Source organism: Chitinophagales bacterium, from assembly GCA_019638515.1.
Taxonomy (GTDB): Bacteria; Bacteroidota; Bacteroidia; order Chitinophagales; family LD1; genus UBA7692.
Genome location: JAHBTS010000002.1, coordinates 1 through 57,671, shown reverse-complemented (window position 1 = coordinate 57,671; position 57,671 = coordinate 1). Strand labels below are relative to the sequence as shown.

The window sequence follows — 57,671 nt, the reverse complement described above, 5'->3', positions numbered from 1 at the left end:
AAATGCAGTAGATAAAAACGGACAAGTAATTGCCACCACCAAACTTACATTAAAAGACGATGGCAGTTTTGTTTCTACCGGAGGCGGCTACCTTCATTACGAGATAAAAATTGTAAAAGACCGCATACTGGTAATAGACTACCTACGGCAATTGTAATTCTATATTCATAAAGAATTATTTTCTTCGCTTATAGATTCCAAATAAATTGAAAACTATGAGCAATCATTCTATTCCTGTTGTAGATTTAAATAAATATGTAAATGGCAGCGATGCCGATAAAAAAAGTTTTATTGAAGAACTTGGCAAAGCATTTGAAGAAGTAGGCTTTGTAAGTGTGAAAAATCATGGCGTTCCGGCTGCGCTCATAGAGGAGTATTACGATTTGGTAAAGCAATTTTTTGAACTGCCCACAGCCACCAAAAAAGGTTATGAAAAACCGGAACTTGCAGGGCAGCGCGGCTATACTTCTTTTGGCAAAGAAACTGCCAAAGGATATGATGCGCCAGATTTAAAAGAGTTTTGGCAATTAGGGCAAACCGTTGAAGGCAACGATCCCGTAAGCGAAATTTACCCAAACAATATTACGGTAAACGAAATTCCGGCATTTACTCAAAAAGGAGTAGAACTATACAAAGCATTCGAAAAAAGCGGAAGCGCTTTATTGCAAGCCATAGCCGTGCATTTAAATCTTCCCGAAAAATATTTCGCATCGCATATTCACAATGGCAATTCTATTTTGCGTGCCATTCACTACCCTCCTATTACGCAAGAACCCAAAAGCGCCATTCGTGCAGAGCAGCACGAAGATATTAACCTCATTACACTTTTAGTAGGAGCCTCTGCCGAAGGTTTACAATTGCTAAACAAGCAAAACGAATGGCTCGACATTACAGCTCCCGAGGGCTGCATAGTAGTAAACGTGGGCGATATGCTCCAGCGCCTCACCAATAACCGCTTAAAATCTACCACACACAGAGTGGTAAATCCACCAAAAGAAAAATGGCATACATCGCGCTATTCCATTCCTTTCTTTTTGCATCCGCGCAGCGAGATGCGCTTAGATGCTTTAGCTTCCTGCATAAGCAGTACAAATCCATTGGCATACGAGCCAATTTCTGCAGGCGAATACTTAGATGAACGGCTAAGAGAAATTGGTTTGAAAAAATAACCTACTTTATAGAAGCCTCCAATGCTTCCAACACTTTTACTACTGCGGGGCAGTAATCAATATTTTGAACCGTAGTGCGCGGATATGCAAAGAAATCGCCAGAATCGGTGTATGGATATTTTCTACAATCGCCCGGGCGAACTTCATAAATAGTACAATAATTATGTGCGCCTAAAAATGGGCAAGGATGCTGCCGCACCACATAATCGCCATCTTCATCTAAGTGCAAATATGTAGCTATAAACACCGATTCTTTTAAGCCTAGAAATTTTGCAATTCGCTTTACATCAGGCGTTTTAAAACGTGGCGAAATATGCTTACAGCAACCCGCACATTGCAAACAGTCTATTTCCTTAAAAGCAGCATCGTGCAGCGGTGGCAGCATTTTTTCTACACCTTTTTTACGTGCAGCTCTCTTAAACGAATCTGCCAATTGTTTCTTCTTTTCTTTTCCCCGCTTTAAAATTTGCTCGTACACGCTGCAATGCTTTTAAATAAAACCCGAATAAAACAACAAACCTAAACATACACGCCTAATAATTTTTTATTGTTGCAGTACAAATAACTGTAAGTGAAAAAAATTCTAATTGCCAACCGTGGCGAAATTGCACTCAGGGTAATGCGCACGGCAAAAGAAATGGGTATTAAAACCGTAGCTGTTTATTCCGCAGCCGATAGGCTTTCGCCTCATGTGCGCATGGCAGACGAAGCTGTATTTATTGGTGCAGCACCGTCTAAGGAATCTTATCTGGTTGGCGAAAAAATTATTGAAGCAGCCAAAGCAACCGGAGCAGAAGGCATTCACCCCGGCTATGGCTTTTTAAGTGAAAATGCGGCATTTGCCCAAGCAGTAGAAGCAGCAGGTTTAATTTTTATAGGCCCTTCGCCCGAAGCCATAGAAATTATGGGAAGCAAATTAGCCGCAAAAGAGGCTGCAAAAAAGTTTGATATTCCAATGGTGCCCGGCAGCGAAGGTGCTATTAGCGATATTCAAGCCGCTAAAGTACTGTGCGAAAAAATCGGTTATCCGGTTTTAATAAAAGCAAGTGCCGGTGGTGGTGGAAAAGGAATGCGCGTAGTAAGTAGCGCCACCGAGTTTGAAGAACAAATGCAACGTGCCCAAAGCGAAGCATTAAGCGCCTTTGGCGATGGTAGCGTGTTTATTGAAAAATATGTTGGCGCACCCAAACATATAGAAGTTCAGGTATTGGCCGATGCGTACGGCAATACTGTGCACCTTTTTGAAAGAGAATGCTCTGTTCAACGCAGACACCAAAAAGTAGTGGAAGAAGCGCCCAGTTCTTGCCTCACGCCCGAAAAGAGAATGGCTATTGGCGAAGCAGCCGTAAAGGTTGCTCGCTCTTGCAACTACCGCGGAGCCGGCACCGTTGAATTTCTGGTAGATGAACAACTCAATTTCTATTTTTTAGAAATGAATACGCGCTTGCAAGTGGAGCATCCTGTTACCGAAATGATAACAGGAATAGATTTAGTACGGCAACAAATAAATGTAGCACGTGGCGAAAAATTGGCATTTACACAAAGCGATATAAAACTAAACGGCCATGCCGTGGAACTGCGCGTATATGCCGAAGATCCACAAAATAATTTTCTACCGGATATTGGCACACTTGCAGAATACAAAAAGCCCGAAGGCGCGGGCATACGCGTAGATGACGGCTATGAAAAAGGTATGACCATTCCAATTTATTATGATCCCATGCTTGCAAAATTGATTGCTTACTCAGATACTAGAGAAAACGCTATTTGTAAGTTAGTGCGCGCTATTGATGAGTATAAAATTACAGGTGTAAAAAACACTTTGGCTTTTGGGAAATTTGTAGTACAGCACCCTAATTTTTTATCGGGCAATTTTGATACTAATTTTGTTGCCAAACACTTTAAACCCGAACTGCTTATAGAGCAACCTGAAGATGAATTGTTTATTGCAGCTATTGCTGCCCAAAAGTTTGCAGCATCGCTGCTAGTTAAGAAAGCCCCACAAGCCACCTCCGCCACAAGCGGCTCTAAATGGAAAGAGAGAGCTAAATAACTCTCTCTTTCTCTTAATTTATTCTTAGTACAATCCTTAGAAATCTTTTACAGAGGTATTCTTTTTGTATGCCTCTGCATCTTGCCAGCTACTTTCAATTATCAATTCAAAACGCAAAAATTCATATTGCTTTAAAGTAAAAGTAACATCGCGCACCAACCATTGGTACATGGTTACGCCATCCAATGTTCTTTCGTTTACCGGCTCACCAAATTTATATTTCAAAATAAATTTCATTTGCTCAAAATCTTCTTTAGGGCCTTCGCTATACACTTTCACAAAACGATTTTCATCATTAAAAATATAGATGAGTTTGTTTAAGCGCACATTGCCAATATTCATAGCATCGCCTTTTAAAACAAAGGCATTTTTCAAATTCATGGTACGCTCTTTAATGAATTCTAATTTTTGTCCATCACGGAAGATGGAATCTAATTTTGCACCCCAGTAAATATTCCTAAAATCGGTAACAGAGGCACCATCGGCAGATTGGGAAAAGCCTTGCAGGCTAAAAAAACCAACAAGTAAAATGAAAATGACTTTTTTCATGAGTGTATTAAATTGTTTGTTTAATGTGAAAACCAAAAATGAAAGGTTTAATTCCCCTTTGCAAGTTTCTTATTGCCAACTTGTGGATAAGTATGTAGCCATTTTTAGATTTGCAAGGTAATTACAATTCATGCTAAAAAATTTATTGGAACATTGGGCTTTTATATTTCCTATTACCACACTTCGGTATGTTGTTTTTTCCGGTATAGCTTTTGTGTTTTTCTACTTATGGAAAAAACAGCCCTTTTCACATAAAAAGATTCAGCAAAAATTTGTTGCTAATACAGAGATAAAAAGAGAAATAGGATATTCGCTGCTCACCCTGTTTATTTTTTCGCTGGTAGGAACATTTCTATTTTACTTAACCGAAAAAGGCCACACCAAAATATACCGCAATTTCAGCGATTACTCGGTTTGGTATTTTTTGTTTTCCTGTGTATGTATGATTATAGTACACGACACCTATTTTTATTGGGCACACCGTTTTATGCATTGGAAAAAGATTTATCGCTTTGTACATCGCATTCACCATATTAGCACCAACCCCACACCTTGGGCCGCTTTTGCTTTTCATCCATTGGAAGCAGTAGTAGAAGTTGCTATATTGCCCATTATGGCTATCTCCATTCCGCTTCATCCCGCTGCAATTATTGTTTGGTTGCTTTTTATGACCTTAGAGAATGTGATGGGGCATTGCGGATTTGAAATTTTCTCATCTGGTTTCACCCAAAATAGAATAACAGGAATTTCAAACACTTCGGTACACCATAATATGCACCACCGTTTTGTAAACTGCAATTATGGCTTGTATTTCAACTTTTGGGATAAAATTATGAAAACCAACCATCCTAAATATCACGAAACGTTTGAGCAAGTAGCCTCACAACGCAAAATAGCGTAGCTTTACCTCGTTTCATTTTCTATTATTTCCAAGAAATCACTAAACTTTTTTTCCCAAAAAGAAAATTCATATACAAAATTTACAACTTTATATTTATTATCGTGTTTCATTAAAAAAAACGGAATAACACAGCACCAAACGAAAGTATGAAACAACTCTTCTCTGTAACAGCAGCATTATTATTATCGTCCGCAGCTGCTTTTTCCCAAACAAAAGCATGGGAAAACAACGGACAGTTAGATGCCTTTGAAGAATTCACCACCAAGTACACCCTGCCAATGCAGTTGCCCGATGGCGTGCGATTGTACACAGATATGTACCTTCCGCGTTTACGCGACTCTTTAGTGCAACCTTTCAATATTGAAACCACTATTCCTTTTGTGGGTTTGGTGAAGGCAAAAGGCACACCTACTTTTATTGAAAAGGGTGAACAAATTATTTTCTACGATTCTATAAACGGGCAACCCAATCCCAACCCATACCAATTACCAACCATCTTCACTAGAACACCTTACGATAAAGGTGAACAAGACGAAACCGATGTGGTAGGTTCTATTTTAGCAATTTTAGGCTACAACTATTGCTTACAAGATATGCGCGGGCGCTACCAGAGCGAGGGTGTTTATTTTCCAATGTATTCCGATAGCTGGAATAAAAATGCGTATCACCCGAATTGGGCGCACGTATTGGATTACACACCATTCACCGACCCGAAAAACAGTAACAAACACGAAGACGGATACGAGAGTATCAAAATTATTGCCAGAATGGACTCTGCATACTTTGCTAGCTTAGGTTTCCACGATTTGGCAAAAAAATTGTACGATGGTTATCCACACACCAATACAAAAGTAAACAACGGAAGCATCGGTATGTTTGGGGCTTCGGCACTAGGTAACACCCAATTGCAACTAGCATTGGCACACAGAATTACCGATTCCATTCCTGAGTTAAAATGCTTAATGCCAATTGTGGCAACTACAGAACACTATGTTTCTACCGGATACAACAACGGTGTTTTTAGAGATAGAATCGTTACCGGATGGTTAAAAGGTCAGATATTTACTGGAACGGATGACGATGCAATTCCTACCGATTTAGATCGCCAGAATAATATCCACTCTTCTGCCGATTACGATTTGCCTAAACAATTTGAAGTAAACGGAATTAACCTTCAATATAACCAAAACAAGTTTGATGCAGCCAATCTTTGCATTGACCACTTTACATCTAAAAGATATTTGCGTTATCCAACCAGCGATTTAGATTTTGCAGGTTTTTATCCTGCCAGCGTAGGCAGAGCAGATATGGATGCCAGTGTAGCATGGGTAAACGAAGATGGCGAATCTGTGCAAAAATTAGGCAACGGTGTAGAAGTGCCGCTTCCTAATTTAAAGTACAGCAGATATGGTAACCTTAGAACTTCTGTAATGCACATTACAGGTTGGTGGGATATTTTTACCGAAGGGCAAATAAACACGCACAACTATGCCGTAAAAGCATTAAAAGAAGCAGGCCAAGACCACTATGCAAAAATGCAAAAAACCATTATTGGACCTTGGGCACACCAAACCGTAGGCAGCCGTGTTTCGGGCGATAGAAGAATTGACCCTATAACAGGGCGCGATTCTCGCTATCCGGAAAACGTATCGGAAATTACAAAAGTAGATTTGAGCGATGTAGAACTTACAAATGTGCCTTTAGACCAAATTATTCAATCCGATATTATTACTTGGTTCCGTTACAACCTTAACTATAATGGAAACGATACTTTAGGTGAACCCAAATTTATTATCAGAGCAGGAAAGCGTTGGCAAAAATTAGATTCCCTTTATATTTTCAATAAGTGGGATACCATAAGAGAAGTAAGAATGCCTGCCAACGATGTGATTATTCCTTTCGGGCAAATGATTAATTTCTTAGCAGGCACAGACAGCTTAAATGGCATTACCGTTGAAATTAAAACAGAAAATGGTATTATTTCTGTTCCAATGCCGCCAATTAAGCCTACCGGAGCTTTGCTTCCTGCCTTGGCAAACAATAAAGTAAAAGGAATTGCAAAAACTAATTTCTTAGACAGCATTGCTGCTTATAGATTATACCTTGCCGGACCCGATTACCAAGCCGATGCCGAAAAAGGATTTAACAATACAGGCGTAGGAAACTACTGGTTAAACCTAGAGGAATTCCCTCCAAAAACCGGAGTTGAATGGAAAAAAATGTATTTGCACCAAAATGGCAGTATAGACAATAGCGCACCAACAACCAATGAAGGTTTTAGAACTTACATCCACGATCCAGACGATCCGATTTTAACTTGTGGCGGAAACAACATGATTGTTCGCGCTCCAGATGGCACCAGAAACTCCCAAAGCCAAATAGATGCGTCTTCACCCGAAAATGCTGAATATACCATGAACAGAGAAGGCGTAATTTCTTTCTCAACAGAGCCACTAACCGATACATTCTCTATCTTGGGATTTCCAGTATGTACATTGTATGCTAAAACAAATCCGGGAGGTGTGTTAAATGGTCCTACCGATACAGATTGGTTTGTTCGCTTATTCGATGAGTTTCCTGATGGTCGTGTAATGTTTGTACAAGAAGGTTGCGTAAATGCCCGTGCAAGAGATTGGGCACGCTCATTAGTAGATAAAATGACTATTGACCCTTCTCACCCATCCTACTTCAACGGTATAGAAGATTCTGCCGATAGATATATTCCTTACACCAATATCAACATTGGTGATGTAATTGAATACGTATTCAAATTCCAACCAATTGGTTATACTTTTGGTAAAGGACACAAACTAAGAGTACTTATCAGCAGTTCCAACTACACCCGCTACCAAGTAAATCCAAACTTACCAATGAACGATGGCGAATTTTTCCGCAGAAAACCGGGCGATGGTCAAATATATCGTTACAATGGAGTAGATATGACTGCAAGAGTTGCCGTACAAAGAATTGCATTCTCGCCAAGCAACGCCACCAGTTTAGTATTTCCGGTTTGGAATTCTAAAAATTATGTTGGTGTAAAAGAAGTTGAAAATAAAGTGGCTGCATTCGATGTAAATGTATTCCCAAATCCTGCTTCAGATTTTGTTCAGCTATTTGTAAATAAATTCGGCTCTTACCAAGTTCAAATTACAGATGTAGCAGGAAAAGCCATACAAAATATTGATTTTGACGATAACACCATTATAGATTTAAGCAAGTTTACTGCCGGTATCTATTTTGCAAAAGTTATTGACAGCAAAAATCCGGCTAATGCAGTAGTTAAGAAATTTACTGTACGATAATTATTATCATAAACTAAACCCAAAGCCACCGTGTTTTTATACGGTGGCTTTTTTATTGCCAAAGCACATAAGAATTTTAAGTGCAACAACAGTAAATACATTAGAATTTTGAAACAAATTTTAATATTGTACACCAAGCACATTGCCCATGAATAATTATACCAAGCAAGAAATTTACAATACTGCATCTATTGAAAAAGCAACCAAGTTATATACAGAACTACTCTCTACTGTTGGAGAAGATGTTACACGCGAAGGTTTGGAAAGAACACCAATGCGCGCAGCTAAGGCAATCCACTATCTTACACAAGGCTACCAAATGGATGCGCACGCACTGCTTGCCGGAGCTTTGTTTAATGAAGGCCACAGCGAAATTGTAATCATAAAAGATATTGAACTCTATTCGCTTTGCGAACACCACCTGCTACCTTTTTATGGCAAAGCTCATATTGGTTATATTCCCAATGGAAAAATTGCAGGGCTTAGCAAATTTGCACGCGTAGTAGATGTTTTTGCCCGCAGATTACAAGTACAAGAAAGGCTCACCATTCAAATTAGAGATTGTGTAAACGAAGTGCTAAACCCACAAGGAGTTGCCGTTGTAATTGAAGCCAAGCACCTTTGTATGATGATGCGCGGAGTTCAAAAGCAAAACTCCGTAACTACCACTTCTGCCTACACCGGAGTATTCGAGAACCATGTTACCCGAAATGAGTTTTTTAAATTACTGCAAACAAAACTCAGCTAATAATTCAGTTTATGCATCTAGCTCCCTGAAATTTTGTCGCTCCAAAACAACGAAGATGCGACATTATTTCCGACAATATTGTCTGGCATTGCTATTGATAGTTGAAGAATAAATTATTCATCAAAAAATTCAATAACAATGAAAACATTTAATGTAAAACCTTGGAGCAACACCACTCCACACTTTTCAAACTTAATTGAAAACATTTTTAGCAACGATTTGCCTACCATGTTCAACAATGAATGGTATAGAACATCACCTTTGGTAAACATTAAGGAAACCTCCAAAGATTACACTATAGAAATGGCAATTCCGGGTTTTAGCAAAGAAAGTTTCACTTTAAAAGTAGAAGAAAACACACTTACAATTAGTGCAACCACACAAGAAGAAAAGCAAACGGAAGGCGAAAAATACACCCGTAAAGAATTTCAATACCAAGCCTTTACTAGGAATTTTGCATTGCCTAAAAAAATTGATGCCACTCAAATTACAGCTGCTTACGAAAATGGAATTTTAATAGTAACACTTCCTAAGCCTGAAGACGAAAAGCCAAAAGGTGCCGTTGAAATTTCAATTGCATAAACCAACTTGTGCATATACTATAATTAAGCCCCACCCCATTCATCTTCAAACAGGTATAAAATAAAAAAGGCTCTCAACATTGAGAGCCTTCTGCGGACCGGACGGGACTCGAACCCGCGACCTCTGCCGTGACAGGGCAGCATTCTAACCAACTGAACTACCGATCCTTTCCGCGAACGGGAGCGCAAATATAATAGCTTAAAAATTCAATGCAAGAGTTTCGTGAAAAATTGTTTGCGAACACTTATTTTCGCTTGCCCTTATTTTTTCAGCAATAAAAAAGCAAGCATATATACATGACCTTTTTAGATTTTGAAGCGCCCATTGCCGCATTAGTAGAAGAGCGCGAAAAGCTTAAACAAGTAGAGCAGCGCAGCGGCATAAGTATGAGCGACAAGATAAGCGAACTGGAAACCAAGATAAAAGAGAAACAAAAAGAAATTTATACCAACCTATCTGTATGGCAACGTATTCAAGTTAGCCGCCATCCGGAGCGTCCATACTCACTTTTTTATTTAGAATACATGTGCGATAACTTTGTGGAACTCTTTGGCGACCGCCATTTTAAAGACGACAAAGCAATTATTGGCGGCTTAGGTAGCTTAAACGGAGAAACAGTAATGTTTATTGGACATCAAAAAGGTATAAACACCAAAATGCGCCAATACAGAAACTTCGGAATGGCAAACCCCGAAGGCTATAGAAAGGCACTGCGATTAATGAAACTTGCTGAAAAATTCAACAAGCCAATTGTGGCACTTATTGATACTCCCGGAGCATATCCCGGAGCCGAAGCAGAACAGCGCGGACAAGGCGAAGCTATTGCACGAAACCTATTTGAAATGGTAGGCTTAAAAGTTCCTGTACTTTGCATCGTAATTGGCGAAGGTGCATCGGGTGGCGCATTGGGCATTGGCATTGGCGACCGCTTGCTTATGTTAGAAAATACATGGTATTCTGTGATATCTCCGGAATCGTGCTCTTCCATTTTATGGCGCAGTTGGGAACATAAAGAAAAAGCAGCCGAAGCATTAAAACCAATACCTCAAGACCTGTTGAAGTATAAAATTATTGACGGCATCATAAAAGAACCAATTGGTGGTGCACACAGTCAACCACAAGAAATGGCAAAAACACTCAAAAAAACCATACAAAAATATTTAGATGAGTTAAAAGGATATACAGCAGAAGAGCGCATAGAAGCACGTATAAAAAAAATCTCTGCCATGGGCGTTTACGATGTATTGCAAACAACTGAAGATATTGCAGGGTAATGAATTGGTGGTATCGGTTACGAAGGTTTTTCTTCCTTCAATCTTTTAAAGAAATTCCGCAACAAGAGCACCGCCTCTTAAACTGGAATAGTATAAATCAGGTATGTATTTTATTACCAAACACCACAGCACATACAGCAGCCGAAATACAAGAGGCAGTTAGTTCTTTAGAGAAAGAAAACATATCGGTTTCGTGCCTTATTTTTAATGAAAACGAAAAAAACAATAATCCACTTCCTTCCTTTACTTCAAAAGATGTCAATTGGCATTTTGTGCCTAAGAGTACCGCCATCGATAAGTTTACGGGGCAAAAGGCAGACATGCTTTTTGCATTCTATAAACACGAGAACCTAACCTTAGATTTTATTGTACAGCAAAGCAAAGCTACTTGCAGAATCGGTTATTTCGATGAGGCAAAAACCAATCAATTTGAATTTATGATAAAGCCTACTGCAGGCTCTAACCAAACACTTCTAAAATTGCTAACTCACAGCATTCAATATCTTCAAAAAATAGAAAATAAATAATGAAAAAATTTCAAGGTACAGGTGTGGCTTTGGTAACACCATTCAGCAAAAATGGCGCAATAGATTTTAAAGGTTTAGCCAATGTAATCGAATTAAATATTGCAAACGGAACAGAGTATTTAGTTTCGCTCGGCACTACCGGAGAATCTGTTGTATTATCAAAGGATGAAAAGAAAGAGGTACTAAAATTTACAGTTGCACAAGCAGCCGGCAGAGTGCCTGTGGTTGCAGGTTTTGGAGGCAACAATACCGCTGAAATAGTAAAAGATTTAGAAGCACAAGACTTTACCGGAATTGATGCCGTACTAAGTGTAAGTCCATACTACAATAAGCCTACACAAAACGGTATTATAGAGCACTATAAAGTAGTTGCAAAGGCATCGCCCAAACCAATCATCTTATACAACGTTCCCGGCAGAACAGGCTCGAATATGTTGGCATCTACCATCATTAAAATTGCCAACGAAGTGCCTAATGTATTAGGTATTAAAGAAGCTGCTGGCGATTTTGCACAAGCCATGCAATTGGCAAAAAATTGCCCAAAAGATTTTTTACTCATCAGCGGAGACGATAACATAACATTAGGTTTAATAGCGTATGGCTTTGATGGGGTAATTTCTGTGGTAGGCCAAGCATTTCCCAAAATTTTTAGCGAAATGGTTCGCACCTGCTTGCGTGGCGATTTTGCAGCAGCAAGAACACTACATTACAAACTAAACGACATTACCGATATGCTTTTTGCCGAAGGAAATCCAGGAGGTATAAAATATGCTTTAGAAGTATTAGGCGTTTGCGAAAGCAACTTGCGATTGCCTTTAGTACCTATTAGCAATACGCTGCAAGAACGCTTAAAAAAGGCAATTGCCGATTTAAAATAGCTACTGCAACTGCATATCCGGATCTTCCTTTAGCAGCGAAATGTCTTTAGGTTTTTCCTTTTTAATGATTTCCTCTACTTCTTTGCGGGAGTAGATTTCGCTTGGTTGTAAATGCAATTGATGCGAAAATGCTTTAACTGTGGTGGAATACACTAAACTTTCCTGCTTACCAAACAAAGTGCCTTTGGCATAAGTAGTTTGCACAGCATAATCTATTACAAACTGATTTTCTACTGGCCTAAAAGCAATCTTTACAAGCACATTTAGTGTATCCATTTTAGCCACCAGCATAAAGCGTTTAGAGCGCTCGCTTTTAATATTGAATTCAACGTATTGAATTGCTTTTTCACCTTTGGTAATAAAAGTTCTTCCTTTTACGGAAACAAAATTGTTTTTCTTAGTTGGAATACTCTTAAATGCAATCACATCTAATTCTGCACCTTCATAAGTTGTTTTTCCTAAATAAGTAAACTCAAAATCCTTTAATTTTTCTTCACGGAAAGTATTTTCAACCATTGCAATTTGCAGAATATCGGTGGGCTTCATGCTTACAGCGAATTCACCCTTTTTATCGTACATTTCATGTTTATATACTTTTGAAAAAACATTCAATTTTTTGCCTTGGTATGTTTGAATGTAAGCATCTAAATCGAAGTAAAAATAATGGCTGCGATGCCCGCTGCGTTTACTAAAATCTTTAAACATCATGCGGGTTTTAGAATAGTCGCTCGGATAATTTTCTTTTGCATTTTTTACGGCATTCTGCAGCATGGTTTTGGCATCTAATGGCGTAATTACCACTTCGCTTAGATTATACTGTGTAGGTTTTACATGTGCCGTATTCCCATTGCTTTTAAATACCCCAATTGTAGTGCGTGTATGTTCGTAACCTAAGTGCGAAAACCAAATACTGTCTTCGTCTTTCAAGCCCTCAGTTTTCACCTTAAACAAGCCTTCGTCATTAGCAAACATTCCTTCTTTAGTTGAAGGAATAAACACATTGGCATACGAAAGCGGAAAGCCAGTTTCGGCATCCACTATTTTACCTTCTAAAAAATCAACCTGTGCAGCCGCTATGGAATGAATAAGCAATGCAATAGCAGATAGTACTATTTTCAATGGATAAGATTTAGCGAAAGATACAAATGGTTCTTTAAAAGCAAAAACAGGCAAGGGTACTTAGTAGCTCAGCAATGTATCAATAGTGCTGCTCAAGCGACTTTTTGCAAGAAAATTTTTCTCCAAAGAAATAGCAAACGGAACCGGACTATCTAAAGATGCACAACGCATTACAGGTGCATCTAAGAATTCAAACAAATTTTCGCTTATCCATGCAGCAATTTCTGCTCCTATACCTCCGGTAAGTGTATCTTCATGCAATATCAATACTTTTCCTGTGCGCTTTACGGTAGCGGCAATTGCTTCTTTATCGAATGGCAACAGCGTACGCAGATCTAGCAATTCTATGCTAGTTGCAGTACTTCTGCTTTTTATTTCCTCTAAGGCCCAATGCACACCTGCTCCATAAGTAATAATACTCACATCGGTGCCTTCTTGGAGCAGTGCTGCTTTACCTATTTCTATTGTGTAGTATTCTTGTGGCACTGCACCCTCTATAGCTCGGTAAAGTGCTTTGTGTTCAAAAAACATTACCGGATTGGGGTCTTCAATAGAAGCACAAAGCAATCCTTTGGCATCGAATGGAGAAGATGGATACACTACCTTTAATCCCGGTACGTGAAAGAACCATGCTTCATTACTTTGAGAATGAAACGGCCCTGCTCCAACGCCCGCACCTGTTGGCATACGCACCACTACATCGGCAGCTTGTCCCCAGCGCCAATAGCTCTTGGCAAGATTATTTACTATGGCATTAAAACCTGTAGAAACAAAGTCTGCAAATTGCATTTCTACCACGCTTTTCATACCTTTTACACTCATGCCAAGCGCAGCACTCAATATGCCACTCTCGCACAATGGAGTATTGCGCACACGCTCTGTTCCAAATGCTTCTACAAAACCTTCGGTAATTTTAAAAACACCTCCATACGCTGCTACGTCTTGCCCCATTATTACCAAATTAGGATGATGTTGCATAGCTTGCCTTAGTGCATCGGAAACTGCATCTACAAAACGCATATCTGTGGTTGAAGCTGCCATAAGTGGCGATAACAAAAGTGTGGATGCCGAAGGTGAAAACGGCCTATACACTTCACTTTCTTCTTTTGCTGTATTGGCAGATATTTCCGGTTGGCGATCGGCATTATCAAATGCCAATCTCACTTCTGCATCCATTTCATCCTTCAACATCAATGGAAAATCGGGCGAAATAATTCCTTCTTCAATAAGCCAGTTTTCATAATTCGATACCGGATCTTTCTTCTCCCAAATTTCAAATAGTTCTTTGGGTACATATTTTACACCACTTGCTTCTTCGTGTCCTCGCATTCTAAATGTAACGCATTCCAACAATACCGGATGTGGATTCTCCAACATTTCTTCGCGTAGTTGCTTAATGGTGTGGTAAACCTCTAAAATATTATTGCCATCTATGGTAATGCCTTTCATGCCGTAGCCAATGGCTCTATCGGCAAGATGTGTGCATTTAAACTGTTCGCTTACGGGAGTTGAAAGTCCGTAACCATTATTTTCAATAAGAATAATAATGGGTAAATTCCAAACCGCTGCAATGTTGCAGGCTTCGTGAAAATCGCCTTCGCTGGTGCCTCCATCGCCAGTAAAAGCAACTGTTATTTTTTTCTCTTTTTTAAGCTGTGTTGCCAAAGCAATGCCATCGCCCACACAAAGCTGGGGTCCTAAGTGCGAAATCATTCCTACAATGTGATGTGCATTGGTGCCAAAGTGAAAACTGCGCTCACGCCCTTGCGAGAATCCATTTTCCTTTCCTTGAAACTGCTCAAAAAGCTGCTGTAAATCACAACCGCGCGTGGTAAAAACTCCAAGATTGCGGTGCAGCGGACACACATATTCATTAGGCTCTAAGGCAGCAGTAACCCCTACAGAAATAGCCTCCTGCCCTATTCCCGAAAACCATTTACTTACTCTTCCTTGGCGCAGTAGTTTCAACATGCGCTCTTCTATTACCCTTGGTTTTAGTATGAGTTTATAGAGTTGAATCAGTTCTTCGTTGCTAAGATTTTTCTTATCGAATTGCATACTGCAAAATTGAGCTGTAATAGTACAAAATAAAAAAGGGTTGAATCATCAACCCTGTATGCTTATAGCACAAAATGTTATCATTTTTACATTATGGGAAAATACCCAAAGCGGCATACGCATTCTTGATTTTATTTATTGAAAGCGCAAATGCTGCGGTACGCAAATCGTGAATTTTTTTATTGCTGCGTTTAAATTCTCGAATGTCGCGGTAGGCAGAAATCATGGTGTCTTCTAATCCGGAGTTTACCAAATCTACCTCGCCTGCTCCTTTAATTACACCTTTAATCTGTGCGGGCGTTGCCTTCTTGCCGGAAAGGTCTTCTATTAGTTGAATAATATTCTGTTGGGTATCTTCTTCAAACCTTTTTTGCATTCTGCCAAAGCGCACATGCGACAGGTTTTTTAACCACTCGAAGTAACTCACCGTAACACCACCTGCATTGGCATAAATATCGGGAATAATCATTACGCCTTTTTTATTCAAAATCTCTTCGGCTTCGGGAGTGGTAGGGCCGTTGGCTGCTTCGCAAATTATCTTTGCTTTTATTCTTGCAGCATTCTCTCCGGTAATTTGCTTTTCGAGTGCTGCCGGAATTAAGATATCGCATTCCAACTCTAATGCATCGGTATTGTTTTTCAAATTTTTTGCACCCGGATAGTTGGTTATTTTACCTGTTGCCTTGCGGTGCTCCAATACTTTTTCCGGGTCTAATCCTTTTGGATCGTAGATGGCACCTTCATTCTCTGCAATAGCTACAATTTTCGCACCGTATCTTACAATAATCTTAGCGGTATTAAATCCTACGTTTCCAAGCCCTTGAATTACTACGGTTTTCCCTTCTAAACCTGTAGAAAGCCCGAGTGCCTTCATATCGTCTTTGTAACTGCAAACTTCGTTGAGCGCATACACTACGCCTCTGCCTGTAGCTTCGGTTCTACCTTTAATTCCATTTAAATGTATTGGTTTTCCGGTTACGCAAGCGTAGGCGTCCACTTCATTGTTATTAAGCGAAGCATAGGTATCTACAATCCAACCCATTTCGCGTTCTCCGGTACCGTAATCGGGAGCTGGTACATCTAATCCGGGTCCTATCATATTTTTCTTTACCAATTCATAAGTATATCTACGGGTAATTGCTTCCAATACTTCTTCGGGGGTTTGGCGGGGACTAATTTTTATGCCTCCTTTTGCTCCGCCAAATGGCACATCTACGATAGCACATTTATAGGTCATTAAAGCTGCCAATGCCATTACTTCATCCTGATCTACATGAACACTGTACCTTATTCCACCTTTGGTGGGCATGCGGTGGTGGCTATGCTGCACACGGTATGCTTCTATTACTTTCACCTCCTTACCCCATTTTACGGGGAAGTTTACGCGATAGATACTGTTGCAAACTTTTATTTGCTCCAATAAACCTTCGGGGCAATTTGTGAATGGCGCTGCCTTATCGAAATAGTGCGATACACTTTGCGAGAAACTAAGTTCTGCCAATTGTTTTTTTGTTAAAGCCATGTTTTTTGTTTTCGTTTTAAATCCGTTTGTTTAAGCAAATGGAAGAACATTTTTGAGATTTTCAAAAAAGAAGCGCTCTAAATATTTAGAACACACATTATTGCGCTTTACACTAAAATAGACAAGATTACAAGTTGGCTAAAAAGGCTTGAAATTGCCGGAATGCTTTGGCACGGTGGCTGTATGTATTCTTTTCGCTAAGGTTCATTTGTGCAAATGAATGGCTGCTGCCTTTGGGTTGAAAAACAGGGTCGTATCCAAAGCCTTCACTTCCGCTTTTTTGCAAAAGAATTTCGCCCTCGCAAGTGCCTTCAAATTGATGAACAACGCCACTTCTTTCAATAAAAGTGATAACAGTTACAAACCTTGCAGCTCTATTTTTTTGATTACCCAATGCGTGTAAAAGCTTTTGGATATTATCTTCGGCAGTAGCATTTTCGCCTGCATAGCGTGCTGTATTTACACCGGGCAATCCTTGCAAATACTCTACTTCTAATCCTGTATCTTCGGCTATTACGGCTTGTTGTATTCTTTCAAAAATATAGTTTGCCTTTTGCAAAGAATTGCCTGCAATGGTGGGCGAAGTTTCGGGTATTTCTTCGGCAAAGCCAATCTCCTTTAGCGATTTCAATTGTATGTAAGATGGGCACAGTGCTTGAATTTCATAGACTTTGTGAGCATTGCCGGTGGCAAAAACTATTTCCATTGTAATAATTAGTTGTAGCAAAATGAATGTAAAAACTCTTCGGCTTGCGGAATGCCCAGTTGTTGGCTTTTTTGGAGATCGCTGCAACCGTCTTTTCCATTATGATTTAAAATTTGTGCTATACCTCTATTGAACCATGCGGAGGCATCGTCCGGTGCAAGGTCTATTGCTTTGGTATAATCTTCTATTGCAGGTTTGTAATAGCCGTACAACACTTTAATATTTGCCAGTGCATTCCACGCTTTGGCATTGTTTGGATCGGTTTGTATTGCTTTTTGATAATCGCTTGCTGCCTCTGAGAAATCGCCTAAAAGTTTTCGTGCGAAACCTCTGTTTAAGAATGCTTCAGCATAAGTAGAATCTAGAGCTATAAAATGTGTGTAATCACTTTCAGCAGCATCAATATAGCCAAGTTGCCTTTGCAATACGGCACGGTTAAAATACGCATACGAACATGTGGCATTTAACTGAATGGCTTTATTTAAATCGCTGAGTGCTTCTTGCTTTTTTTGTAAGCGTGTGTAAACTAAACTTCGTATAATGTATGAAATATCAATATCGGGTTTTAACTGTATGATGTTTGAAAGTAGCGAAAGGGCGGCCTGGTGCTGTCCTTGTTCACTAAGAATAAGTGCTTTTAGATTTATACCAATTATGGAATTGGGATTGCGCTTCAACCAATCGTTAATATGGCTTTGAGCTTTAGTAAAGTCTTGCGCTTGCATTTCAAACCATACTCTTTTTAAGGCAAAATCTTCATTGTTGGGATTACTATCAATGAGCTGTTCTAAATCACTCAATGCACTTGCATAGTCTTGCTTCGACATATTTATATCTGCTTTGTGCTCCACAAATATTCTATTGAATGGTTCTAGTTTTAAGGCCTTTTCAATATCGCTTTGAGCACCTTCGTAGTCGGTAATAAGTGCTTTTAACTTAGCACGTGCATCGTAAAAAATGGCAGCGTTTGGATTGATATTGATGGCGACATTATAGTCTTGCATGGCTTCTCCGTTGCGTCCCATTACTGCATAAATCTTGGCTCGTTTCATGTATGCTTCGGCAGCGGTTGGGTCTGTTTCTATTGCCATTTTATATTCTGCAATTGCCCGCTCCACATTACCCATTTTCAACTGCATATCGCCATTGGCAACATAGCGCGAAGATGTTTCGCGCGGGTTTTGCGCACCAACATATACTACGCTCAACAGTATCAAACTGCCTAAACACATCAACCTTTTCATACCTTGGGTTTTATTGGTTTGAAGTTAATGAACATTTACATTTTATGAAACAGCATTGCAATCCACTCTCCCTTTTGTTTACATTGTAATTCTTGCAATTTTAAAGTTGTTGCCAGTTGGCGAATAGCCGGAATATCGCTTTCTAAAAAGCCGCTTAAAGCTATTTTACCATTGCCGTTAAGTAATTGCAACCAGTGATGCAGATTGCTTTCGATTACATGGCGATTGATATTGGCTAGTATAACATCAAATCCGCTATTGAATGTTGTGGAAGCATCGGCTCGGTGAACTTCTATAGCCGCAGCATTGCGCTCTGCGTTTTCAATTGCATTTTCATAGGCCCACTCTTCGTGATCTACGGCAACCGGCTTTGCTACTCCGAGTTTACTTGCCAAGATTGCAAGCACTCCGGTTCCCGAACCCATATCTAACAAAGTTTGGTTCTGCAAATCTATTTCAAGCAACAGTTCTATCATGAGCGAGGTGGTGGCATGATGCCCTGTGCCAAAGCTCATTTTAGGCTCAATAATTAACTCTATATCGGTATTCAATTTATCGTGAAATGGGGCGCGAATACCTACTTTACCGCCAATAATCACCGGAGAGAAATTACGCTCCCATTCATGGTTCCAGTTTTTAGGTTCAATTACAGTAACGGCAAACTGAATATGCGAAAGATTGTTTTCGTTCAATATTAAGCGCACTTCGCCATCGGCAACTGCTTCTTGCGGTACAAAGGCAAACACACCTAAATCGGTTTGTTCAAATCCTTCAAAATTAAGTTCCGATAGCAGCGCCATTATCAATTCTTGCTCTTCACTATTGGATGTAAAAAATTCGTATTGCAAATAATTCATTGGTTGTAAATAATAGTTTAAATTTTAGTTGAAGTTTTATCGAGTACGTTTCATTTTTTCGTCTAGCCACCAATCGAAGCGCACAATTTCGTAACCTGTAGGATCCCAGTAAAAAACACCTGTTCCATCGCGCAGTTCTGCCATTTTGTTTTTCTCTTTTTCTACCACTTTCCTATAGTTAAATCCCGATTGGAGTAGCGCATACAGTAGGTGCGACACCGTTTTTATACGTGCTATATTTTTGCTCTGGTTGCGAAAAAGCAATTGCCAAAGCGCTTTGATGCGATACATTACCATATCGGTTTGCCCTAATTCTATGTAGGCTAAAATTTCAATAAGTTTTACTCCTAAACCCCAACCTGTTTTATCTCGAATCATCCATCCTGTGTTGGCAGTATGTGTAAACACATTGTCAAAATCTCGCTGATAGAAAGCCAGCGCTGCTCTGTAAAAATAATACTGTGTGGTGAGTGCTTCTTCTTTATTAAAACGCGGGCTTTTTTTGTATAAGTTCAAATACTCTTCACAATGTTTGAAACTCCTACTAAACAAGGCTGCTCTAAAAGCATTGTCGGCATAAACTATAATCGTTTGTGGTGGAATTTCGTGCAGGTAAGTATAAGCCCATTTATCTGCCTCCTCAAATTCACCATTGTTAATGAGCGCAATAATCAATTGATTGCGCGATGCTCGTATTATTCCTTTTCGGTTGAGTGCTTTAGAGGTAGTAACTAATTCGTACTTTTCTCTTGCATAGGTTAGTGCGTCCTTGGGTTTTCTTTCAAATTCCGCCAAAAACATTTGCCCCTCCAATTGATTCATGAGTATGGTGTCGGACTGTGTTTCTTTGGTGTACTCTTTTAAAGTAGCTACAATCTGCTTTGCTCTATCTATAAACTCTGCCTCTTTATTTTTTAAATACATGGCAGGTGTAAGTTCCCACAGCATCATATCGCCTTTATAGAATTTCAAAAAACAATTAAGAGCATGGTCTATTTCTTTGCTTACGGCAGTGATATATTTTTCTCCCTTAGATGCATTGGATGCTAATACCTCCATTAGTGAGATTGCCCAAAAGTGAAATATTTCATACTCCTTGGCGTACTTATATATTTCTTCAGAAAGAGAATATGCAGCATTATTGACTTTCTTTTTAACCAAGACTCCTCGTTCTAAATACTTCCTTGTTACAATTCTTAATGCCGTATTGTAATCGGCATCTTTGCCTGCATCGGTTTCATCTTCTGCATCTATGGCAATCAATACCACACTCAGTTGGTTGTGCAGTTTTTTCTTTAAGTGCGAAAGTGCAGACACACTGCTTTTTGAATTGGCAAAGAGTGCTGCTGCCACCTCAGTATTAGTAGTATTGCTATGCTCCAGTAAGTAATCAAAAAGCATTTCTGCCTTATTGGGATCCTTCTTATTGCCGCTGCGATACAGCTTGGAATAAACCTCCAATTCACGTTTATCAAGCGATTGAATAATGGCTGCAAGCTCTTTCATAAGATAAGTGCTAAAATAAAATTCTTATTGGGCTGTAACCTTTTTTTAATGATGCCGTAAATAGTTAGCGAACCAAAACACTAACAACCTATGGAAATTTTACTTTCCCTTATCCTCGCCATCGGCATTGGCAAAGAAGACACTTCATTCGACATTAAACCGGGCAGCACAGAGTACAACGAGTTGGCCAAAATTGCATCGGACGATAAGTACCGAACATTTTCTGAAGCAGAATACAGAGCTGCAATGGAAGTAGAAGCGCAACTTTATTACGAAAACAACATGAAAAAGTAATAGTTAAAGAAATGAGTGAGTGGGAGCCGGACTTTGTGCCGGCTTTCTCTTTTTATCTAAGTAAGGTTATGCTGCCTTTCAGCAACTCACGCTTATTGTTGTTAAGTGCCACAAATTCTATCACATAAGTAAATACGCCATTAGGCAACTCTGTACCGTCTGCCATATTGTGTCCATTCCATTTAAAATCAGCATCAAAAGATTCAAACACATTGTTTCCCCAACGGTCAAATACTTTTACATTAAATTGTTTAATGGCTTTAGAAGAAACATAAAAATAATCGTTTACACCATCGCCATTGGGCGTAAATATATTAGGCACAATCACCTCTGCCGCTTCGTTTAAAACTTGAATTGTAATAGTATCGCTGAGGAGGCAACCATTGTTTCCATAACTAACCAATACGGTATAAGTTGTGGTACTATCCGGCTTGGTATAAGCGGTTACCTGATTTTCTGCCGATTGAGTAAAAGGACTCCACTTTACGCCAGTAATCGGCAATGTAGTTTTTAACTGCAAAGTGGCAATTTCGCCTTTAAGAATTGAAGTATCGTTACCCAAGTCTATTTGAGGATTATCAAAAGCGGCAATAGTTACTTGAGCCACAGCCGTACAATTTCCTGCATCGGTAACAGTGGCGCTATATGTACCCGGAGCCAAATTGGTAGCAATAGAAGCAGTTAATGCCGTATTGTGTTGCCATTGATATTGATATGGCGGCAATCCTCCGCTGGCTTTTAATTGCAGTTTTCCATTGCTGGCGTTGGGGCAAAGAGAATCAAAAGGAAAAAACACCAATGCCGGAGCAGCAATGTCACCAACAAATACCGAAGTAACTACCGAGCATCCCAACACATCGGTGATGGTAACATCATAATTATTGCCTCCCAATAAATTATTGGCAGTAGCCAGAGTGCCTCCATTACTCCACCAATATGAATATGGTACTGTTCCTCCACTAGCAACTACCGTAGCGCTACCTGTTGCTTTACTACAGTTGTCGTTTACAACCGAAGTAACTGCAGCAATTCCAGAATCGGGACCGGCAATAGTAATAGCAGTATCAAAAGGAGTGCAAACCCCATCGCTCACCGTAACTCTATAATTTCCCTTTGCCAGTTTTGATGCACTGCTGCCAGTAACTGTATTTGAATGGCTCCACTTAAAGGTATAATTACCGCTTCCTCCGGTAACCGTAAGCGCTGCAGTTCCCTGAGCTGCCAAGCAGCTATCGGGCGTTGTAGCAAGAGCCGTTAATGAAGCATAAGTAGTATTATCGGCAAGCACAATATTTTTAATAGTATCGCTGCAACCGGTAACGCCATCATAAATAGCAAACGTGTAGTTTCCAGCTTTCAAATTACTTAAAATAGAAGCATTGGCGCCAAATGGTTGCCCATCTTTCCACCATGTAAAAGTAGCTTTAAATGCAGAGCCAGCTCCCGTAATAGAACCATTTGCCAAACCACAAGATGGCTGTGCCACACCTGCAATTTGCGCCTTCACCGGGCTTGCCACTACTTTTACGGTAGTGCTGCCCGAACATGTACTACTATTATATGTAACCGTATAAGTTTGTTCTGCTTTGGGCTGTACATGAATTGAATCTTTAGTACGTGCTGCCGATAAATCACCTCCACTCCAAGTAAATGTACCGCCCGCTGGTAATGCACTTGCTTCTAAAACAGCAGTAGTTCCCGCACAAATAGTATCTTGCGGTAGGGTTGAAACAAGAATAGTAGCCGCATTGTTTACCACAAAACTTTTAACCGAAGAATCTGTTTTTGCATTATTAAAAACAGTTACCGAATAATTTCCTGCCGCTAAGTTACTTATTGAACTGCCATTGCCGCCAGTACTCCATTGATACAATACACTTTGCACTTTCCCTGTATCTAGCACTACCGAAGCTGCACCACCATTGGCAACACAATTGGTATTGACAACACTTAATTTAAAACTAATTTGTGCAGAAATGCCTCCTAAATAAAAGCAAGCAACAAGCAATGGTAAGAACTTCATACGTACACTAAAAAGATGTGCGAAGAAAACAGAAGGTTTTCATTCTGAAAGATTTTTTTTGGGTTCATAAAACTGCATAAATAACTTACAGCCTACTTCCGCGTATATTTCCTTTTTGTGTATCATTGCCGCCTATCTTTTACAAAATGCCTGAACAAAAAATTCTAGAAAAATACGCATCACTTTTAGTGAATTATTGCTTAGAAGTTAAACCCAACGATACCGTTTACATTGCCTCTTCGTACTTAGCAGAGCCACTCTTAAAGGAAGTACTCAAAGAAGTTTACAAAGCAGGTGGACATCCTGCACTTAGTATTGATATAAACCTTACCGATGTAAATGTGCTCCAATACGGAGAAAAGCATCAGTTGCAATGGATAAACCCTATGCGCAAAGTTGCATTTGAAACCTTCGATTGCTACCTAAATATCCGTGCGCCCTTTACAAAAGGCGATGATGAAAAAGAAGTAGTGGATGCCGAGAAATACAAGATTTTCCAAGAGGCACAAAAGGATTTAAACCGACTATATTTTGAACGCACAGGCAATGGAAGCATGAGGCGCTGCTTATGCCAATACCCAACCCAAGCCGGAGCAGATGATGCAGAAATGAGCTTAGAGGAATACGAACAGTTTGTTTTCCAATCTTGCTATTTATATGAGGAAAACCCCGTAAGCAAATGGTTAGAAATGCGCCAAACACAAGCAGCTTATGTTGAACGTTTAAACAAAGCCGACAAAGTACACTATAAAGGACCTAATATAGATATTACCTTCTCGGTTAAAGGAAGAAAATGGATAAACAGCGATGGCCGCGCCAATATGCCCAGTGGCGAAGTTTTTAGCGCACCGATTGAAGACAGTGTAAATGGTAAAGTATATTTCTCCTACCCTGCCATTTATATGGGAAAAGATGTAGAAGGCATTTCGCTTGAAGTAAAGAATGGCGAAATAGTTTCATGGAAAGCAGAAAAAGGACAAGATGTATTAGACAAAGTATTTGCCGTTCCCGGTGCAAAATTTTGGGGCGAAGTGGCTATTGGCACCAACTTTAACATACAACGCACCACCCGCAATATTTTATTTGATGAAAAAATTGGAGGAAGCATACACATGGCTGTCGGACAAAGTTACCAGCAATGCGGAGGAAAAAATGAAAGTACCGTTCACTGGGATATGATTACCGACATGAAAACCGGAGGCGAAATTTATGCCGATGGAGAACTGATTTACCAAAATGGAAGATTCTTAATATAACCTATATCAAAACGAAAAAAGCGAGCCATTCGACCCGCTTTTTTTCATTCTGTATTACCCCTAAAATCTTACTTCTGTTCGTCTCTCAATTGCTCGAGTGTTTTTAAGAACAAATCGCCATAACCTCCGGTAATGTTGGCGCCATCTTTAAAGAACAAATCGCCATAGCCTCCGGTGATGGTCAGTTTTGCTAATTCTTTTTGCTCAGCATCCGATAAGTTTTTAAAGAAAAGATCGCCATAACCTCCGGTAATGGTTATCTCATCAAATTTCTTTTGCTCTTCGGCAGTTAAATCTTTGTAGAAAAGATCGCCATAACCTCCGGTAATGTTAGCGCCATCGCCTCCACCCAATGCGAACGAGATAAGGATTGCAAATAATAGTTCCATAATTCAGATTTTTTTGTGCCCTGTAAACAATATCGTTTACATGATGCAAACATAGGTTGCCAAACACCCCTTGTGTTTTACACATTAAGCATATTGTTGAGTTTGTTATTTCACTAATTAAAAACAAATACAATTGATAATCAATAACTTATTGGTTTTAAAACCCGTGCATTCAAGATAATTAGATGTAACCTTTTTTAGTGCATTGCCGTAGAAGTAAGGTTATGCTGTTTGCAACCCACTTGCCTCTTCCATTACATGAAAAACATTCAGAACCCGCCACAGTAAAAGGTTTTAGAAAAAACACAACCGATATTCCAAAACTAAATGCTTACAATAGATGTGTCTAAGCCTTGCAAACCACCCGTATGCAACAAAACCAAGGTGCTGTTCTTCTTAAAAAAGTGTTGTTTTGCCAAATCAATAACAGCCATAAGCATTTTGGCGGTGTACACTTGCTCCAATAGTATTCCTGTTTGGCTATAAAAAGTTCTGATAAAGCAAACTAGCTCCGGTGAAACTTTTGCATACCCGCCACCATGATAACCTGTAATTACACGAAAATTTTTGTTTGAACCAATAAGAGTTTCAATAGCAGGCGTAAGTAAATCGTCTCCTTTCAATACCGAAATGCCAATGGCTGTTTGGTGCTTTTCTACACTATTGGCTAATCCGGCCAAAGTGCCGCCTGTGCCACAAGCAGTTACAACATAATCAAAGGGTTCTTTAATAAGCGTACAAATTTCTGATGTTCCTTTTACGGCTAGCAGATTGGTTCCACCCTCAGGCACAATTAGGTAATTGGGAAACAATTGTTGCCACTCTTTTATTTGTTCCGGTTCGTGTTTAGCGCGGTAAGTATGGCGACTCACAAAATGCAATTGCATGTTTTGCTCCAATGCAAATTGTAAAGTTGGAGTAAGTTTGTGCGCATTGGCTCCTGCAATAATTCCCACGCTTTGCATTCCAAGCAAATTAGCAGCTCCCGCGGCAGCATGAATATGATTTGAGTATTGCCCTCCGAATGTAAGAATACCTTTATACGAATGCCTTGCAGCAAAGAGGAGATTGTGCTTTAGCTTAAACCATTTATTGCCATTTACTACCGGATGAATTGTATCTAAACGAAGTAGCTTAACTTGCAAACAAGCAGCCTCAAATGCAGCATGCTCAATAGTTTGAAGCGGAGGAGACGCCAATGCAGTTTCAAGAAAAATCATTCTATGGCTGTAATTCCTTTTGTAAACTGAGTGTTTATCAATTCCTTAAAGAAGGAATAATCGTTTGCCCTTCCAACAAAATCGAAGCGCTGTGTGTTTATGAGTACTACTTTTAAATCGGGCATTTGTTTAAAGTAGCTCAAATATGCCTGCTGAATACTTTCCAGATATTCGCCCTTTATATGCTGCTCATAGCTTCTACCTCTTTTTTTTATATTTTTCAACAGTTCATCTATGGGCGCATACAAATAAAAAACAATATCGGGCTGCGGCAATGTGGGCAACATAATATCAAACAACACTCTATACAACTTCAATTCATCGTTATCTAAATTAGTGCCGGCAAACACCAAGCTTTTTTGAAAAATAAAATCGCTTACCGTAAGTGTATTAAAAAGCGATGCGCTACTTGCGGCTAAAAACTGACTCAACTGCCTGTATCTTTCTGCCGTAAAATATAGCTCTACCGAAAAAGCATGACGTTGTGGATCGGCATAAAATTTAGGGAGAAAAGGATTGTCTTCAAACTTTTCGAGTAGCAGCATGGCAGCTGTATCCTGTGCTAATTTCGAAGCCAGAGTTGTTTTCCCTGCTCCAATACTGCCCTCAATTGCTATGTAATTATACGGCAGATTCATCAGTAAAATTTTATGAGCGTACTGCCCCAACCATAGCTTGGTGTGTAATCATTTTCAAAACTGCAAACGTGCGGATGTTTCCTGAGCATTTTATGAATTTCTTCCTTCAGCTTACCTTTTCCTAAACCGTGTATTACGCGTATTTCCATTTTGCCCGATGCAATAGCGGCATCAATACTCTTTTCAACCTGCTCCAATTGCAATATCAATGCCTCTGTGGCATCAATCTTTTTATATTTTACAGCGCTTTGTTCAATATGCAAATCTACAACATCGGCACTATGCGAAAAGGTTTTATTACTGCCTGCCGGATTGGCAGCACCCATCATAAACATCTTTAAAACATTAGTATTTAGCGCACCGGAAGGCGGCAACTTTTTCTTCTTAGCCATTTTTATTTCAAGCCAGCCGAAAATAATAAAGGCTGCGAAACATTTAAATTTCACAGCCTAACAAAACGGACAGAACGAACGAAAATCTTTCCGGAGTTATACCTTTTGCGGAAACACAGCGCGAAACAGCACTATGCGTATTATTATTTTACGAAACCACCATGCAGTTAAAAAACTGTTTGCTAACAATAAGAACCAAACTTTATCCATATCCATAGTAAAAAAATTGCTGTTGGAGCAGGACTCGAACCTGCAAGAGGCGGTTAGCCAAAGCAAGCGTTGAAGCAACTTCAACGCTTGCCGGGTTTATACCTTTTTCCTCACCCACGAGACCGGTGGGCATGTTTGCCTAATTCCATCACCCAACAATTTTAAGAACGTGTTGCAAATATAAAATCATATTCGTTTCTTTGCAAGAAATGTTTCAAAATCAACAAATTATTACATTTCATTCAAAATAAATAGCATTTTAAAATAAAAACAATAATTAAAGATGGAAAAACGACATGTAGATTACGAAATTGATAATACCGATATTCAACTATTAAATATCTTACAAAAAGATGCCTTTACACCCTTTACCGAAATAGCTAAAGAACTTTATGTTTCGCCAGGCACGGTGCATGTACGCATGAAAAAACTTACGGAATACGGCATCGCAAGGGCTCCTCAGGTGCAAATAGATTTACCCAAAATGGGATACGACATCACTGCGTTTATTGGTGTGTACCTCAACAAAAGCGATATGTACGATGGCGTAATAAAAGAATTGAAAAAGATTCCTGAAATTGTAAGTTGCCACTACACCACGGGAAACTATAGTTTATTTATTAAAATTCATTGCCGTGATACACAGCACCTAAGAACAGTGCTGCACGATAAAATACAAAAGATAGAAGGCATTAACCGCACAGAAACTCTAATTTCGCTAGAAGAAAGTTTTGTTCGTAATTTAGAGTTGCCACTATTAGAATCCATTCAAAAAAAATGAAAGAGAAAGTTTTGCTTTATGGCGCTACCGGCTATACCGGAAATTTAATTATCCAAACATTACTAAAGCAAGGCATACAACCTGTGCTGGCAGGAAGAAATATCAACGTCCTGCAACTGTTAGGTAAAACATACGCTTTAGAAACCATTGCATTTCAACTGCATGATGTAGAAGCAATTAAAAGTGCACTTGCCAATTGTAAAATAGTAATTCATGCAGCAGGCCCATTTATTCACACCTATGAAAAAATGTTGCAAGCCTGCATAGCAACCCAAACGCACTACTTAGACATAACAGGCGAATACCAAGTCTTTGAAGGTTGTAAAGCACAAGATACCGCAGCACAAAAGGCTGGTATTATGGTGCTACCCGGAGTTGGGTTCGATGTAGTACCATCCGATTGCCTTGCCAATGCACTAAAAGAAAAAATGCCCGATGCACAATACCTATCATTGGCGTTTGCAGCTCTAAAAGGCGGATTTAGCAGAGGCACCGCCAAAACAATGGTTGAAAATTTAGGAGAAGGCGGCACCATACGGCAATACGGAAAACTACAATCGGTAGCAGCCGCATACCATGTGCGAGAAGTTGATTTTGGCTCATTCAAAACAACAGCAGTTACAATTCCTTGGGGCGATATTTCTACCGCATATAGCAGCACCGGCATTCCTAATATTCAAGTATATATGAGCGCCCCCGCTTCACTTATTTCACAAATGAAACGCTCCAACTACCTCCGTTGGCTCTTCAAACTGTCTTTTGTAAAAAACTTTTTAAAACAGCAGGTAAACAAACGCCCTCCCGGCCCCAATGCCCAACAGCGCGAAGCAGGAAGAAGTTACTTTTGGGGCTGTGTAGAAAACTCCAATGGAAATAGAATTGAAATGCGGCTGCAAACTCCCGAAGGCTATCATCTAACAGCGCTCACTACTGCACTTATTGCAAAAAAAGTATATAACAACCAGTTTAAAATAGGCTACCAAACTCCCGCCACTGCATACGGAAAAGATATTATTCTTGAAATTGAAAATTGTAAATACTATTAACCATGAAAGCAGTACTATTAAAAGATAAACTCCAATCTTTCGCTATTGAAGATATAGAAAAGCCAATGCCTTTGGCTGGCGAAGTTTTAGTAAAAGTTTATGCCGCAGCATTTAACCATCGCGATTTATGGATACAAAAGGGGCAATATGCAGGTTTAAAATTCCCCATTGTTTTGGGTAGCGATGGCTGTGGAGTTATAGAAGCCGCAGGCGAGGGAATTTCATTTGATCTTATTGGAAAAGAGGTAATAATAAACCCCTCTTGCCATTGGGGCGAAAACGAAAAAGTGCAATCCAAACACTACAAAATTCTCGGCCTGCCGGATAATGGCACCTTTGCAGAGTATGTAACCGTTTCACAAAATAATATTGCACCTAAGCCCGAACATTTGACGCACGAAGAAGCAGCAGCCCTCCCACTTGCAGGACTAACCGCATGGCGCACACTATTTAGCCGCGCCCAATGCCAAGCAGGGCAAAAAGTATTGATTACCGGAATAGGTGGAGGCGTGGCGCTATTTGCCATGCAATTTGCAGTTGCCGCAGGCGCACAAGTATTCGTAACTTCAGGCAGCGAAGACAAAATTAAAAAGGCCATTCATTTAGGAGTAATTGCCGGAGTAAATTACAAGCAAGAAAACTGGCACAAGCAATTATTGGAAGAGTATGGCGGCTTCGATATTATTATAGATAGTGCAGCCGGAGAGGGATTTCCAAAACTCATTGATATTGCCAATCCCGGAGCAAGCATTGTGTTTTACGGAGGTACCACCGGCAATATTGCTGCACTAAATCCTCAAAAAATATTTTGGAAGCAGCTCAATATTTTAGGCTCCACCATGGGCAGCAACCAAGATTTTGCAAACATGGTAAACTTTGTAAACACACATCAACTCAAGCCAATTATTGATGAAGTTTTTCCAATGGAAAAAGCACAAAAAGCAATTGAGCGAATGGAGCAGCGAGAACAATTTGGAAAAATCGTGTTGAAAATTTTGTAAAAAAACACTTCAAATTCAAAACATTAAATTGCATTAAGTAAAATAGCAATCTTGTTTTGGATAAACCTACTCTTACTTGCCGCAGCAGCATTCAGCCTAACGCTCAACACCTTGTTTATTGTAAAGTGTAGCGAATTACAGGCATGCCTAACCGGAGCTTTCTCTGCCTTGCTTACCGCATTGGCATACTTAACCATGCGCTCGCGTTTAGTGTTTAAACACAGTAATGAAGGCGCTTCTTCCCTACCCAAAAACTTTGCAATTATTTCAATTGCCTTAATTGGTGCAGCATCGCTGGCACTTGGTTTATTGCTAGAATTTCGCCACATGGTTTCTGTGCAGCAGCTTATTGTTTTAGCAACATTGGCAGCCCTTACTTTTCTTTACTTCATTCCTATTTCTCTAAAAAAAGATGGCAAACGCCTCCGCGATATTTATTGGTTGAAACACTTTGTGGTTGGAGCCAATTGGAGCTTGGCAACGGTTGCCTTTCCATGTGGATTCAATAAAACAACAGCCTTCATCAGTTTCTTCATGCAGGTTTTCTTTTTAATTGCCGCACTCAGCATGTCTTTCGATTTAAGAGATGCTGCATTAGATGTTGAAGAAAAACATCGCTCCTTTTTACTTTCAGTTGGAGAAACAAAACTAAAGCAACTGAGCATACTCCTTTTGTTATGCTGCGCAGTTTCTCTTCTCTTTTCTGAAACTCATGTAATCACCACTGTAATTAGAATTTCATTATTAGCATTTTCCGCCATCACCATTTGGAATGCTAAACCCAACGATGCTTCAGCTAAGTTTAATGTGGTTTTAGAAAGTGTAATTCTGCTTTATGGATTGGCAGTTTTACCCATGTTGCTGGCATAAATACTGCTAAGTTTACATTAAAAATAGGCAGTTATCTATATATTTGCGTTTCACAAAAAGTGATGCAACATGCAATTGCACAATAAATTCAACAGAAAAGTTCTGAAAGAAAAAATACAGAACGACAGTACTCCGCGTACTACACTTTCATTTTACCAATACGCTAAAATTACCGATCCGGATTTATTCCGAAACACCATCTACAAACAATTGGATTTGCTCGGAGTTTTAGGTAGAATTTACGTAGGTTACGAAGGAGTAAATGCGCAAATTTCTGTTCCATCAGAAAATTTTGAATCGCTAAAGAATTACCTTTACAGTATTGATTTCTTATCAGGCATACGCTTAAATATTGCAGTGGAAGACGATGGCAAATCATTCTTTGCATTAGATATTAAAGTACGCGCCAAAATTGTAGCCGATGGATTAAACGACAGCACCTTTGATGTTACCAATAAAGGCATTCACCTAAAGGCAGCCGCATTTAATGAATTAGCTTCAAAGCCCGATACCATTATTGTGGATATGCGTAACCACTACGAGCACGAAGTTGGCTATTTTGAAAATGCCATATTGCCCGATGTAGATACATTTAAAGAAGCACTTCCGCTGGTAGAAAAAATTTTAGAGCCACATAAAGATAAACACATCATTATGTATTGTACCGGAGGCATCCGCTGCGAAAAAGCAAGCGCCTACTACAAACACAAAGGCTTTAAAAATGTTTATCAATTAGAAGGCGGCATCATTGAATATGCCAGACAAGTAAAAGCACAAGGCTTAGAGAATAAATTTAAGGGTAAAAATTTTGTGTTTGACGAACGCTTGGGCGAACGTATTAGCAACGAAATTGTAGCACACTGCCACCAATGCGGCACCAGTTGCGATACACATACCAACTGCGCCAACGATGGCTGCCATTTGTTGTTTATTCAATGCCCGGCTTGTAAAGAAAAGTTTGAAGGCTGCTGCTCTACCGATTGCAAAAACACTTTGCACTTACCGGAAGAACACCAACGCGAATTACGCAAAGGAGTGAATAAAGGACGACAAGTATTCCGCAAAGGTCGTGTAGAAAACTCTTTGCTGGAGCGCCATAAGTAAAAGGTATTGATTATAGCTCTACCGAAACTACAGACTCGGTGGGTATAAACACACCACCTTTCAACATTACAAAGTTATCGGTAAAAGCCCATACCGTAGTTTCTACGGTGCGCCTACCCTCTGTGGTAGAAAATTGAATTTTCACTTTACCATGAAAGGCATTGCCAAGCAACATGGCACAATACAACTTACGGTCGTTTTGTCTGCTTTCTTCTTTTGAAAGTGCAATTCTTCCATTAGTGAAATTACAAGTAGCAATAAATTCTTTTTCAATTTTTGAGGTAGCGGCTAAAAGCATAAGTATTCTATAAGGTTCCTAAGTACTTACGCGAAAAATACAAGAAGGTTTCTTCTAATATACTTTTACTTCTGAAATAACATGAATAGGAATTTTAGTTCCACCTTTCAAAAAAACAGTAGTTTCATTCATAGCTAAAACAATGCCATGCAATTCAATAGTTTCTTCCACGGTAGCTACCTGCATTTGTACTTTTTTACCGTAGTTATTGCCTAACACCATTGCTAAATAAAGCGTATCTTTTCTAAGCTCAATATGATAGGCATTGGAGAGTACGTCTTTAGTTACAAAATCGTACTCAAATACAGTAGGGGAATTAATGGTGGTTACTTGTTTCACGCTGTTGAATTTCTCAAAGTCGGGAGCGAAAATGTTTTTTCAACCTTGTATCATAAACAATTTTTATCCACCAATTGTGTGCTAAGAGCAATTAGTGTTTTAGTTCTTGTACAAATACAATTTTTGCTGCATTCGGTTCTATTACTATATTGCACTTATGGCAAAACGCAAGGTTCAAATTTGTGTAATTTCTGATGTACATCTGGGCTTTGTGGGTTGCCGTGCCAAAGAATTACTACAATACCTTAAAAGTATAGACCCTGAAATTTTAATTCTAAATGGTGATATTATTGATATTTGGCAATTCCGCTCCTACTATTTTCCCTCTGCACACTCCAAAGTACTAGAGCGTATTTTCAAGTATGTGAGCAGCGGAAAAATGGTGTATTACCTCACCGGAAACCACGATGAACTGCTGCGAAAATACAGTGGCTTGCATCTTGGTAATTTTGTATTAGACGACAAATTGGTGTTGGAGTTAGATGGAAAAAAACATTGGTTTTTCCATGGCGATATTTTTGATGTGTCTATACACGGAAGCAAGTGGCTGGCAAAACTTGGCAGTATAGGTTATGAACTTTTAATACTGCTGAATAAATTGGTAAATTTCTTCTTAGACCTGCTCGGCAGAGAAAAATCTACCTTTAGCCAACATATAAAGCGCGCCACCAAAAGCGGGGTAAAAAAACTGAACAACTACGAAATTACCGCAGCCGAAATTGCAGTAGAAAACGGCTACGATTTTGTAATAAACGGACATTCGCACATGCCGGGAATAAAGGTAATTAGAACCGATAGAGGATCGGTTACTTACGTAAATTCAGGCGATTGGGTAGAAAACCTAACCGCACTTGAATACAACAAAGGCGAATGGAAAGTAATTAACTACAACAACTTGAATTTTGAAGAAAATTGGCTGCAGATAGAAACAGGAGACCTACCATGAGATACTATATTCAACCTTTACTTTTTTCCTTTGCTTTTTTCTTTACTTTTTTTCCTAAAATAGAATTTGCACAAGCATTAATTGATGTTTCAACTCCAACCAAACTCACATCAAAAGCATCGCGATTCAAGATTATAGGAAAAAACCAAGATGGCTATGTGGTAAGGCTTTTTGGAAGTACCGATGTGCTACAGTCTTTTAGCAATGATTTACAACTTTTAGCAACTCGCACCATAGAGTTTAAAAACCAAAGTGGATTGTTGCAGCATGTTCAACTTAATAAATCCGGTGCTACGGTTTTTTATTTAAGTGGCGATAAAACAGCCACAGCACTTATTGGGCAACCCCTCAGCAGCAGGTTTATTGAAAACGGAAAGCCAGTTGTAATAGACAGTATATTCGACAAACCCGATTTTGCCAGCACCAATTTGCGTATAAAGCAATCACTAAATCAACAGTACACACTTTTTTATTATCCATACTTCACCGAAGAAAAATTAGAAAGCGTACTCTTTGTATGCGTAGATCGCGCATTACACAAAGTATATGCCCGCAAGCTACAGCTCAACCGCCCCGATAATGAAATGGAAACAGCAAAATTTGCAATAGACAACAACGGCAATGCCTTTGCTGCATTTTTAAACACAAAAGAAACCAACAACCGTACAGCCTCCGAAAACTTTACAATATACAAATTGGTTCCCGAAGTAGAAGATGCTTACGAAACTCAAATTAAAATAGACCGAAACCTATTTGGCGAATTTTACTTTGAGGCAGACAACATCAACAACAATGTGATACTTTCTGGTTTTTACGATGATGAAGTAACCAATAACGAGGCTGCCGCTTATGGCTTTTTTTTCACTTCGCTGCAAGCAGATTCTGGCACACTTAATACTGTAAAGTACAGCAACTTCGATGCAGGATTTATGAATGAACTTACCGGAAGAATAAATCAAGAGCCTAAACTCTATACTTTCAGTATAAAAAAAGTAATGCTGCGAAACGATGGAGGCGCAGCCATCGTTGCAGAATCTCTTATCAAAGATACTCGCGAAACAATTTTCAATTCACAGTTCTCTCCTACTTTCAATTCCATACAGCGTATAAGTTTTTATCAGTACAACGATATTATTGCTCTTAGTTTAAAACCCGATGGTTCTTTAGACTGGCGAGCCGTAATGCGCAAAAAACAAGGCAGTGAAGAAGACAATGGCATCTATTCTTCTTTCTTATTACTGAATGAAAGAGACAAACTGCGCTTTTTGTATTTAGATGAGATTTCAACTGCCGCAAGTTTGCACGAATATGTTTTAAGCAGCAATGGCAAAGTAAATAATAGCACACTTCTATTTCAAGAAAGCCGCGATGTAATGTTGCTGCCCAAAGCAGGCAAGCAAGTAGCACCAAACGAAGCCATCATACCCAGCTATTTGCGCAACCAGTTGAGGCTGGTAAAAGTTACCTACTAAATCTTAACAATCTGTTGGAATCAAAGTTTTCAATAGCAGAAAAAAGTAGTTCATTCGCGCATTGTGTTTAGAATTTTCACCGTCAACTCTCCATTCAATATTATCTTATGTGCCATTGCCTTTTTGGCATTGCAGGTGAGTTGGTGGGCACAATCGCAACAACAAGTTTTAATAGTAAACTATACAGAACCACTCAGTAATTTACTTTTTACGCCCATTCAACTGTTATCCAATTCTAAATCTATTTTGCAATCAGTAGGGTTTGTATTGGCATTTGCCATTGCAATATGGCTGAATGCTACCATTACCTCCAATAAAATACTGCAATCCAGAACTTACACCACTGCTATTCTCTTTCTATTGCTCTTAAGTTTGGTCAATAACTTTGCCACTTTATTGCCGCAACTTATGGCACTGTTTTTTGCATTGCGTATTCTTCAAAAATCGCTTGCCATAATAAAAGACGAAAAACCATTTGGCGATATATTCGATTTAGGCTGGCTCAGCGCTCTTGCTACCTTATTTTACTTTCCGGCAATTTGGTTGTTTCCTTTTTCGTTGATGGCACTCGTTATTTTACGCCCATTTTCTTTAAGAGAATGGCTGATGGCTGCAACCGGATTTATTGCCCCACTATTCTTGGTATTTGCCATTTATTTCTGGTTCGATAAAACACATGAGCTTGTTTATGACCTCATAAATTTACCCAACACAACGCCATTTAATTTTTCGTTCACGGCAAGCACCATTGTGGCAGCCATTACACTTACAGTTCTATTTTTACTTTCTACCAGCGCACTACCCAAAATTCTATTTTCAAATGCCATCCAAATACGGAAGTTCTCTATGCTTCTATTACTAATGGTTGCACTCACTTTGCTGAGCGCACTATTTCAATCAAGTTTTCAGATATGGCATTTCAGTATGTTGTGTTTGCCGTTGAGCATTTTGTGTGCTATGTATTTTCAATCGTTAAAAGGCATTTTTATTTCTGAACTTCTATTTGGAATGCTAATTTTGAGCGCTGTATTTGTTCACTTTTTCAAATAATTATACATGAAATTTGGGGTAGTTGTTTTTCCGGGTTCTAATTGCGATAAAGACATGACGCATGTTTTAGGCAACGTTATGGGTGCACAGGTTCGCGAAGTTTTTCATAAAGAAACTTCAATAGACGATTTTTGTGAAAGCGATTGTATTGTGCTACCGGGCGGCTTTAGCTATGGCGATTATTTACGTACCGGAGCTATTGCACGTTTTTCGCCAGTAATGCAGGCAGTAATTGAGTTTGCCAATGCAGGCGGCAAGGTGTTGGGCATTTGCAATGGCTTCCAAATTTTATGCGAAAGCCATTTACTGCCGGGTGCTTTACTTAGAAATAACAACATGCAGTATATCTGCAAAAACATATTCTTAAAAGTAGAAACCAACCAAACGCTTTATACTTCGCAAACTCAAAAAGGCGCTGTATTGCAAATACCTATTGCACATGGCGAAGGCAGATTTTACTGCGATAAAAGCACTTTGGATTCGCTATATGCCAACGACCAAATTTTATTCAAATACTGCGATGCTGCAGGCAATGTTACAGATGCCAGCAACCCCAATGGTTCTTTAGATAACATAGCGGGCATCACCAATAAAACACGCAATGTATTTGGAATGATGCCACATCCCGAACGCGCATCGGAACTTGCAATGGGCAATACAGACGGCAGAATTTTATTTGAAAGTTTACTGCAAACAGTAGTAGAAAAGGCCATATAAAAATTCATTCTTATGAAAGCAGCCTTTGTTGTAGATGCACTAAGAACACCGGTAGGCAAATTTGCAGGTACACTTAGCACTGTTCGCCCCGATGATTTAGCGGCATTTACCCTCAAAAAAATTGTCGCAAGAAATACATGGCTCAACCCAAGCGATATTGAAGAAGTTATTTTAGGTGCTGCCAACCAAAGTGGCGAAGACAACCGCAATGTAGCCCGCATGGCAGCATTACTTGCCGGATTTCCGGTAAATATAAGTGGCGTAACGGTAAACCGCTTGTGTGCTTCGGGTTTGCAATCTATTGCAGATGCATTTACCAATATAGCAACCGGAAATGGAGCCGTTTTTATTGCCGGTGGAGTTGAAAGCATGAGCCGCGCACCTTATGTACTCAGCAAGGCAAACAATGCTTTCGATAGAAACCAACAAATGTACGACACCTCTATCGGTTGGCGCTTTACCAATAAAGCATTTCCAAAAGAGATTACTTACAGCATGGGCGAAACTGCCGAAAATGTAGCCCGCAAATGGAATATATCCAGAGAAGCTCAAGATGCCTTTGCACTAGCATCGCAGCAGAAATACCAGGCAGCGCATGCAGCCGCAAAATTTTCGCAAGAAATAGAAGCCGTAGAAGTAGAAATCGGTAAAGGTAAATCTATACTGTTTGATAAAGATGAGCATCCACGGCAAACCACATTAGAAGATTTAGGAAAATTAAAACCTGCTTTTGTAAAAGACGGAACGGTTACCGCAGGCAACTCATCGGGCATAAACGATGGCGCGGCAGCATTGTTAGTCGTAAGCGAAGATGTTGTAAAACAATATCAATTAAAACCACTGGCCCGCATTGCCGCTTACGCAGCAGCAGGCGTAGAGGCCGCATACATGGGAATTGGCCCTGTACCTGCCACTCAAAAAGCATTGAAACGAGCAGGCATTTCTATAAACGATATTGGTCTAGCAGAATTAAATGAAGCTTTTGCATCGCAATCTTTAGCTTGTATGCAAGATTTAGATATAAACCCCGGCATAGTAAATGTAAACGGAGGTGCCATTGCCATAGGCCATCCATTGGGCTGTTCGGGAAGTCGCATTTCTGCCACTCTGCTGCACGAAATGCAACGCAGAAAAGAAGTGCGCTATGGCTTGGCTACCATGTGTATTGGCGTGGGGCAAGGCATGGCAATTATTTTTGAGCGCTGCTAATTGATTTTTATACGGCTTTCTGCAAATTTTAAATTTGCTTTTCTACATTTCAGTTTAATTCATTCGGGGTTGCCATAGTTCAAACTATTTTTGCACCAACAGTATTATGAAACATTCCATAGCCGCATTCTTTATTGCATTGGCATTTACTTCATGCAATAAAAAAGAAACAGTTCAAGTAAAGAAAAAATCTATTGTTGAAGCCGTGTACGCATCGGGCTTTGTGGTTCCAAAAAACGAATACAAACTCTACGCAATTGGCGATGGATATATGGTACAGCAATATAAAAAAGCCGGAGATGAAGTTAAAGCCGGAGAAGCAGTATTTCAAATTCAAAGCGAAAACCAAATAGCCCGTTTAGATGCAGCCAATAGCGCTTACCGCATAGCACGCCAAAACACTCAAAACACTTCACCGATTTTACAAGAACTACAAAACACCATAAAAAATGCACAACTGAAATTTACCAACGATTCGCTATCTTTTGTTAGGGCAAAAAACATGTTTACCCAAGGCGTAATTACCCAAACCGAATTCGATAAAACCACTTTGGCTTTCAATGTTTCTAAAAACGATCTACTGAGTGCACAAGAGCGTTTTTTAAAAACAAAAGATCAATTGGATGTAGAAGCAAAAAATGCACAAAGCAATTTGCAAACTGCCACTACCGACCTCAACAATTACACACTGCGCAGTTTTATGAACGGCATTGTGTACGAAACCTACAAAGAACTTGGAGAACTCGTGCGTAAAAACGATATGGTTGCCCTTATTGGCGATAAACGCGAAAAAGTATTGCAACTATCGGTAGATCAGCAAGATATTGGCAAGGTAAAAACAGGGCAATTGGTTTTGGTTAAAATGGATATTTCGGGCAATAAAACTTACAATGCCAGAATAGAAAAAATATACCCTGCCATGAATCAAAACGAACAAAGTTTTAGAGTAGATGCCGTGTTTGAAAATACGGAAGATGTAAACTTTGTAAAGACATCGGTTGAAGCCAATATTATTATTGCCCAAAAAGACAACGTGCCTGTAATTCCAAGAAAAGTACTAATAGACGAAACCAAAGTAATTCTAAAAGACGGAAAAGAAGTTGCAGTTAAAACAGGTATTGGCAACATGGAAGACGTAGAAGTAATAGAGGGTTTAAAAGAAAATGACGAAGTTCAAATTCCCGTTGTAAAATGATTGGTGCTGTAAACTTTCAAATTGCCAAAACACACCTGCTTGCCAAAAAGCGACAAACGCTGGTGGCAATGTTAGGTGTAACTTTCGGCATTGGCATGTACATTCTTATGATAAGTTTTATGACGGGTTTTAATGAATACCTGCAAGATGCCATGCTCTCTTCTACGCCCGATGTGCGCATGTACAACGATATTAAAACCGATTTTTCCAAAAGCATTCTCAGCAATGTTTTCGACACCACCCAGTACCTTTCGGTAGTGCATCACCCAAAACCCAAAGACATTCAATCTAACCTCAAAAATTCAAGCGCCATTATACACGCCCTCCAGCACGACCAACGCATTACAGCAGTTTCACCACAACTTTCCACACAAGTTTTTTACAACAGCGGTCCCGTGCAAATAAACGGCTCGCTACAAGGCGTAAACATTATTGAAGAAGCTAAAATAACTACCCTAAAAGACAAGATTAAAACAGGTAAAATTGAAAACCTCCTCACTACCGACAACGGTATTTTAATGGGACACGGCTTGGCACTCAAGCTAAATGCAAAAGTAGGCGATGCCGTAAATCTTGCTACACCCAAAGGAACCTCAAAGCGCTTTAGAATTGTGGGCACTTTTCAATTTGGTATTGGCACGGTAGATAATGTTCGCAGCTATGTAAACCTTTCAAACGTGCAGCAGTTAATGGGCAAAAACAATCAATATGTAACCGACATAAATATTAAGTTAAAAGACAATAAGCAATCCAAGCAAATAGCACAAGAACTAAGAGAAAAATACCACTACGTAAGCGAAGACTGGGAAACCGCCAATGCCTCTGCCATGATTGGCATTACGGTGCGGGATGTAATGACAATTATTGTAAGCTTTACCTTACTTGTAGTGGCAGGTTTTGGCATATACAATATCATGAACATGACCATACAAAGCAAACTAAAAGACATTGCCATACTTAAAGCACAAGGCTTTAGCGCCCAAGATGTGCGACAAATATTTCTAACCCAATCCATCACCATTGGTGTAATTGGAGCCTGCCTCGGCATGATACTCGGTTACATTATGAGTTACGGAGTTTACAGCCTTCCTTTCCCCGCAAACGAAAACATAAGCATTACCCGATTCCCCGTTACATTCCATTGGTATCACTATGCATTTGGTTTAGTATTTGGCGTAATCACTACCTTTTTGGCTGGTTACTTCCCGAGTTTAAAAGCAGGGAAAATAGACCCCGTTGAAATCCTAAGAGGATAAAAAAGATATGAAGAAATATTGAATTGCAACTACTCCAACACACTCAATAAGTAAAGCATGAATGAAATTCTTTCAGTAAAAAATTTAAACAAGCACTTTCAGGAACCTGAAGATTTTCATGTACTCAAAAACATCAATTTTTCGGTTGCCAGAGGAGAGTTTTTAAGTATAGTTGGAAAGAGTGGGTGTGGAAAATCTACACTGCTGTACCTGCTTTCAACCTTAGACACCAACTACACAGGGCAAATATTCATGAACGGACAGTTGCTAACCGGAAAGAAACCCGCAGCCCTAGCTGCATTTCGGAATGAACACATTGGCTTTGTTTTTCAGTTCCACTTTTTACTGCCAGAATTTACCGCTCTTAAAAATGTAATGATTCCTGCAGAAAAAGCAGGCAAATATTCGCTCAGCGAAATTAAAGACCGCGCCTACGAAAAGTTAAAGATGCTCGATATGCACGAACATGCACTCAAGCTATCTTCCAAGTTAAGCGGAGGGCAAGCCCAGCGTGTAGCTATTGCCCGTGCCCTCATAAATGAACCATCTATAATTATGGGCGATGAACCAACCGGAAACCTAGATTCTGCCAATACAAAAGTAGTGTTTGAAATCTTGAAGGACCTAGCGCGCCAAGGCAAGCAAAGCATTATTGCCGTAACCCACGACCCCGAATTTGCCAACAACAGCGATAGAATTGTCGAAATGAAAGATGGTGAAATTATTAGCGGAGCATAGCCATTGCGCTGCTATTCCTCAATCGTTTTCTCTTTATCCGAAAGTTTGCCATACCGCTCTTGCAATTTATTATTCAGCGATTCTTGATTAGAAGCAATATATGCCGTAAAACGCAAAAACAACATTGGAAATAAACGCTTCACCAAAAACAAAAACTTGGCTTTAGCAGGCAATAAAATATAAAACTTCCCCCTACCTGCATGGCACAAAATAGCTGCTGCCATTTCGCTTGCCTCTATGCCCGAAGTTGCTAAAAGTTTATGAGCCGTTTCTTTGTGTTCATCGCCTCCTCGCGCAAAACGATCAATATTGGTTCTAAAGAAAGTAGGCATTACCACACTCACCTTTATACCTCTATGTTTTGTTTCTGCATACAACGTTTCTGAAAGCGAAAGCACCGCAGCTTTGGTAACATTGTAAGGAGCCATAGTAGGTGCATTAGCAAAAGCCGCAGCACTTGCTATATTGATAATATATCCCGCTTGCTGCGCCAACATTGCGGGCAAGAAAAAACTACAGCCATAAATGGCAGCCATTTGATTTACACCCGTTATCCATTTCCAATTTTCCGTTGTATAAGCCTCAAAAAGACTGCCTTCGCCAACGCCTGCATTGTTTATGAGCAAATCAACTCCTCCAAATTGCTTCAAAAAGGCATCGGCAACAACTTTGTATGCCATATCGTTTCCAACATCCAATACAAACATGGCAACGGTATGGCCATACGCCTTTAGCTCATCAACTGTTGCAGTCAATCTTTCTTCACTAATATCACAAACGCCCAATTTCCAACCGTCTTGTGCCAATTGCTTTGCCAACTCCTTTCCTAAGCCGGAGGCAGCTCCGGTAATAAATGCTCGCTTTAATGGATACTGCTGCGATAGTTTCAACATGTAATAATTCAAAGTTATTGCTTCAAACCTACACAAGTTTTTAAAAGATAAAATTGCTTACCATGAACTAAATTCTTATTCCTCATTACTATTTCTACCTTCGCACTTCAAAAATTTATTGTAATGACCATAGAGAATATAAATGATATGAAAGGCCGCTTAGAGGCTTTGAGGAGATTTCTTTGACATCGACAACCGAAAACTCAAAATAATTCAAGACGAGCAAACCACGCTCCATCCCGATTTTTGGAATAATCCGGCTAAAGCTGAAGAATTACTAAAAGGCATTAAACTCCACAAGCAGTGGATTGATGTATATGAAACCGCAGCTAAAGAAGTGGACGACACTTCGGTAATGCGCGATTTCTTTGAAGCCGGAGAAGCTACCGATGCCGAACTTAAAGAGCAATACAACAAAGCACTCGATGCAGTTGAAGTATTGGAGTTTAAAAGCACACTAAATTCAAAAGAAGACCAACTATCTGCCATACTTGAAATAAATGCAGGAGCCGGAGGTACCGAAAGTTGCGACTGGGCTTCTATTCTGCTTCGCATGTATTTAATGTGGGCCGATAGCCACGGCTATAAAGTTTCGGAATTAGAAAGAACCGATGGTGATGTGGCAGGCATAAAATCTGTATCGCTGCAAATTGATGGCGATTTTTCTTACGGTTATTTAAAGGGCGAAAATGGCGTACACCGCTTGGTGCGCATTTCTCCTTTCGATTCTAATGCCAAGCGCCACACTTCTTTTGCTTCAGTTTTTGTGTATCCAATGGCCGATGATTCTATTGAGATAAATGTTCCCGCATCTGAATTAGAATGGGACACCTTTAGGAGTAGCGGAGCGGGCGGACAAAATGTAAACAAAGTAGAAACAGCAGTTCGTTTAAAACATATTCCCACTGGAATTGTGGTAACATGTCAAATTACTCGCTCACAACACGATAATCGCGAACGCGCCTTGCAAATGCTCAAAAGCAAACTGTACGAAATTGAAGTTCAAAAACAAAACGAAGAGCGCGACAAAGTAGAAGGCACTAAACTTAAAATTGAGTGGGGTTCGCAAATCCGCAATTACGTTTTGCATCCATACAAACTAATAAAAGATACCAGAACCGGATTTGAAGTTTCAAATGTTCAACCGGTACTAGATGGCGATTTAGACGGATTCATAAAAGCCTATTTATTACATGCTACCAAAAAAGTAGGGTAAGTTACGCTTCTTTGCTTGGCTTGTTTAGGCCATCCATTAAATCCAGCACCATTTCTTCTAAAGTGCCACTGCCCGAAAGTTCACCCATTAAACCATACAGTGGTGCTGTTTTACCATTGCCTTCTTGATTAGGAACATCTTCAATACTCTTTTCCGACATTTTCTTTATCCAGTTTTCGGGTAATAATCTGGCAGCTTGCTTTACTAAATTTTGCTTGAGCGAATCGCTTATATTTTCTATTGAAGTAGCTTTTAGTTTAGCCACTGCTGTATGTAAATCTTTAATAAATTCATCGGCAAAAGGCACGTGTCCGTAACCCACCGTTGAATGTAAGCTAGGCGGTGTTAGCTGCCTATCTAAATGCCAACCCATTTGCGATAGTTCATCGCCTAAACGATAAATATCTATTCTGCCCGTAGATTTAAACGAAAATACCGTGGTAAGTGGATTGCCCACCACTTTCAACCCTTCTATATTATTGATTGCCTTTTGTATTTTTTGTGCGGCATCATATGTTTCTTGTGCCATTCTTTTATAGCCTTCTATACCTAAAAAGTTCATGATAGCCCAAGAACCTGCAATAGCACCACCGGGGCGCGTGCCAGATACCGAAGGCGACACATATAAACCACCCGTCCATTTAGTATAAACGTAAAACTGCTTTTTACGCTTTTCCGTATTTCTATAAAAAATCACCGATGAGCCTTTGGGACCATAACCATACTTATGAATATCTAACGATATAGAACTTACACCCTCTAAACGAAAATCAAACACAGGAACATTATACCCCAACTGTTCTAAAAAAGGAAGCATGTAACCGCCTACACAAGCATCTACATGAAACCACAAATCTTTTTCTATTGCAATTTTATTCAACTCATGCAGCGGATCAATATGCCCGTGCGGATAAGCCGGAGAAGAGCCAACAATCATAATGGTATTGGCATCTATAAGTGATTGGTATTGCACCATATCCGGTTCAAGTCCATCGCCTAAGCAATGCACGGTGCGCATTTCTAAATCAAAGTAATCGGCAGCTTTATTAAATGCAGGATGGGCACTTTCCGGCATTACAATATTGCCGCGTACTAAGTTTTTATTTTTACTATGTGCAAACTTTTTGGCAGCTTTTACAGCACATATTATGCTTTCAGTTCCTCCCGAAGTCATGCTTCCAACAGCAGTTTCCGGAGCGTGTAGCAAACTGCCTGTAAAAGAAATCACATCGCCCTCCATACGCTTTAAGCTTTTAAACACGGTTGGGTTTAGTCCGTTTTCTAAACCAAACATGCGGTAAGCATCTTGCATTACTGCAGCAGCCTCTTCTCCGGGGTAAAATACCAAGCTAAAAACGCGCCCGCGCTTCCAATCGGCATCTTGCTTTTTAAAGTCTTCTAATTGGTTGAATATTTCTTGTTTGCTTAATCCTTGTTGTGGAATTTTTTTAAACATCTTTTCTCCTTGTTTATTGTAAAATAACTATCAAAAAACGGGCTTACAAATTAGGGTCTTTTTCTAATACTTTTGCCATAATCATTGCTAAAATTGTAACACCTGCAAAACAAGCAGGCACCAGCCATTTAGTGCTTACCAATGCTATTAAAAACAATGAAGCCAATATAGAAATCGCCACTAAAAATTTCAGCAATAAGGGATGAAACTTTATGTATGCCTTTTCTAATGCATCCGGCATTTGGGTTTGCAATCGCAATGCTACTAATGACACACCTCCGCCCAGTGCCATAATACCAATGATGGTAAGGAATCCGTAAAACTCAATAGTATCTTTCCCGAAAAAATAGACGAGTATGCCCGTTTGTTCAAACACCTCTCCTACCAACAATAACACACACACCAGCGAAAAGAAAAAATTTACGGCATGTTTAGGCGTTCCATTTTTACTTACCTCCGAAAATTTAGAAGGCAACACTCTATCGCGCGAAAGCACAAACACTTCGCGGGGAATGGCCAGTCCTGCTCCCACAAAACAAGTTACGCCTGCACTAATAATGCCAAGTCGTACAAAATAAATTGCCCATGCTGGAAGAATGGCATCGACAGTTGAAACCATTTCCGGTTTCAACGATAAATTTTCTACACCCACAGCACCAATGTATGCAGCCGTAATTAAAATATATACCAGCCAAACTATGCCACCTCCAATCAACAACGAAAGTGGAATATTCCGTTTAGGGTCTTCCATTTCTTCTCCCAACTCCATAATAATCTGAAAACCTAAACAGATATTAAAGGAGAAAACAATTGCCATAAAAAAACTTCCCCCCTCTGTGGGTAATGAAAACTGTACTTGATTGTAGTGCTCTAATAATGTTGGTAATGTATAAAGTAAAATTGCAAGCAACATTTGCACCACCATGGCAATCTGCAATGCTGCCAATGTTTTTACACCCGTTAAAAAAACACCCCAAAATAGCAGTATCAATAAAATAGAAAGCAAATGGTTTGAAAGTGGAATGTGCATCACCGTTTGGAAGCTCTCTACCAAACCATAAGCCACTAATGCTACCGAGGCTGCTCCGCCCATCAGTGCCCAAGCGCTGAATACAATACCTGTTGTTCTACCAAAAAATAGTTTTCCGTACTCGTAACCACCACCAGCCACCGGGTACGCAGCCGAAAGCTGAATAAGCGGAAAAACACTGAGTAAATTTATTACCACTGCAATAGTGATGCTTAACCAAGCTGCACCATAGGCTTTGGCACAAATTAATGGAATAAGCACAAATGCGCCCATGCCAATTACTCCGCCTACTACAAAAGCAATGCCTGTAAATAACCCTATTTGTTTCGAAAGTTGATGAGTTGCCATGTTTCGTTTTATACTAAAACGAATAAGCGCATTTATGTTGGAGCAGCCAACACCTTCAATTAAAAAAGATAATGCTTCCCTACAGTACTAACCGCAATGGCTCTTCTAAATTTTTGCGTACAGCCTGCAAAAATTTAGCTCCGGTTGCACCATCCACCACGCGGTGATCGCAACCTAATGTAATTTTCATACGCTTAACCGCTTGTATTTGTCCGTTTACAACGGCTACCTCATCGCGCAATGCTCCTACAGATAAAATACAAGCATCGGGAGTATTTATGATTGCCGTAAACTCCTCTATACCAAACATGCCGAGGTTAGAAACCGTAAAGGTGTTACCCTGCATATCTTCCGGCAATAATTTCTTAGATGTAGCCTTTTGTGCTAAGGTCTTAGATTCTGTGGCAATGCTGCTCAAATCCTTACCATCGGCAAAACGCACTACGGGCACCACCAAGCCTTCCTCTACTGCCACGGCAATACCAATGTGTATATGTTCATTATACCTGATAGTTTCGCCCAACCAACTGGCATTTATGGCCGGATGTTCACGCAATGCCAAGGCAACGGCTTTTACAACCAAATCGTTGAAACTAACTTTTTGTCCTTTAATTTCATTTAACTCCGTACGAAAAACTACCGCTTTATCCATGTGAATATCTGCAGTAAGATAAAAATGAGGAGCAGTAAAAAAGCTATCGCTCAAGCGCCTTGCAATTGCTTTTCGCATTTGCGACACTCGAACCTCCTTAAATGATTCTTTTCCAACAAATTGCCTTGTCGGCTGCACCTGAGTATAGTTTTCTAAATCGCGTTTTACTATTCTGCCATCTTCGCCAGAACCTTTTACGCTTCGAATATCAATGCCTTTATCTTCAGCCAATTTCTTAGCTAGTGGGCTTGCTTTTACCCTGCCTTCTTGCAAAGATGGCTCATTTACCACTGCCGGAGCTGCCGGTATTTCTACTACCGGAGTATTTGCTTGCGATGGCGTTTGCACCGCAGTAGATTCCTGTGCTGGTGTTGCCGATGCAGTTAGTAAACTATCGAAGTTTTCACCTTCCTTTCCAACTATGGCAATTAAATCTCCTATTTTTAGCGAATCGCCTTTCTTAGCTTGTACATGCAATACTTTTCCTGCAAAATACGACTCTAAGGGCAATGTTGCTTTGTCTGTTTCTACCTCTGCAATTGCATCGCCAACTTTTATCACATCACCCACTTTTATGGTTATGTCAGCCATAAATCCTTCTTCCATTGTGTCTGTCATCCTTCCTAAGCGAATAGCCTCTGCCATATCCTATATCTAGTATTTTAAATGGTAAACGTACATATTTTTTTCAATCACAAAATGCGCCTTGCAATTTTGCGCAGCGAGCAAACTACACAGCAACTTCTGCAGCAATGTGAGGGTGTGCCTGATAGTTTTCGAGCGTAAAATCTTCAAAAGCAAATTCAAAAATATCTTTTACAGCACTATTTATACGCATAGTTGGCAGCGCAAATGGCTCACGCTTTAATTGCGTGCGCGACTGCTCAATATGGTTGGCATACAAATGTGCATCGCCCAAAGTATGCACAAAATCGCCCGGAACCATATCGCAAACTTGAGCCACCATCATGGTAAAAAGAGCATACGATGCTATATTGAACGGCACACCTAAAAACACATCGGCACTGCGCTGGTATAGCTGGCAACTTAGTTTTCGCTTACCGCTTGCCTCATCTATTGCTGTATAAAACTGAAACATAGTATGGCAAGGCGGCAATGCCATTTGGTTAATATACGGCACATTCCATGCACTTACTATTAAGCGTCTCGAATCGGGATTGCTTTTTAACTGCTGTATCAATTCCGAGATTTGGTCTATAGTTTCGCCTTGTGCACCTTGCCAACTGCGCCACTGCACACCATACACAGGACCCAAGTTGCCCCAGCATTCGGCAAAGGCTTCATCCGAAGCTATTCTTGCGGCAAATGCTTTCATGTCTTCACCGCCAAACTCTGTACTTGCTTTGTATTTGGCATAAGGCCAATCGTCCCAAATGCGCACGCCATTTTTACACAAATAGCGAATATTGCTTTCTCCTTTCAAGAACCAAAGCAACTCATGTATAATAGATTTTAAATGCAGTTTTTTGGTAGTAACCAATGGAAATCCATCTTGAAGATTGAACCGCATTTGATAGCCAAACACACTATACGTTCCCGTACCGGTGCGGTCGCTTTTAAATGTACCTGAATCTAGAATATGCTGTAGCAACTGCTGATACTGAATCATAGCTCGAAAATAGAAAACCGAGCAGTGTTACTCCAAGATGTTTTCAACTTATGAACGTTCTGTTTATTACGCACTATAAAGGTTTTGATAAGAAAAAAAATCGTTTACGTTTGTGCGTACAATGTCAGATTTTTTAGTTAGTGCAAGAAAATATCGCCCACAGTTGTTTTTAGACATGGTAGGGCAAGAGCATGTGAGCAACACATTGCGCAATGCCATTAAAAGTGGCAAACTAGCACACGCCTTTTTATTTTGCGGACCACGTGGTGTGGGCAAAACCACTGCTGCTCGTATTCTAGCAAAAACTATTAATTGCGAGACCCCCACCGCTAATTTTGAAGCTTGCGGCACTTGTAAATCTTGTAGCTCATTTGCACAAAATAGTTCATTCAATATTTATGAATTAGATGCAGCCTCCAACAATTCGGTAGACGATATTCGCGAACTGGTAAACCAAGTGCGTTTTCCTCCGCAAAGCGGTAAGTTTAAAATTTACATTATAGATGAGGTACACATGCTGTCGCAAGCGGCATTCAATGCTTTTCTTAAAACTTTAGAGGAACCTCCGGCATATTGTAAGTTTATTCTTGCCACTACCGAAAAACACAAAATACTACCCACCATTCTTTCGCGTTGCCAAGTATTCGATTTTAGAAGAATTCCGGTTGAAACAATTGTAAACCACCTGCGCGACATTTGCACTAAAGAAAGTATTCCTTTCGATGAAGATACACTGCATGTAATTGCGCAAAAAGCCGATGGCGGCATGCGCGATTCGCTTAGTATGCTCGATAGGTTAGTAAGTTTTGGTGGAGGCAAATTGGTATATGCCGAAGTATTGGAAAACTTAAATGTGCTCGATTACGACTACTACTTTAAGATAACCGAAGCATTGCTAGCTGAAAATGTTTCGGACTTATTGCTACTGTTTCAGCAAATCATACAAAAAGGTTTTGAAGGCGATGACTTTATTATTGGTTTGTGCGAACATTTCAGAAGCCTGCTTTTCTGCAAAAGTGAAGCCACTGCAAAAGTATTAGAATTAAGCTCCGGCCTAAAAGAAAGATATGTGCAGCAAGCCGCCATTGCCTCAGGAAACTTTCTAATTAACTGTTTGGCATTAGGCAATGAATGCGATGTGCGCTACAAGCAAAGCAAGAATAAACGACTCACGGTTGAGCTTGCATTGGTAAAGATGTGTTTTGTAAATCGTTTAAGTGAAGTTGGCCTCGTAGCCGACAAAAAAAAAACTAATGAACTGAACACAGCAGAAGAAAACGAAGCCGAAGAGTTAGCCAATCTCATTCAGCAACATACTGCTGCACCTATAGTACCAACCAAACCTGCGGCAACATCTACCGCCATTGGTTCACCACCCATAGAGCAACATACTCCTCCTGCCTCTCAACCACCACTTATTCGCAGAACTGCCAAGGTTTTAAATGCGTACAATAGTGAAGAAAAAAAGGTTGATGCCATTCAACAAAATACAGAGCAGCAAGAAATTTTCAATCCCAAAAACATAGAGATTCTTGAACTAAATCAAGAAAACACCCTGCTTATTTGGAAAAAATTCAGCGAGCAACTGCCCGAAGTAAAACGCGGAGCAAAAGCACTCTTTTCTACTTATTTGCCCACATTGATTTTACACGAATCAAAAGTAGAAGTACGTGTGCAAGCTCAAACCCAATACGATAAAATAAGCGAAGAAATTATAGCACTCGAAAAATACTTTAAACTACACACAGGCGTAACATTACAAGTAGTAGTTACCGTAGATAAAATAAACAATACCTCCGCTACTAAAATCTATTATACCGATGAAGAAAAAGTAAAACGCCTCTTAGAGAAAAACAAATACATGAAAAGATTCCAACAACTACTTGGTTTAGAACCCGATTTAGAAAGCTAAACAATTTTCAACCTCACGAATTTGATAAGTTCTGTTAAGAAAATTAGGTACAATAATCTTTTGCACACATCTTCGTTTCCAATTTCGCAAATTAGTTCACCATGAAAAAAATACTCATTTTACTATTTACAGCCGCAACAGCTTTAACTGTAAATGCACAAAAGTACTGTATTGTAGATGTAGAATACATACTCTCAAAAATGCAGCAATACCAAGATGCCCAAGCCCAATTAGATAAAATTGCCGAAGGCTGGCAAAAAGATGTAGAAACACAAATGAAAGAAGTAGATAACGCCTATCGAAAATTTCAATCGGAGCAAGTATTGCTTACAGACCAGATGAAACAACAACGCATTAAAGAAATTGAAGCACGCGAAAAAGATGTGAAAGAATTTCAAAAATCGAAATTCGGCCCCAATGGCGAACTGTTTAAAAAGCGCCAAGAACTGGTAAAACCAATACAAGACAAAGTATATAACGAGTTAAAAAAATATGCCGAAGCCAAAAGCTACGATTTAATTTTAGACAAATCCAGCGGACCTTCGCTACTCTACTATAACGAAAGGCTAAATAAAAGCGAAGACATACTTTCTGCTTTAGGCATTTCTAAAACAGCTACAGCTACCCCCACCACAGGTGGCAGCAAGTAAATATGTTATTTAACCGAAGTTTCTATTTTCGCACACCTTTTTTAATTTAAAAACATAAAATGAAAAAACTGTTAGTAATCATTTTCAGCGCATTGGCAATCTCCAGCGCATCTGCTCAAACTCAAAAAATCGGACACCTAAACTCGGCTGAAGTGCTACACGCCATGCCGGAGTTTAAACAAATGCAAGAAGCCTTAGAAAAGAAAAAAGGCGAGTACACCAAAGTACTCGAAACCATGTATAAAGAGTATGAAGCCAAAAGCAAAGACGTACAAGACAATGGTAAAAATATGATGGAAGCAATCTTGGAAGCCAAAATACAAGAACTGCAAGACCTCCAAAGACGTATCCAAGCCTTCGAAGAAAAAGTACAAGGCGAACTCGAAAAATATCAATTAGAGTTAATGAAACCCATTAACGATAAATACATGAAACTACTAGAAGAAGCAGCTAAAGAAGGCGGCTACACCTATATTTTAGATATTGCTGCCGGAGGTGTTCCATACTTTCCAAAAGGAGAATTTGATGTTACAGAATCTGTAAAGAAAAAAATTGCAGCTTCCACACCGGCAACACCAGCAGCACCTAAAACAACCACACCTGCATCGGCAAAACCTACAGGCACAAAATAATAACAATTGAAACTTAATAAACATCAACCAATTGGGGTTTTTGATAGTGGCATTGGCGGCTTAACGGTCGCCAATGCCATTTCTAAGCTATTGCCAAACGAAAAACTAATTTACTTTGGCGATACAGCCCACCTGCCGTATGGCGACAAATCTGCACGCGCCATAAAGCAATACTCTTATATTATATCCGATTTTTTAATTGAAAAAGGATGCAAGGCAATTGTAGTTGCCTGCAATTCTGCCACATCCGTTTCTTACCCATTTTTACGCGAGCTATACAAAGACGATATTCATATTTTTGGAGTAATTCGCCCCGTAGTGCGCGCGGTAATACAAGACGATAGTATTCAAAAAATTGGCATTATTGGCACACAAGCAACCGTGCAATCCGGCATCTACGAGCTACTTTTTAAACAAGAAAAACCAAACTTGCAAACCGTTTCGCTGGCAACACCTTTGCTTGCACCCATGATCGAAGCAGGCTTTGCATCGAACCAAACAATAGATGGCGTACTAAAATACTACCTTGAGCGAGATGAGTTCCACGGAATTGACGCCTTAATTTTAGCCTGCACCCACTACCCGCTCATAAAAGACAAAATTGCAACACTGCTACCTCCAAGCGTAAAGATATTCGACAATACCACCTTTGTTGCCCGCGAGGTACAACTTGAGTTAGAAAGGCTCTATTTACTCAACGACAAAAATGGCGGTGAACACGAATTTTATGTAAGCGACTACACAGAAAGTTTTGAACAAACAACCCAAATTTTTTACGGCAAAAAGATAAATTTGGAACTCGCCAATATTTGGAAAAACAGCTAATCATTCTTTATGAAAAACTACGCACTAATTTTGCTACTCCTGCCGCTTTTTGCACTTCAAACACAGGCACAAGGCATCGTTTTTGAAGAAGGAAAAACATTCGACCAACTATTGGAGCAAGCCAGAAAAGAAAACAAAATCATCTTCATGGATTGCTACACCACATGGTGCGGCCCCTGCAAAAGATTAGCTGCCGATGTATTTCCTAAAGAAGAAGTAGGCAATTATTTCAATCTTAAATTCATAAACTCAAAATTCGATATGGAAAAAGGCGAAGGTCCATCCATAGCAGCCGAATTTGGAGTACGCGCCTACCCTACCATGCTTTGGATAGATGGCAATAGAAAAGTAGTAAACCGATTGGTAGGCCTGGCAGACCCCACCACACTTATTGCATCGGGCAAGCAAGCCAACAACCAAACACCCGGCATGCTAAATGAACTACGCACAAAATACAATACCGGAGAACGCTCCGCAGAATTTATGCAAAAATATGTAGAAGCACTTTTTAATGAAGGCGTAAACATAGACAAGGAACTGGAAGAATGGCTAAAAGTACTTACCGTACAAGACCTTCAAAACGAAAAAATAACTAAAGAAATATTTACCTACACCACCCATGTTCGTTCACCGGGCATGCCATACCTTCTTAAAAACAAAAACTACTATTCGCAAGTAATAGGCGAAAAAGTAGTTGCCGGAAAACTAAACCAACTAGCAGAAAGAAGCATGAAAGATGCTATTAGCAAAAACGATAAATCTATTTTCGATACTGGCATAAAAACATTACAAGCATTTGGCGCAGCAGATGCCAACGAGCAAATAAACAAACTGAGCATGGAATATGCCGCACGCAACAACGATTGGGTGAGCTACGACAAATATGCTACCGGCTACTTAAAAAAGTTAAATAGCAAAGACCCATTTGTGCTCAACGATATTGCGTGGAACTACTACCTGAATGTAAACGACAAAGCACTCTTAAAAAAGGCAGAAAAATGGGCATTAGAAGCCGTTAATTTAAAAAACACCTCCACCAACAATATTACGTATGCCTATCTGCTCTATAAAAATGGTAATATAAAAGAAGCCATAAAAGCTTGCGACTATGCCATACTAAGAGCTAAAGAAGAACGCCTGCCAACCTTAGGAGCCGAAGAACTGAAAAAAGTACTTGAGGCAGAGAAAAAATAAATCACACACCCTTTTGTATCAAACTATAATCAGGTTAAAATTATTATGAAGTTCAACTCAGTTGCTGTCCTATTACTACTCTTCGTTACCATTTCATTAAATGCACAAATTCCAGGTTACGACCAAGGACAAAAGTTTAAAGATATTCTCAATATCGTAAAAACTTACTACACCGATACCGTAGATGAAAAAAGACTAGTGGACGATGCTATCATTAAAGTTTTAGAAGACCTCGATCCGCACAGTTCCTATGTAAAAGCAGAAGATGTAAAACGAAGCGAAGAACCACTGCAAGCCAATTTTGAAGGTATTGGAATTTCTTTCCAAATACTAAAAGATACCATTACCGTGCAAGAAGTAATCAGCGGCTGCCCGGCAGAAAAAGTAGGTGTGCGCGTTGGCGATAGAATTGTGAAAGTAGATGATACTACTGCCACATTTAAAGGGTTAGACAATAATTGGGTAGTAAAGCACTTACGCGGTACCAAAGGCAGCAAAGTAAGAGTAGGCATAGTACGCAAAGGATATGAGCAGCCTATTGAATTTATTATTCAGCGCGATAAAATTCCTATCCACAGCGTAGAAGCACATTACATGGTTGCCCCGGAAGTTGGCTATATAAAAATTTCACGCTTTGCAGCAACCACCTCACAAGAGTTTTTGCAAGCAGTAGCTCAAATGCGCGCACAAGGAATGAAAAACATCATCGTAGATTTGCAAGACAATACCGGAGGATACCTCTACACTGCCATAGACTTATGCAATCAATTTTTAGAAAAAGACCAAATGATTGTGTACACTCAAGGAATCCATAGTGCTAAAAGCGAAAGCAAAGCAAATGGCAATGGCACTTTTAAAACAGGGAAAGTAGTAGTACTCATCAATGAAAGTTCAGCTTCTGCCAGCGAAATTCTTTCGGGCTGTATTCAAGACAACGACCGCGGTTTATTGGTAGGCAGGCGAACATGGGGCAAAGGCTTGGTACAAAAACCATTTTCACTACCCGATGGTTCACAAATAAAACTCACCACCGCACATTATTACATTCCAAGTAACCGTTGCATCCAGCGCCCTTACGAAAAAGGAAAAAAAGACTACAACGATGAATATATGCGCAGATACAACAGTGGCGAACTCTTCGGTGCCGACACTTTCAAACAACCGGATTCTCTGAAATACAAAACCATTTTTGCAGGCAGAACAGTTTATGGCGGAGGAGCCGTAATGCCGGATTACTTTGTGCCAATAGACACTTCTAATGGTTCGCGTTACTACAACTCATTAGTACGCAGGGGGCTCATTTACCAATACTGCATGGAGTATTTAGATAAGCATAGAGATTCATTAAAAAAGCAGTTCCCAAGCAGCGAGCATTTTGTAAACAACTACACACTACCCGACTCGCTATTGCAAGGGCTTTTTGCTATGGCAGAAAAAGACTCATCGTTTTTAAATGACGTAACTGCTCCAAAAGAAGACACTACCATAAAATCTTTTACCACACTTAAACTGGGCGAAAAAGAATACCGCACCTCAAAAGAGCACGATTTAAAACGCTCGGCTAAACTTTTATCTATTGTAGTAAAAGCAAATTTGGGTAGAAATTTGTTCGATGCCAATACATTTTGGCAAATAACAAACGCCTTAAATAATCCATTACAAAAGGCAATTTCTGTTATACAAAACGATAAAAACTTTGATGTACTTTTTGCCCCGCCTGCCACATCAAAGCACAGGAAAAAAATCGGCACACACGATTTAAAAGCACAAGAGCGCTGGCGCTATACCGGAAACGAGTAATAAAGCCAATAGCAAGTGTAAAAAACGCCTCGCCTTTTCTGTGGGCTGCGCCTGCGTCCTGACAAGTAAATAGCCTATGGCTACTAAAAAGATAAAATATAAGAAAGCGAAAAGCCTGGAAGAAATGCCAAAAGCATTATTTTTAGTTAAATATAACAAAGCCTACACCCAAAAGAGTTTTACTTCTTCATACAAAAATCAAATTATACACCAGACTTGTCCGCCCTCAAATTTTGCAAAAAATCAAGTAGTAGATTATTTTTGGATTTAGCGAATTTGCCTGTTGGGACATTCATGTTTAAGATTAACTATGGCAGTACACGGGTAGTAAAAACAGAGGCGTAAAAATGAAAACCCAACGCCACAAATGCGCGTTTTTTTTGTGTGTGAAAGGGGAAATTTCAAACTCACTAAGTAAAAAAATAAAGCTCATTCTCTTTTTATTGCTCTTGAGCCGTATGTTATATTTTGGTGAACCAAAAATGGCTTTGTTATGGTTTTAGGCACTACCGAAACAGCTATCATTTCAAATCTTATCTTTATCTAACATTCATTGTACTTAAAAAAAATGAAATTGTTCTTTTATCTCATGTAAAAACTCTTTGGCGTATGCAACACGCTCTACTTTTTTTCTTCTCTTGCTGTTGTAGCTTTTGCATGGCACAAAACCTCGTGCCGAATCCCTCCTTTGAAGATACGGTAAGCTGTCCGTATGCAGCAGGAGATATAAATAAGGCTACCGGATGGATTTCTTTTTGTGGCAGTCCTGATTTTTATTGTACCTGTAACGAGTTTGATATGGGAGTTCCTAATAATTGGGCTGGTTATCAAATGCCAACCAATGGTAGTGCTTATGTAGGTTTTGCTGCATATTCAAATACTTCTCTTAATGCAAGGGAATTTCCAGCCTGTTTACTTACAACCCCTTTGACAATCGGAACGAAATATTATATTTCATTCAAGGTGGCTTTATCTCTTACAAACTTTATTCAAGCAAATTGTGCTTCAAATAAAATTGGGGCTATGTTCGCAACGGGCATTTATCCCTGCAACATTACTAATAGTCCTCCTGTATTTACCGATTTGGTTATTACCGATACATTGAATTGGACAAGAATAGCAGGTTCTTTTGTGGCCGATTCTTCATACAATTATTTGATAATTGGTAATTTTTATGATGATGCCAATACCGATACAGTAAAGTTTTTCTCCGACTTCTCCGACAATGCTTACTATTATTTAGATGATGTTTGCGTAAGTATGGATTCATCTTACGTTTATAATTACAACTACACAGGTGTTCAAGAAAACAACTTTAATAACCAGTATTCTTTTTACCCGAACCCTGCAACTGATTTTGTTACCATTCAAAACAGTTTTAATACTCCGTTTAATCTAACCGTTTTTAATTCGCTTGGGCAACAGTTTTATTTTAAACAGAGCATTACTTCAAACAATTTACAACTTGATGTAAGCAGTTACAACGCAGGGTTACTTTTTATTCAAATCGCTTCTCAAAACAATCAATATATTTATAAACTCTTAAAACAATAAACTATGAAAAAATCAATTTTACTTTTGGGCTTTTCAATAACCGCTTTATGTGGTTTTGGTCAGGCAGATATTGCTGGCGTTTTGGGTCATCAAAGAACTGCTGGACGTTTTTGCGGATGGGCTCCCGGACTTGGTAGCATACCCGGCTCGTTAGAGATTCGTAACGATTTTAATTTCCCTATTACCTTTCATACAAATGGCTTTCAGCGTATAAAACTCAACCCTAGCGTAAGCTACGATATAAACGGAGCATCGGGAACAAATCTAAGCAGAGAAGGCTATTTGTTGTTGGGAAAGAACAATAATTTTAGCAGCACCGCAAATCCGATATACAAAGAAGGAGCGTTTAGCTTGCTGCATTTAAACGGCTACAACGGCAATACCATAGATGAACTCGGCTACCGCAACTGGATGCAAACAGGTATAACCTTTACGGGCAA

55 protein-coding genes and 1 tRNA gene (1 of these 56 running past the window's edge) are annotated in these 57,671 nt (G+C 39.6%); 34 read left to right on the top strand and 22 right to left on the bottom strand.

Features of this window, described 5'->3' with window-relative positions; all coding sequences use genetic code 11:
* Together KF872_03490 and KF872_03485 are read left to right on the top strand one after the other, a co-directional pair.
* Positions 1–157, top strand: partial view of a hypothetical protein gene (locus KF872_03490; protein ID MBX2902596.1) — the end only. It extends 230 nt beyond the left edge of the window; 157 of the gene's 387 nt are visible here — the last part of the coding sequence; the start codon falls outside the window, past its left edge; it ends in the stop codon at positions 155–157.
* Positions 158–215: 58 nt separating this feature from the next.
* Positions 216–1,169 (top strand): isopenicillin N synthase family oxygenase, encoded by a 954-nt coding sequence (locus tag KF872_03485; protein MBX2902595.1) that lies wholly within the window; start codon positions 216–218, stop codon positions 1,167–1,169.
* Position 1,170: 1 nt separating this feature from the next.
* Here the strand turns inward: KF872_03485 and KF872_03480 are convergent, their stop codons facing one another.
* The gene (locus KF872_03480; protein ID MBX2902594.1) at positions 1,171–1,554 is read right to left on the bottom strand and encodes a YkgJ family cysteine cluster protein; all 384 of its coding nucleotides are present in this window, start codon (positions 1,552–1,554) and stop codon (positions 1,171–1,173) included.
* 186 nt (positions 1,555–1,740) lie between these two features.
* On the opposite strand from KF872_03480, the gene accC reads away from it, so the two are divergent.
* Positions 1,741–3,222, top strand: coding sequence for an acetyl-CoA carboxylase biotin carboxylase subunit (gene accC, locus KF872_03475; GenBank protein MBX2902593.1), 1,482 nt, complete (start codon positions 1,741–1,743; stop codon positions 3,220–3,222).
* Positions 3,223–3,258: 36 nt separating this feature from the next.
* Here the strand turns inward: accC and KF872_03470 are convergent, their stop codons facing one another.
* The gene (locus KF872_03470) at positions 3,259–3,771 is read right to left on the bottom strand and encodes a hypothetical protein (protein MBX2902592.1); all 513 of its coding nucleotides are present in this window, start codon (positions 3,769–3,771) and stop codon (positions 3,259–3,261) included.
* Positions 3,772–3,901: 130 nt separating this feature from the next.
* Between KF872_03470 and KF872_03465 the strand changes: the two genes are divergently transcribed.
* The 4 genes from KF872_03465 (at position 3,902) to KF872_03450 (ending at position 9,304) form a co-directional block, all read left to right on the top strand.
* Positions 3,902–4,672 (top strand): sterol desaturase family protein, encoded by a 771-nt coding sequence (locus tag KF872_03465; GenBank protein MBX2902591.1) that lies wholly within the window; start codon positions 3,902–3,904, stop codon positions 4,670–4,672.
* Between the two features lie 146 nt (positions 4,673–4,818).
* Complete coding sequence (locus tag KF872_03460) at positions 4,819–7,974, top strand: CocE/NonD family hydrolase (GenBank protein ID MBX2902590.1); 3,156 nt, start codon at positions 4,819–4,821, stop codon at positions 7,972–7,974.
* A gap of 148 nt (positions 7,975–8,122) precedes the next feature.
* A complete protein-coding gene (folE, locus tag KF872_03455; protein ID MBX2902589.1) occupies positions 8,123–8,722 on the top strand; it encodes a GTP cyclohydrolase I FolE in 600 nt (199 codons plus the stop codon).
* Positions 8,723–8,860: 138 nt separating this feature from the next.
* Positions 8,861–9,304 carry an Hsp20/alpha crystallin family protein gene (locus KF872_03450; protein ID MBX2902588.1) on the top strand — a complete coding sequence of 148 codons (444 nt, stop codon included), beginning with the start codon at positions 8,861–8,863 and terminating at the stop codon, positions 9,302–9,304.
* A gap of 93 nt (positions 9,305–9,397) precedes the next feature.
* Here the strand turns inward: KF872_03450 and KF872_03445 are convergent.
* Positions 9,398–9,471, bottom strand: a tRNA-Asp gene (locus KF872_03445).
* A 129-nt stretch (positions 9,472–9,600) separates the two neighbouring features.
* Here KF872_03445 and KF872_03440 point away from each other — a divergent pair.
* From KF872_03440 to dapA, 3 genes are read left to right on the top strand one after another with little or no spacing between them, the layout of a single operon-like run.
* Positions 9,601–10,578 (top strand): acetyl-CoA carboxylase carboxyltransferase subunit alpha, encoded by a 978-nt coding sequence (locus KF872_03440; GenBank protein ID MBX2902587.1) that lies wholly within the window; start codon positions 9,601–9,603, stop codon positions 10,576–10,578.
* A complete protein-coding gene (locus KF872_03435) occupies positions 10,578–11,105 on the top strand; it encodes a hypothetical protein (GenBank protein MBX2902586.1) in 528 nt (175 codons plus the stop codon). The genes KF872_03440 and KF872_03435 overlap by 1 nt, the downstream gene beginning before the upstream one ends.
* Positions 11,105–11,983 (top strand): 4-hydroxy-tetrahydrodipicolinate synthase, encoded by an 879-nt coding sequence (gene dapA / locus KF872_03430; protein MBX2902585.1) that lies wholly within the window; start codon positions 11,105–11,107, stop codon positions 11,981–11,983. The genes KF872_03435 and dapA overlap by 1 nt, the downstream gene beginning before the upstream one ends.
* Here the strand turns inward: dapA and KF872_03425 are convergent, their stop codons facing one another.
* The 7 genes from KF872_03425 to KF872_03395 all read right to left on the bottom strand — a co-directional run bounded on the left by KF872_03425 (position 11,984) and on the right by KF872_03395 (position 20,995).
* A complete protein-coding gene (locus tag KF872_03425) occupies positions 11,984–13,102 on the bottom strand; it encodes a carboxypeptidase-like regulatory domain-containing protein (GenBank protein ID MBX2902584.1) in 1,119 nt (372 codons plus the stop codon). It abuts the gene before it with no gap.
* A gap of 60 nt (positions 13,103–13,162) precedes the next feature.
* Positions 13,163–15,160, bottom strand: coding sequence for a dehydrogenase E1 component subunit alpha/beta (locus tag KF872_03420; GenBank protein MBX2902583.1), 1,998 nt, complete (start codon positions 15,158–15,160; stop codon positions 13,163–13,165).
* A 91-nt stretch (positions 15,161–15,251) separates the two neighbouring features.
* A complete protein-coding gene (locus KF872_03415; GenBank protein MBX2902582.1) occupies positions 15,252–16,682 on the bottom strand; it encodes a Glu/Leu/Phe/Val dehydrogenase in 1,431 nt (476 codons plus the stop codon).
* Positions 16,683–16,809: 127 nt separating this feature from the next.
* On the bottom strand, positions 16,810–17,388 hold the full coding sequence (rdgB, locus tag KF872_03410) for an RdgB/HAM1 family non-canonical purine NTP pyrophosphatase (protein ID MBX2902581.1): 579 nt from the start codon (positions 17,386–17,388) through the stop codon (positions 16,810–16,812).
* An 8-nt stretch (positions 17,389–17,396) separates the two neighbouring features.
* The gene (locus KF872_03405) at positions 17,397–18,632 is read right to left on the bottom strand and encodes a tetratricopeptide repeat protein (protein MBX2902580.1); all 1,236 of its coding nucleotides are present in this window, start codon (positions 18,630–18,632) and stop codon (positions 17,397–17,399) included.
* A 35-nt stretch (positions 18,633–18,667) separates the two neighbouring features.
* Positions 18,668–19,489 (bottom strand): 50S ribosomal protein L11 methyltransferase, encoded by an 822-nt coding sequence (gene prmA / locus KF872_03400; protein ID MBX2902579.1) that lies wholly within the window; start codon positions 19,487–19,489, stop codon positions 18,668–18,670.
* A 36-nt stretch (positions 19,490–19,525) separates the two neighbouring features.
* Positions 19,526–20,995 carry a hypothetical protein gene (locus tag KF872_03395; GenBank protein ID MBX2902578.1) on the bottom strand — a complete coding sequence of 490 codons (1,470 nt, stop codon included), beginning with the start codon at positions 20,993–20,995 and terminating at the stop codon, positions 19,526–19,528.
* 90 nt (positions 20,996–21,085) lie between these two features.
* Here KF872_03395 and KF872_03390 point away from each other — a divergent pair, with 90 nt between their 5' ends.
* Entirely contained in the window at positions 21,086–21,289 is a 204-nt protein-coding gene (locus tag KF872_03390) for a hypothetical protein (protein MBX2902577.1), read from the top strand.
* Positions 21,290–21,341: 52 nt separating this feature from the next.
* Here the strand turns inward: KF872_03390 and KF872_03385 are convergent, their stop codons facing one another.
* Complete coding sequence (locus tag KF872_03385; GenBank protein ID MBX2902576.1) at positions 21,342–23,312, bottom strand: gliding motility-associated C-terminal domain-containing protein; 1,971 nt, start codon at positions 23,310–23,312, stop codon at positions 21,342–21,344.
* 146 nt (positions 23,313–23,458) lie between these two features.
* Here KF872_03385 and KF872_03380 point away from each other — a divergent pair, with 146 nt between their 5' ends.
* A complete protein-coding gene (locus KF872_03380; GenBank protein MBX2902575.1) occupies positions 23,459–24,568 on the top strand; it encodes an aminopeptidase in 1,110 nt (369 codons plus the stop codon).
* 68 nt (positions 24,569–24,636) lie between these two features.
* Here the strand turns inward: KF872_03380 and KF872_03375 are convergent, their stop codons facing one another.
* The 4 genes from KF872_03375 to KF872_03360 all read right to left on the bottom strand — a co-directional run bounded on the left by KF872_03375 (position 24,637) and on the right by KF872_03360 (position 27,207).
* Positions 24,637–24,957, bottom strand: coding sequence for a hypothetical protein (locus KF872_03375; GenBank protein MBX2902574.1), 321 nt, complete (start codon positions 24,955–24,957; stop codon positions 24,637–24,639).
* Between the two features lie 323 nt (positions 24,958–25,280).
* A complete protein-coding gene (locus KF872_03370; GenBank protein MBX2902573.1) occupies positions 25,281–26,177 on the bottom strand; it encodes a pyridoxal-phosphate dependent enzyme in 897 nt (298 codons plus the stop codon).
* Positions 26,174–26,815 (bottom strand): deoxynucleoside kinase, encoded by a 642-nt coding sequence (locus KF872_03365; GenBank protein ID MBX2902572.1) that lies wholly within the window; start codon positions 26,813–26,815, stop codon positions 26,174–26,176. Before KF872_03365 ends, KF872_03370 begins: the two co-directional genes overlap by 4 nt.
* Complete coding sequence (locus KF872_03360) at positions 26,815–27,207, bottom strand: Smr/MutS family protein (GenBank protein ID MBX2902571.1); 393 nt, start codon at positions 27,205–27,207, stop codon at positions 26,815–26,817. Before KF872_03360 ends, KF872_03365 begins: the two co-directional genes overlap by 1 nt.
* A gap of 493 nt (positions 27,208–27,700) precedes the next feature.
* Between KF872_03360 and KF872_03355 the strand changes: the two genes are divergently transcribed.
* The 5 genes from KF872_03355 (at position 27,701) to KF872_03335 (ending at position 32,219) form a co-directional block, all read left to right on the top strand.
* Positions 27,701–28,198 (top strand): Lrp/AsnC ligand binding domain-containing protein, encoded by a 498-nt coding sequence (locus KF872_03355; GenBank protein MBX2902570.1) that lies wholly within the window; start codon positions 27,701–27,703, stop codon positions 28,196–28,198.
* Positions 28,195–29,244, top strand: a complete 1,050-nt coding sequence (locus KF872_03350; GenBank protein MBX2902569.1) for a saccharopine dehydrogenase NADP-binding domain-containing protein — start codon at positions 28,195–28,197, stop codon at positions 29,242–29,244. The genes KF872_03355 and KF872_03350 overlap by 4 nt, the downstream gene beginning before the upstream one ends.
* A gap of 2 nt (positions 29,245–29,246) precedes the next feature.
* A complete protein-coding gene (locus KF872_03345) occupies positions 29,247–30,245 on the top strand; it encodes a zinc-binding dehydrogenase (GenBank protein ID MBX2902568.1) in 999 nt (332 codons plus the stop codon).
* A gap of 51 nt (positions 30,246–30,296) precedes the next feature.
* The gene (locus KF872_03340) at positions 30,297–31,115 is read left to right on the top strand and encodes a hypothetical protein (protein ID MBX2902567.1); all 819 of its coding nucleotides are present in this window, start codon (positions 30,297–30,299) and stop codon (positions 31,113–31,115) included.
* A 69-nt stretch (positions 31,116–31,184) separates the two neighbouring features.
* Positions 31,185–32,219, top strand: a complete 1,035-nt coding sequence (locus tag KF872_03335; GenBank protein ID MBX2902566.1) for a rhodanese-related sulfurtransferase — start codon at positions 31,185–31,187, stop codon at positions 32,217–32,219.
* A gap of 10 nt (positions 32,220–32,229) precedes the next feature.
* Here KF872_03335 and KF872_03330 read toward each other — a convergent pair whose 3' ends face one another.
* Together KF872_03330 and KF872_03325 are read right to left on the bottom strand one after the other, a co-directional pair.
* Entirely contained in the window at positions 32,230–32,517 is a 288-nt protein-coding gene (locus KF872_03330; GenBank protein ID MBX2902565.1) for a hypothetical protein, read from the bottom strand.
* Positions 32,518–32,571: 54 nt separating this feature from the next.
* Positions 32,572–32,856 (bottom strand): hypothetical protein, encoded by a 285-nt coding sequence (locus KF872_03325; GenBank protein ID MBX2902564.1) that lies wholly within the window; start codon positions 32,854–32,856, stop codon positions 32,572–32,574.
* A gap of 157 nt (positions 32,857–33,013) precedes the next feature.
* Here KF872_03325 and KF872_03320 point away from each other — a divergent pair, with 157 nt between their 5' ends.
* The 8 genes from KF872_03320 to KF872_03285 all read left to right on the top strand — a co-directional run bounded on the left by KF872_03320 (position 33,014) and on the right by KF872_03285 (position 41,439).
* The gene (locus KF872_03320) at positions 33,014–33,802 is read left to right on the top strand and encodes a UDP-2,3-diacylglucosamine diphosphatase (GenBank protein MBX2902563.1); all 789 of its coding nucleotides are present in this window, start codon (positions 33,014–33,016) and stop codon (positions 33,800–33,802) included.
* Complete coding sequence (locus KF872_03315; protein MBX2902562.1) at positions 33,799–35,274, top strand: hypothetical protein; 1,476 nt, start codon at positions 33,799–33,801, stop codon at positions 35,272–35,274. The genes KF872_03320 and KF872_03315 overlap by 4 nt, the downstream gene beginning before the upstream one ends.
* 63 nt (positions 35,275–35,337) lie before the next feature.
* Complete coding sequence (locus KF872_03310) at positions 35,338–36,324, top strand: hypothetical protein (protein MBX2902561.1); 987 nt, start codon at positions 35,338–35,340, stop codon at positions 36,322–36,324.
* Positions 36,325–36,330: 6 nt separating this feature from the next.
* Complete coding sequence (gene purQ, locus KF872_03305; protein MBX2902560.1) at positions 36,331–37,041, top strand: phosphoribosylformylglycinamidine synthase subunit PurQ; 711 nt, start codon at positions 36,331–36,333, stop codon at positions 37,039–37,041.
* 12 nt (positions 37,042–37,053) lie between these two features.
* On the top strand, positions 37,054–38,250 hold the full coding sequence (locus KF872_03300) for an acetyl-CoA C-acyltransferase (protein MBX2902559.1): 1,197 nt from the start codon (positions 37,054–37,056) through the stop codon (positions 38,248–38,250).
* A gap of 106 nt (positions 38,251–38,356) precedes the next feature.
* Entirely contained in the window at positions 38,357–39,445 is a 1,089-nt protein-coding gene (locus tag KF872_03295; protein MBX2902558.1) for an HlyD family efflux transporter periplasmic adaptor subunit, read from the top strand.
* On the top strand, positions 39,442–40,701 hold the full coding sequence (locus tag KF872_03290; protein ID MBX2902557.1) for an ABC transporter permease: 1,260 nt from the start codon (positions 39,442–39,444) through the stop codon (positions 40,699–40,701). Before KF872_03295 ends, KF872_03290 begins: the two co-directional genes overlap by 4 nt.
* A gap of 57 nt (positions 40,702–40,758) precedes the next feature.
* Complete coding sequence (locus KF872_03285) at positions 40,759–41,439, top strand: ABC transporter ATP-binding protein (protein MBX2902556.1); 681 nt, start codon at positions 40,759–40,761, stop codon at positions 41,437–41,439.
* 11 nt (positions 41,440–41,450) lie between these two features.
* Here the strand turns inward: KF872_03285 and KF872_03280 are convergent, their stop codons facing one another.
* A complete protein-coding gene (locus tag KF872_03280; GenBank protein MBX2902555.1) occupies positions 41,451–42,332 on the bottom strand; it encodes an SDR family NAD(P)-dependent oxidoreductase in 882 nt (293 codons plus the stop codon).
* 123 nt (positions 42,333–42,455) lie between these two features.
* Here KF872_03280 and prfB point away from each other — a divergent pair.
* Positions 42,456–43,548 (top strand): peptide chain release factor 2 gene (prfB, locus tag KF872_03275; GenBank protein ID MBX2902554.1). Its coding sequence is split into 2 segments (ribosomal slippage): positions 42,456–42,515 and positions 42,517–43,548, totalling 1,092 coding nucleotides; the frame shifts between segments, so codons are not numbered across the junction.
* Between the two features lies 1 nt (position 43,549).
* Here prfB and KF872_03270 read toward each other — a convergent pair.
* From KF872_03270 to thyA, 4 genes are all read right to left on the bottom strand, one after another.
* A complete protein-coding gene (locus KF872_03270; protein MBX2902553.1) occupies positions 43,550–45,004 on the bottom strand; it encodes an aspartate aminotransferase family protein in 1,455 nt (484 codons plus the stop codon).
* Positions 45,005–45,047: 43 nt separating this feature from the next.
* Positions 45,048–46,382 carry an APC family permease gene (locus tag KF872_03265; GenBank protein ID MBX2902552.1) on the bottom strand — a complete coding sequence of 445 codons (1,335 nt, stop codon included), beginning with the start codon at positions 46,380–46,382 and terminating at the stop codon, positions 45,048–45,050.
* Between the two features lie 79 nt (positions 46,383–46,461).
* Complete coding sequence (locus KF872_03260; protein MBX2902551.1) at positions 46,462–47,679, bottom strand: 2-oxo acid dehydrogenase subunit E2; 1,218 nt, start codon at positions 47,677–47,679, stop codon at positions 46,462–46,464.
* A gap of 85 nt (positions 47,680–47,764) precedes the next feature.
* On the bottom strand, positions 47,765–48,664 hold the full coding sequence (gene thyA, locus KF872_03255; protein MBX2902550.1) for a thymidylate synthase: 900 nt from the start codon (positions 48,662–48,664) through the stop codon (positions 47,765–47,767).
* A 121-nt stretch (positions 48,665–48,785) separates the two neighbouring features.
* On the opposite strand from thyA, the gene KF872_03250 reads away from it, so the two are divergent.
* From KF872_03250 to KF872_03215, 8 genes are all read left to right on the top strand, one after another.
* The gene (locus KF872_03250; protein ID MBX2902549.1) at positions 48,786–50,576 is read left to right on the top strand and encodes a DNA polymerase III subunit gamma/tau; all 1,791 of its coding nucleotides are present in this window, start codon (positions 48,786–48,788) and stop codon (positions 50,574–50,576) included.
* 101 nt (positions 50,577–50,677) lie between these two features.
* Positions 50,678–51,226 (top strand): OmpH family outer membrane protein, encoded by a 549-nt coding sequence (locus KF872_03245; GenBank protein MBX2902548.1) that lies wholly within the window; start codon positions 50,678–50,680, stop codon positions 51,224–51,226.
* A gap of 59 nt (positions 51,227–51,285) precedes the next feature.
* Complete coding sequence (locus tag KF872_03240) at positions 51,286–51,858, top strand: OmpH family outer membrane protein (protein MBX2902547.1); 573 nt, start codon at positions 51,286–51,288, stop codon at positions 51,856–51,858.
* Between the two features lie 6 nt (positions 51,859–51,864).
* Positions 51,865–52,683, top strand: coding sequence for a glutamate racemase (gene murI / locus KF872_03235; protein ID MBX2902546.1), 819 nt, complete (start codon positions 51,865–51,867; stop codon positions 52,681–52,683).
* Between the two features lie 9 nt (positions 52,684–52,692).
* Positions 52,693–53,877 (top strand): thioredoxin fold domain-containing protein, encoded by a 1,185-nt coding sequence (locus KF872_03230; protein ID MBX2902545.1) that lies wholly within the window; start codon positions 52,693–52,695, stop codon positions 53,875–53,877.
* A 45-nt stretch (positions 53,878–53,922) separates the two neighbouring features.
* A complete protein-coding gene (locus tag KF872_03225) occupies positions 53,923–55,677 on the top strand; it encodes a S41 family peptidase (GenBank protein MBX2902544.1) in 1,755 nt (584 codons plus the stop codon).
* A gap of 468 nt (positions 55,678–56,145) precedes the next feature.
* The gene (locus tag KF872_03220; protein MBX2902543.1) at positions 56,146–57,231 is read left to right on the top strand and encodes a T9SS type A sorting domain-containing protein; all 1,086 of its coding nucleotides are present in this window, start codon (positions 56,146–56,148) and stop codon (positions 57,229–57,231) included.
* A 3-nt stretch (positions 57,232–57,234) separates the two neighbouring features.
* A partial coding sequence (locus KF872_03215; GenBank protein ID MBX2902542.1) for a hypothetical protein occupies positions 57,235–57,671 on the top strand: 437 nt, incomplete at its 3' end.

Coding starts and splice junctions, on each gene's coding strand:
- KF872_03485 (MBX2902595.1), top strand. CDS start 216: ATGAGCAATCATTCTATTCCTGTTGTAGATTTAAATAAATATGTAAAT.
- KF872_03480 (MBX2902594.1), bottom strand. CDS start 1,554: ATGCTGCCACCGCTGCACGATGCTGCTTTTAAGGAAATAGACTGTTTG.
- KF872_03470 (MBX2902592.1), bottom strand. CDS start 3,771: ATGAAAAAAGTCATTTTCATTTTACTTGTTGGTTTTTTTAGCCTGCAA.
- KF872_03465 (MBX2902591.1), top strand. CDS start 3,902: ATGCTAAAAAATTTATTGGAACATTGGGCTTTTATATTTCCTATTACC.
- KF872_03460 (MBX2902590.1), top strand. CDS start 4,819: ATGAAACAACTCTTCTCTGTAACAGCAGCATTATTATTATCGTCCGCA.
- folE (MBX2902589.1), top strand. CDS start 8,123: ATGAATAATTATACCAAGCAAGAAATTTACAATACTGCATCTATTGAA.
- KF872_03450 (MBX2902588.1), top strand. CDS start 8,861: ATGAAAACATTTAATGTAAAACCTTGGAGCAACACCACTCCACACTTT.
- KF872_03440 (MBX2902587.1), top strand. CDS start 9,601: ATGACCTTTTTAGATTTTGAAGCGCCCATTGCCGCATTAGTAGAAGAG.
- KF872_03435 (MBX2902586.1), top strand. CDS start 10,578: ATGAATTGGTGGTATCGGTTACGAAGGTTTTTCTTCCTTCAATCTTTT.
- dapA (MBX2902585.1), top strand. CDS start 11,105: ATGAAAAAATTTCAAGGTACAGGTGTGGCTTTGGTAACACCATTCAGC.
- KF872_03420 (MBX2902583.1), bottom strand. CDS start 15,160: ATGCAATTCGATAAGAAAAATCTTAGCAACGAAGAACTGATTCAACTC.
- KF872_03415 (MBX2902582.1), bottom strand. CDS start 16,682: ATGGCTTTAACAAAAAAACAATTGGCAGAACTTAGTTTCTCGCAAAGT.
- rdgB (MBX2902581.1), bottom strand. CDS start 17,388: ATGGAAATAGTTTTTGCCACCGGCAATGCTCACAAAGTCTATGAAATT.
- KF872_03405 (MBX2902580.1), bottom strand. CDS start 18,632: ATGAAAAGGTTGATGTGTTTAGGCAGTTTGATACTGTTGAGCGTAGTA.
- prmA (MBX2902579.1), bottom strand. CDS start 19,489: ATGAATTATTTGCAATACGAATTTTTTACATCCAATAGTGAAGAGCAA.
- KF872_03395 (MBX2902578.1), bottom strand. CDS start 20,995: ATGAAAGAGCTTGCAGCCATTATTCAATCGCTTGATAAACGTGAATTG.
- KF872_03390 (MBX2902577.1), top strand. CDS start 21,086: ATGGAAATTTTACTTTCCCTTATCCTCGCCATCGGCATTGGCAAAGAA.
- KF872_03385 (MBX2902576.1), bottom strand. CDS start 23,312: ATGAAGTTCTTACCATTGCTTGTTGCTTGCTTTTATTTAGGAGGCATT.
- KF872_03380 (MBX2902575.1), top strand. CDS start 23,459: ATGCCTGAACAAAAAATTCTAGAAAAATACGCATCACTTTTAGTGAAT.
- KF872_03375 (MBX2902574.1), bottom strand. CDS start 24,957: ATGGAACTATTATTTGCAATCCTTATCTCGTTCGCATTGGGTGGAGGC.
- KF872_03370 (MBX2902573.1), bottom strand. CDS start 26,177: ATGATTTTTCTTGAAACTGCATTGGCGTCTCCTCCGCTTCAAACTATT.
- KF872_03365 (MBX2902572.1), bottom strand. CDS start 26,815: ATGAATCTGCCGTATAATTACATAGCAATTGAGGGCAGTATTGGAGCA.
- KF872_03360 (MBX2902571.1), bottom strand. CDS start 27,207: ATGGCTAAGAAGAAAAAGTTGCCGCCTTCCGGTGCGCTAAATACTAAT.
- KF872_03355 (MBX2902570.1), top strand. CDS start 27,701: ATGGAAAAACGACATGTAGATTACGAAATTGATAATACCGATATTCAA.
- KF872_03350 (MBX2902569.1), top strand. CDS start 28,195: ATGAAAGAGAAAGTTTTGCTTTATGGCGCTACCGGCTATACCGGAAAT.
- KF872_03345 (MBX2902568.1), top strand. CDS start 29,247: ATGAAAGCAGTACTATTAAAAGATAAACTCCAATCTTTCGCTATTGAA.
- KF872_03335 (MBX2902566.1), top strand. CDS start 31,185: ATGCAATTGCACAATAAATTCAACAGAAAAGTTCTGAAAGAAAAAATA.
- KF872_03330 (MBX2902565.1), bottom strand. CDS start 32,517: ATGCTTTTAGCCGCTACCTCAAAAATTGAAAAAGAATTTATTGCTACT.
- KF872_03320 (MBX2902563.1), top strand. CDS start 33,014: ATGGCAAAACGCAAGGTTCAAATTTGTGTAATTTCTGATGTACATCTG.
- KF872_03315 (MBX2902562.1), top strand. CDS start 33,799: ATGAGATACTATATTCAACCTTTACTTTTTTCCTTTGCTTTTTTCTTT.
- purQ (MBX2902560.1), top strand. CDS start 36,331: ATGAAATTTGGGGTAGTTGTTTTTCCGGGTTCTAATTGCGATAAAGAC.
- KF872_03300 (MBX2902559.1), top strand. CDS start 37,054: ATGAAAGCAGCCTTTGTTGTAGATGCACTAAGAACACCGGTAGGCAAA.
- KF872_03295 (MBX2902558.1), top strand. CDS start 38,357: ATGAAACATTCCATAGCCGCATTCTTTATTGCATTGGCATTTACTTCA.
- KF872_03290 (MBX2902557.1), top strand. CDS start 39,442: ATGATTGGTGCTGTAAACTTTCAAATTGCCAAAACACACCTGCTTGCC.
- KF872_03285 (MBX2902556.1), top strand. CDS start 40,759: ATGAATGAAATTCTTTCAGTAAAAAATTTAAACAAGCACTTTCAGGAA.
- KF872_03280 (MBX2902555.1), bottom strand. CDS start 42,332: ATGTTGAAACTATCGCAGCAGTATCCATTAAAGCGAGCATTTATTACC.
- KF872_03270 (MBX2902553.1), bottom strand. CDS start 45,004: ATGTTTAAAAAAATTCCACAACAAGGATTAAGCAAACAAGAAATATTC.
- KF872_03265 (MBX2902552.1), bottom strand. CDS start 46,382: ATGGCAACTCATCAACTTTCGAAACAAATAGGGTTATTTACAGGCATT.
- KF872_03260 (MBX2902551.1), bottom strand. CDS start 47,679: ATGGCAGAGGCTATTCGCTTAGGAAGGATGACAGACACAATGGAAGAA.
- thyA (MBX2902550.1), bottom strand. CDS start 48,664: ATGATTCAGTATCAGCAGTTGCTACAGCATATTCTAGATTCAGGTACA.
- KF872_03250 (MBX2902549.1), top strand. CDS start 48,786: ATGTCAGATTTTTTAGTTAGTGCAAGAAAATATCGCCCACAGTTGTTT.
- KF872_03245 (MBX2902548.1), top strand. CDS start 50,678: ATGAAAAAAATACTCATTTTACTATTTACAGCCGCAACAGCTTTAACT.
- KF872_03240 (MBX2902547.1), top strand. CDS start 51,286: ATGAAAAAACTGTTAGTAATCATTTTCAGCGCATTGGCAATCTCCAGC.
- KF872_03230 (MBX2902545.1), top strand. CDS start 52,693: ATGAAAAACTACGCACTAATTTTGCTACTCCTGCCGCTTTTTGCACTT.
- KF872_03225 (MBX2902544.1), top strand. CDS start 53,923: ATGAAGTTCAACTCAGTTGCTGTCCTATTACTACTCTTCGTTACCATT.